The sequence below is a fragment of the Streptomyces sp. NPDC004266 genome, assembly GCF_042874095.1.
In the GTDB taxonomy this organism is placed as follows: domain Bacteria; phylum Actinomycetota; class Actinomycetes; order Streptomycetales; family Streptomycetaceae; genus Streptomyces.
Window position 1 is genome coordinate 326,215 of the sequence record NZ_JBIAMM010000008.1, and the last position, 55,791, is coordinate 382,005.

The following is a 55,791-nucleotide window of genomic DNA, read 5'->3' on the forward strand; positions in this document are numbered from 1 at the left end:
CGGCGAGGGGGCGGAGCGTGCGGGCGTCGAGGAGGAAGTGGGTGCCCTCCTCCGCCCATTGTTCCTCGGCCGCCACAACCAGGATCCGCTTGTCGTCGACGAAGCCCGGGGTGTAGCCGACGAACACCCATCCCTCGGGCAGGATGTCGCCCGCCTCCAGCAGGACGTCGTCGGTGCCGTCCTGAGTACGGGTGAGGTATCCGCCGCCGATGTCCTGGATGACCAGCGCCCCGTCCGGGCCGACTCCGACGCAGGCTTCCGTGACGGTGCCCGTCGTCCGGACGTCGAGCTCGCCGTCCTCGAAGGTGACCCAAAAGCACAGGGTGCCGTCCTGCCCCATGGAAGCGGTGAGCAGAACCTCGGGGCGCGCGTCGGGAAGCCCCTGGAACTCGTACGCTGCGGCGCGGGACGGTAGGAGGTGCTCGCTGAGCACCTCTCCGGTGGCCAGGTCCAGTGCGCGGCAGATGTCGCCCGTGGAGAGACCGTCGGCTCCCAGCGGGCCGGCCATGGTCGTCAGGAGGACACGGCCGGCCGGGTCGGGTGCGCACGCACCGGTGGCCTCGGGCGAATGCTGCCATTCCCGGTGACGGTGTTCCCAACGGACGGTCCCGTCGGGTTCGTAGACGGTGACGGCCTCCCGGCCGCTGATGGCCATGGCGCCGCCGGGCAGAGGCGAGCAGTACGTGCCGGACGCGTCGGGATTCGGGTCGGTCCACATTGCACGGTCGGAGAACACTCGGGACGGATCGACGTCCACCTTGCCGATGGTGATCGTGCCCCCGTGCCGGGTCACGAGCCAGTGTGCTCCGTCGCGCAGCAGCAAGCCGTCCAGGTTCCCGAAAGCCTCGACGACACCGGGGACTGCCTCACCGGCAAGCAGCCGTGCGGGTACGCGGGGGTAGTTCATGTGCGGGTCCTAGTTCGTGTCCGGGGTGTAGCGGCTGGGCCAGTAGAACTGCCGCCGATGGGTGGGATTGTCATCGCCGTAGGTCGGGCCCGCGAGCATGCCTTCGATACGGATGATAGGGGCGCAGAAGTCCGGGCAGACGCTGCGGTGGGCCGCGCCGTGGGTGGGCAGCCAGTCGTCCGAGCCCTTGTTGTGCAGGCGACTGAGGTAATGCAGGATGTTCTGCTCCGCATGCCCGCCCGGGACGTTCGGCGGTGTCGGCGGCAGGTACTGATCGTTCGGGAGTGGATACAGACCCATCTCCTGAGCCAGTTTCCGCTGAGCCGGTGACAGCTTGCTCTTGCTGGTCCCGGCGACGACGAGAACGTCCTTGCCGTCGTGGCGGGTGGCGATGATCGCGACAGTCTGGTGCTTCTGTCCGCGCGGGGGCAGGACCTGGGAGATCTTGTGCGCCATGTCCTCCAGCCCCTGCATGCAGGGCGCAAGCCCGAGCGGATCAGCCTCGGTGGTGGGGTTGGTGACGTAGCCGGCGGGGTTGGGGGCGGGGTCCAGGCCGAGGGGATCGGGACTTACGTAGCGGCCGGCCTCGGGGTCGTAGTGACGGAAGAAGTTGTAGTGCAGGCCGGTCTCGGGGTCGGCGTACTGGCCGGGGAAGCGCAGCGGCGTGTGCGCGGTGGCGTCCCGGTTCCAGGCGGTGGCGCCCCACTGCGTGGCGCGGCTGTGCCAGGCGGTGGCGCCCGTGTGGTCGACGAGTTCCGTGGGTGTGCCGACGAGGTCGGTGACGATCGCGAAGAAGCGGGCGTCGACGGATTCCTGGTCACCGCCGGGGTTCTGTGCCGTGCGGCGCTCGGCCTGGGCGATCGGGCGGTGGCCGTCGTACTCCCAGGTCAAGGTGGTGCCGGTGGAGGAGTCGGTCTGTTCCGCCAGCCGGCTGCCGTCCCAGCTGAAGAGGGTCTCGGAAACGACGGTGCCGTCGTCGGCGTGCCGTCGCTTGGCGATACGGCGGCCGAGAGGGTCGTAGCGGTAGGTCCACCGGGTGCCGTCGGGTGTGGTGCAGGCGGTCAGCCGGTCGGCCGCGTCCCACTCGTAGCACCAGACGTCGGGCTTGCGGGATATTCGCTTCTTGCGCCGTTCGACGATGCGGCCGGCCGCATCGTAGGTGTAGTGCAGGGCGCCGGCGGATTGCAGTCGGTTGCCGTCGTACGCACGCCGGCCGCGGGACTCGGGGTGCGGGGCCTTGTCGGGCCACTGGGAGGAGGTCTGGTTGCCCTCGCTGTCGTAGGCGTAGGTCTCGGTCCAGCCGTGGGCCTCGACGCGCAGGGGCCGTCCCGTCGGGTCGAGTTCGTAATGCCTGCGATTGCCGGTCAGCCCGTCGGTGACGGTCTCCAGTCGGTCGTCGGCGCGGTAGGCGTAGAGGCGGTGGCTGAGGGTCCGGTCCAGAGCGGTGAGGCGGTGTTCCCTGATCCGGCCCACCGCGTCGTAGGCGGTGCCGAGGACTACGGGTTGCTCGGGGCTGCCGAAAGAGCGGGTCACCTCGCGGCCGGTGGCGTCGTACGAGAAGGCGATGCCGTGGCCGTCGAGGGACATGTGGGTGCGGTTGCCCGCCTCGTCGTGCGTGAGGCGGGTGATGGATCCGCCGGGAGTGACCCGCAGGGTCCGGCGCGAGAGCCCGTCGTAGCCGTACCGGCTGGTGCGCCGGTCGATGGTCTCGGCCACGGTCCGGCCCATGGCATCCCACTCCAGCGCGAGGAAGGAATCGGCGGATCGTGCCTCGGTGAGGCGGCCGGACCGGTCGTAGGCGTAGGTGGTGACGACACCGTCGACGTCGCGGGCGATGACGCGGCCGGCGTCGTCCAGGTGGGTGGTGACGGTCTGTCCCAGCGGGTTGGTGCGGCTGTGCGCGCGGCCCGCGGGGTCGTAGGAGTAACGCAGGGTGCGGCCGTCGAAGTCGGTCTCGGAGACCAGGCGCCCCACGGCGTCGTACGCGTAACTCCAGGTCAGCCCGGCGGTGTTGCGCACCTCGGTGAGACGCAATTCGGTGTCGTAACGGAAGTCGTAGCGGGCGCCGTCGGGAGTGGTGCGGGAGGCCGGCTGGTCGAAGTGGGTGTACTCGTACCGGGTGATGCCGTCGTTGGCGTCGGTCTCGGTGAGGCAGTTGCCCTCCCCGTCGTAGGTCCACCGCTGGGTGGCGCCGTCGGGACGGGTGTGTGAGGCGAGGTGTCCTTCGACGGTCCACGTGCACGTGGTGGTGGCGCCGTCGGCGTCCGTGACCGAGACGGGCCGCCCGAACGCGTCGCGGACCAGGGTGGTCGTCCTGCCCTGGGCGTCGGTGTGGGCCAGCACCATGCCGGCCTCGTCTGAGCGGTAGGTCTGCCGCATGCCCAGCGGGTCGGTGACCGCGGCGAGGGCGCCGTTCGGGTCGTACGCGTAGAGGGTGGTGGCCCCGTCCGGCGTGGTCAGGGAGACGTTGTTGCCGTGGTCGTCGTAGGTGCGATGCCACACGCTTCCGTCGGCGGCGGTCACGACGGTGGGCAGGCCCCGATGGTCGTACTGCGTGGTGGAGAGGGAACCGTCCGGCTCGCGTACGGATGTGGGGTTGCCGTCCTCGTCCCAGGTGTAGGTGACGGTGCGGCCCTGGCTGTCGGTGCGGCTCTGGAGCCGGTCGTAGCGGTCCCAGATCTGGCTGATCGTGTTGCCCAGGGGGTCGGTCTCGGCGACGACCTGGAGGAGGTGGTTGAGGTGGAAGACGCTTGTGGCGCCAGTGGAGTCGGTGTAGCGGGTGATGCCCGCTTCGCTGTCGTAGGAGAAGGAGGAGGACAGGAAGCCGTCGGGTCCCACGGTCTGGACCACGCGGCCGGCGGTGTCGTAGACGTACAGATAGGTGGACCGGTTGCGGTCGGTCCATGAGGTGATGCGGCCACTGGGGTCGTAGGCGAAGCGCGTCGCCGTGCCGGAGGAGTTGGTGACGGCATCGAGGTTGCCGTCCGCGTCGTATCCGTACGACATGACGGTGACGGCTCCCTGCGGGGTGTGCAGACGCAGGGTGGTGATCCGCTCGTCGGCCACGTCCACCTGGACCCTGTAGCCGCCGCTGTGGGACACCATGGAAGGCGCGCCGTCCGGGCGGCGGGCGAAGGCGATGGTGTTGTCGTGGCGGTCCCTGAGCTCGGTGAGCCAGTAGGCCGGGGAGGTGCGGTAGGGACTCCCGGTGAACGAGCGGGTGACTCCTCCGGGCTCGGACAGGGTGTAGGTGGTCACGTCCTCGTACACGCCGCCGTGGGCGAGGGCGATCCGCGGTCCTTCGGTGGGCCAGACCCGGTCGTCGCCGGGCTGCGGGAGCCGGGGGTAGACGAGGCACGATCCGTCGCTGCGGGCCCAGACGACACCCGGCCCCACAGGGTCGGCTTCCAGACGCTCGTCGAACAGCGAGGACCAGCTGCGGCCGAACCAGTGGCCGTAGCGGTACGCCGACAGGTGTGTACGGTCCACGACGAGGGGGAGCACGCCGGGCAGGGAGAGGTCGACCTGCGGCAGGGTCATCTCTCCTGTCGCGATGTCGACGGGGTCGGACTTGCACGTCTTGCGGTCCAGCGGGATGGAGTGACGACGCGGGTCGTCACGGACTTCGCGCAGCCCGTTCGGCCTCGTCCGAGCGCTGTCGCCGGGCTTTTTGCGGTGCGGCGTCCGGGAGGCGCCCCCGCCGCTGTCGCTGTCGTGGTCGCCCTTGCGCTGGCGGGCGATGCGGTCACGAATCGCGTCGTCGTTGCTCTTGTGGTCCTTGGAGATCTGCTTGACGGCCTTCGGCAGGGTCTCGCCGATGTGGTCGCCCATGGTCTTGGCGGACTTCGCCAGGGCGCCCATGGCCTTCTCGATGACCGGGTCGAGGGCGTCGGCGATGTCGTCCCGACCCCTGTTGCGGCGCTGGTGCCCCTTGGCCTTGGTCAGCTTCCCGGCGGTCTTGCCGTGGATGCCGAGACTCACCCCGTTCAGTCTGGTCCCGGCCTGCTCGTGCTCGTCGTGCTCGATGTGGAAGCCCTTGCCCTTGCCACCACTGCCGCCTCCGCCTCCGGCGGAGGCGAGGTTCAGGCCCTCCTTGGCGCCCTGCACCCCCTCGTCGAAGCCGTCCTTGCCGGCCTGCTTCGTCCGGTCGAGGTCCACGCCGTTCTGGACGCCCAGCGCGTCCATGCTCACCTGGACGACCAGGTCCGCCGCCATGTTCTCCAGCGCGGCCACGACCGGCTCGGTCATCACCGAGACGACGTGACCGACCGCCTCCTCCATCGCCTGCGTGATCAACTTCAGCAACTGCTTCTTCGTGAAGGCGATCGCTCCGGCGCCGAGCAGCGCGGACAGACCGCCGGTCACCGGGATCAACGCCATGGCCAGGCCGGTCTGGCCGGCCAGCACCCCCAGCTCGACGAGTGCCTTGCCCTTCATGACCTCGATCGCGCCCGCCGCCATGTCGAGTGCGTCGGCGATCGTCCGGGCGGCGGAGACCATGTCCTTCAGGTGCTTGCCCTTGACCTTGGTCCAGTGCTCGCCCAGCGCGTCCATCGCCTCGCCGTGCCCCGACGACAGCAGACGCTCCATGTGGTTGTTGGCGAGCTGGCCGTCGTCGGCGAGATCGTCCGCGAACTCCCGCAGCGCGTCCGCCATGTCGCGGTACGCGTCCTCGTCGACGTTGGGCCAGTTCACCCCCACCAGGTCCAGCAGCGTGTCCGCCCAGTCCGGCACCGTGACAGCCACGACTCGCATCCCCCGTAGACATAGATCGAACAGCTCGAACAGTCCTATCACGCTGGTCGACTGACGGGTGATCCGCAGTCGCAAACCAGCCGGGCGGACGTAACAGCTCGTCGCCCTGCCGCGTAATCCCATCACGGCAGGCCACCACCGTCGACGCCACGTTCTCGGCCACTGCGGTGTGGAGCCGTTACATACATTGTGAATGCGATGCGACAAGTCCGTTCGCGGCATGCCGCCGCGAGAGCGTGTCCCATCCTGTCGCTCTGCCAGAACTCGACGCTCTGACCCGCCACGTCCGCTCTTTCGCCGTCATGCTCACCGAGCGCCAGGGCGAGCGTCTGCCAGAGTGGTTCGACGCCGTCCGGCAGGACGACCTGCCCAGCCTCCACGCCCTCGCCGCGGGCATCGACCGCGACCGCGGTGCCGTCGTCGCCGGCCTCCCCCTGCCGTGGAACTCCGGAGTCGTCGAAGGCCACGTCAACCGGATCAAGATGCTCAAGCACCAGATGTTCGGCCGCGCCGGCTTCGACCTTCTCCGGAAACGTGTCCTGCTGTCGTGCTGATGTCGAGACTCGCCGGTCGATCGTGAGGGCTCTTTGAGACCGCTGAGAAGATCACGGACGACGAGGACGAGCTGCTGGCGTTCTACGACTTCCCCGCCGAGCACTGGATTCATCTGCGGACCACGAATCCCATCGAGTCGACGTTCGCCACCGTGCGGCTGCGGACCAAGGTGACGAAGGGTGCCGGCAGCCGGGCCGCCGGGCTGGCCATGGTCTTCATGCTGGTCGAGTCAGCCCAGGCCCGCTGGCGGGCCGTGAACGCACCCCACCTCGTCGCTCTGGTCCGTGCCGGGGCCCGCTTCGAACGCGGCCACCTCGTCGAACGCCCCGAGACCCTCGCGGCGTGAGCAGCCTCAGCCGATCCGCAGAAGCCGGGAGGATCTCAGGCACTCGTGCGCCGTATGTGCAGGTGGCCATCGCGGGGGAAGGAGGGCGGTGCCGCGGGCAGGACGCTGTCGAAGTCGTACCGGCTCTTCTGCGCAACCCGGCACGATGCCAGGTTGTCCACCTGGTGCAGGAGTTCAAGACGCTCCAGCCCGTCACCCTTGAAGGTGTCGAAGGCCCAGCTGGTGAGCGCTTCCAGAGCGCGGGAGGCCACTCCCCGCCCGCGAGCGTGCGCCGCGGTCCAGTAGCCCACCTCGGCCGCCGGTTTGCCGGAGATGACTTCCTTGAGGACCACGTTGCCCACCAACTGTTCGCAAACTGAACCGGGTTGTGCCTCAAGGACGGCGAAGCCGAACCGGCCCCCTGATACCCAGCCCTGCTGCTGGGCCTGCACCCAGCGCGTCCCGTCGGCATCGTTGTCGACGACAGAGCTCGCCCACTGGCGCAGTGCGGGATCCCGGCTCAACTCGACCAATGCGGCAACGTCCTCCATGAGCCAGGGGCGAAGAACGAGAGCGGGAGAGACCGGCGACGCGGCCACCTGAAGTACGACCGGGGCATTCACCAACCGATCATATGCGGCGGCGTTTTCACCCGACGCCGGCCGCGTCCGGCCCATGCCGCCTTGCGACCGCCCCGTCATTGCTGTGTCCGGACGCGCAGAGCCTGTACGGACCAGTCGAACACCGGCGTCAGACTCTCCGGGGCCGGCCAGCCGTTGACCACTGCGAGCAGCTGGAGGTATCGCTCCCTGCGGGGATCGTTCACGCTCTCCAACCGAGTCGCCAGCCGGCGGCGAAGTTCGACGTCGTCGGGGCGGCCGAGGAGGTGCGCGTAGTGCGCCGTGAACTCCGCGACGATCGGATCGGCCTGGGGTGAGGCCGGGTCGATACCTGCGGTCAGGGCCGGGCCGGCCTGGTCACGGACGGCTGCGGCGATGTCGCGGCGCGGGACCGTCATGTCGCTTCGGGTCTGCTCGGCTGCCTGGTCCTCGGCCATCCGCCGCACGAATGCGCGGAAACCCGGGTCCAGGGACATTTCGGCCAACTCCACCCACGCCTGGACCTGCTCTGCCTCCGGGTTGTCAGGCAACTCGGGGGTCATCGAGCGCATGACCCCCGCGAATGCGGGGGCGGTGTCAAGACCGCCGAAGACGGCGTCGAGGAAATCGCCGATCAGCCGTCTGCGTTCGTCCTCGGAAAGCTGGGCCAGCCGGTGCATGAGTTCCGTCTCCTCAGGTGTGGACCCGCGCTCGGCCACCGCCGTCAGCACCGCGCGCCGCAGGCGCAGGACGCGGATCTGCACTGCCAGTGCTTCGGCGTGCGCCGCGGCGACCTCGCGAAGCGAGACTTCGCGGTCCACGACCTTGCGGATCGTGGGAAGGTCCAGTCCCAGCTCGCGCAGGGTCCGCACGAGGTCCAGGCGTGCGACGGCGTCGATGCTGTAGAGGCGGTAGCCGGCCGGGCTGCGGTCCGTCGGCGCCACGATTCCGCGATCGGAGTAGAACCGAATGGTCTTGACCGTGAGACCGGTCCGCCGAGCGAGCTCGCCGATCGAGTAAAGCGTGTCGCCGTCCATGCCCCCACCTTTGCGTCTCCCCCTACTGGAGACTCAAGCCCCTTATGCCTGCCAGCAGCCAACCACTCCTCATCCACAAGTCTTGACGATTCCCCGCCAACGCGGGCCGGGAGCCACTGCGTGGGGCGACCGAGTCCCTGAGCCACGAAGTGGTCCTGCAGTGGAGATCAGGTGATGCCTCCTCGCACCTCCAGCGGTCCCGGCGGCGGAACGGAACACAGCCCTGTGAAGACGCCGTGGACCGCGCCGACGCGCGGCAACACCAACGACTGCACCCGGTTCACCACCGTGAGGGAAGCGATCCGGTGGCCCGCATCGGACCCGGGCGCCCCCGCATCCGACCCGATCACGTCCTGGGCCACAAGGGCTCCGGCTCGAACGCGATCCGCGCCCGGCGCGGCAGCCGCGGAGGTCGGCCGCCGGCCTTCGACCGCGCGGTCTCCAAGCACCACAAGGTCGCGGAACGGTGCTTCAACCACCTGAAGCAGTGTCGCGGCAGCGCCACCCGATACGGCAAAGCCGCCGAACCCTACGAAGCAGCCGTCGCCCTCGCCTCACTCTTGACGGGCGTGCCATAGGACGACAGAACCTGGGTCCAGCCTGAAGCGAATCACGCGATTCCCGAACGTTTCCGAACCAGATCATCGCCGTGGAGAAGGACGTCAAGTCCCGGGGAAGGACGGGGAGGGCGAGCAGCTGCCGCCCGAGTCGACCCTGGTGCAGGTGAAGGCCGAGGACGTGCTGCGCGACACCGCGCGGGCGCTGACCCGTCTCTTCGACGTGACGGCCACCAAGGACTGGGCGAACTGCGAGGCACGTGCGGACGTCACGGTCGACGGGCGCGTGCTCGTGGGCCAGGTGCCCGTGGCGTACCTGCTGTTCCCGGAGAAGCAGCTGACGGACGTCAACACCTTCGTCCGCAAGCTTCCGGTGCTGGACGCGGCGGAGCCGTGGACGCAGGACCCGTCGACGGACGCGCGGAAGACCGAGGTCGTGCGCACGGTCCGGACGAGGAAGGTGCCGCGCAACCACGTCAAGGCGGAGGCGACGGACAAGCACCCGGCCCAGGTCGAGGTCTCCTACGAGGACGTGGCGGTCGGTTACCGGACCACGGTGAAGTTCTCGGGCGCACTGCCCGCGCGCCGGGTCAACGAACTCCTGGAGCGGGTGGAGAAGCTCCAGCAGGCGGTGAAGTTCGCCCGCGAGCAGGCGAACAGCGCCGAGGTCACCGACCAGCGGGTCGGCGACGCCGTCTTCGGCTACCTCTTCGGGTAGCGGGGACACCATGGACTCCCCGGCCGCGGAACACGGCCGGGGTGCGCGAGGAGCGCAAAGCTGAAGCTGAGCCTTGTCGTGACATCCGCGGTTCCAGTGGAGGTTCCAGTCCTCCCCCCGGCACTTCCCGCCGGGACGGCCCAACCGGGCAGACGCAGACCGCGGTCAATCTCAGACCATTGCTCCAGACTCAGCATGCGCCGCTCATCGCCGGATCGACCGGGCCCGGGCCCTGGTGCGTCGAAATGCCGGTTCGAATCTGGTCCGCCGAGCTCGATCGGCGGTGGTCCAAAGGCAGGACGCGACGCAATGACGAATGACCCTGGTCCTCAAGCGTGCCGGCGTGCGATGTGAGCGGCACCGACAGGGTCCGGGGGCAGGCTACGCCCCCGGACCCGCTCCCTCGTCTCACGGGCTGCCGCCGGGTGACGCGGTGGATGCCGCCGCCGCCCGTGCCGAGGCGGTCGATGCGGCGTCTGCACGAGTTCAGCGAAGTCCGGCCAGCTCCGCGTCGATCGCGCCTCGCAGCAGGGCGCGCGCGTGCTCGATCCGGATCCCGCCGCCGAGCCAGCGCATGCTGAGCCCTTCCAGAAGAGCGGTGAGCCGCTCTCCCGCCGAGGCGAGCGCGGCCGCGCTCGCCATGGGCTGCACCTGCCCGAGCAGGGCGGCGACCTCCTGGGTCCAGGTCAGGGTGGCCCGGGCCAGGTCCTCGCGCAGCAGCTCGTCGAAGACGGCACTGGCCCGGAGCTCGCCCCAGGCCGCGCTGTTCTCCCGCACCTCGACGGTGTCCTGGAGCTCCAGGAGGAGCGTCTCCTCCAGCTCCTCCCGGGGGCTCCGGGGCGGCGCGTCCGGATCCCGTTCCGCGGTGTAGCGCTCCGCGCGGTCGTTGATGAACTCCAGGGTGCTGCGCAGGATCCCCGCGCGGTCCTTGAAGTAGTAGTAGATGAGGGCCGTGGAGACCCCCGCCTCTCCCGCGAGCTCCTCCACGCGCAGCCCACGGATGCCGCGTCGGGCGATCACCCGCGCAGCCGCTTCCAGGATCTGATCACTGCGGGTCGCCATGCCCCGAACTCTACCCCGGGCCCTTTCGCGCGCCCGGCCCGGCGCCGGGCCGGGCGACCGGCGACACCGCGCCCGCCCGGCCTCCCCTTCCCGGGTCCGAGGTTCGCCCCGCGCGGCGGTGCGGGTGCCGGAGCGATCGTGACGGGACCACCCTCCGGGGCCGCCCCGACCAGGCGCGCGATCACGGTCTCCTTCCGGTCCGCGCTCCGCACGTGGAAGGGCCGTTCACGGGGTGGTGCGCTCCGCATCGCGCATACGACCGCACTTTCAGTCAGTGACACCGTGCCTGACACGAAGCCGTGCCGCCTGCTGCGGCTCCCCGCGTTCGCGGTGCGGAACAGGCACCCTTTCCGCAGGACGCGCGCACGCGCCCCTGCGCTCCTCCCTCTCCCGCCGCGGCCCCGCCTCCGTCCCGCCAGCCCACGATCGGAGTCCCACGTGACCTTCCTTCCTTCCCGACGCCCCGCTCCGCGTTCCTTCGCCGGGATCGGCGCGGTCGTCGTCGGCTCCGCCGCCTGCGGTCCCTCGGGCACCGGCCCGGCCGGTGCCGCGAAGGGCTCGGGCAGGACCACCGGCGGCGGAGGCATCCCCTGCTCCCCCCACGACCAGTCCGGCAAGCCCGCCGCCTGACGGCACGAGACATCGGAGTCACCGTGTCCGAGACCCGACCCCCGATCCCCCTGCGCACGAAGCTGCTCGCCCCCGGACTGGTCCTCTTCGCCGTGGTGGCGGCCGTCACCGTGGGCGGGTGGCTGCAGTTCGACGAACGTCAGACCCTGGACACGGTGCACTCGACCGGAAGTTCGGCTCCCGACCGCGTGGACGTCAGAGCCACCGTCCAGCACGTCGACGCCGCCGGCCGGGAACTCGTCCTGCGCGTGACGGTCGTCCCGCGGGGAGAGCTCGCCGAGGCCGGAGGGGTGTCCCCCCGTCAGGACCTCGTCCTGCAGACGTCGGCGTCCACCGGCGGCGACCTGGCGTTCAAGGCCCACAGCCGCATCTCCAGCCGGGACCTGCCCGTCTACCTCACCGGCGGCCTGATCACCGACTATCCGTTCGACGCCTATGCCGCGGACATCGAGTTCGGCGCCACGGCGGGAGGTGAGAGGGTGCCCGTCCGCATCGAGCTGTCCAACAACGACGCCCTCTTCTCGGCCGTGATGGACGCCTCCGGGGACGAGGACGTCGCCGCCTTCGGCGTGGACCTCTCCCGGTCCAACAGCGTCCTCGTCTTCGCCGCCTTCATGATGGTGGCCATGTGGGCGCTCGCCGTCTCCGTCCTGATCGGCGCGTGGTTCCTCCTCACGCGCCGCCACGGCATGACCTGGCCGGCCCTCGGCTGGATGGCCGCCACCCTCTTCGCCCTGGCCGCCTTCCGCAACACGGCGCCGGGAACGCCTCCGATCGGAAGCCTGCTCGACTACCTCGCGTTCTTCTGGGCCGAGACGGTCATCGTGCTCTGTCTCGTCACGGTCGTCGTCATGGCCCTCAGGGTCGAGCAGCGTGCCACGGACCCGGCCGCACCCTGATCCGGCCCGACCTGGCCGGGCGGTCGAGGGGGCGTTCCGCGATGTCCTGGCCGGCCGGGGCTGGAAGGTCGGTCACACCCGCAGGGGCGCCCCGGTGCGCTCGGCCGGCTCCGGCTGCCCGGCGTGGCTTCGTACGCCCCGGCGCTTTCTTCTGCGCCGGAGCGCGCGCCCCCCTCCTGGCGGTACCACGCCGTGCGCTCGCTGGATGAAGTGAATCCAGGTGGGTGCGTGTTGGTCTGTTTATGTCATCGGGCACCTTCCCGTCAGCGGTTCTCACCGTTGAGAGGGACACGCAATGACGAGCCACGCTACCGATGTCGAACTGGAAGACCTGCTCCGCCGGGCGCTGCACGCCACGGGTACGGGTGCGCGCTGGGCGGTCGAGGCGGACGAGATGTGGTGCCGGGTCGCGCCCGTGACCGCGACGCGGCGCGAGCAGGGATGGAAGCTGCACGTGTCGGCCACGGCCGCCTCCGCGCCCGAGGTCCTCACCAGGGCCCTGGGCGTGCTGCTGCGGGAGAAGTCGGGCTTCAAGTTCGCCCGGTCGCTGGAGCAGGTCAGCGCGTTGAACTCCAGGGCGACGCCGCGCGGCAGCTCGGGCAAGTTCATGACCGTCTATCCGCGCTCCGACGCCGAGGCGGCCGCGCTCGCCCGGGACCTGCACGCGGCGACGGCGGGGCTGGCCGGCCCCCGGATCCTGTCCGACCAGCCCTACGCCGCGCGCAGTCTGGTGCATTACCGCTACGGGGCCTTCGTCGGCCGGCGGCGGCTGTCGGACGACGGCCTGCTGGTGTGGTTCATCGAGGACCCCGACGGCAACCCCGTGGAGGACAAGCGCACCGGCCGGTACGCACCGCCGCCCTGGGCCGTCTGTCCGTTCCCCGCCTCGGTGCCGGTGGCGCCGCACGGCGGGGAGGAGGCGAGCCGTCCGGTGGTGCTCGGCGGCCGCTTCACGGTGCGGGAGGCGATCCGGCAGACGAACAAGGGCGGTGTCTACCGGGGCAGCGACGCCCGTACGGGCGCCGGCGTGGTGATCAAGGAGGCCCGGCCCCACGTGGAGGGCGACGCCTCCGGCGGCGACGTCCGGGACTGGCTGCGCGCCGAGGCGCGGACGCTGGAGAAGCTCAAGGGCACGGGGCTGGCTCCGGAAGCGGTGGCGCTGTTCGAGCACGCCGGACACCTGTTCCTGGCCCAGGAGGAGGTGCCGGGCGTGACCCTGCGCACCTGGGTGGCCGAGCACTTCCGCGACGTGGGGGGCGAGCGGTACCGCGCCGACGCGCTGGCGCAGGTCGCTCGCCTGGTGGACCTGGTGGCGGCGGCACACGCCCGCGGACTGGTCCTGCGGGACTTCACCCCGGGGAACGTCATGGTCCGCCCGGACGGCGAGCTGCGCCTCATCGACCTGGAGCTCGCGGTCCTGGAGGACGAGGCCGCCCTGCCGACCCGCGTGGGAACGCCCGGTTTCAGCGCTCCCGAGCGCCTGGCCGACGCGCCCGTCCGTCCGACGGCCGACTACTACAGTCTCGGCGCCACCGCGTGTTTCGTCCTGGCCGGGAAGGTCCCGAACCTGCTGCCCGAGGAGCCCGCCGACAGACCGGCCGAAGAGCGGTTCGCCGCATGGCTCACGGCCTGCACCCGGCCGCTGCGGCTTCCGGACGGCGTGGTGGACATGATCCTCGGGCTGATGAGGGACGATCCGGCCGAGCGGTGGGACCCGTCCAGGGCCCGGGAGTCGCTGCGGAAGGCGGACCCGGCGGCGCGGCCGGGGAGCGCGGACGGGGCCGCCGTGCGGAGGACAGGCCCTTCCGCCGTCGTCGGCCCGGTGCCCGAAACCTGGACGGCGGACGAGGTGGTGGCCGGGCTCGTGGATCACCTCGTCGACTCGATGACTCCGGCGGACGACCGGCTGTGGCCCGTGTCGACGCTGTCCGGGGAGAGCGACCCGTGCACCGTCCAGCAAGGGGCGGCCGGGGTCCTGGCCGTGCTGACGCGGTGCTTCGAGCTCACCGGCGACCCACGCCTGCCCGGGCTGCTCTCCACCGCGGGCCGCTGGATCGCGGACCGCACCGACCTCCGCTCCCCGCGCCCCGGCCTGCACTTCGGCGGCCGTGGCACCGCGTGGGCGCTGTACGACGCCGGCCGCGCCGTCGACGACCGACGGCTCGTCGAGCACGCGCTGGACCTGGCGCTGGCACCCCCGCAGGCGACGCCGCATCACGACGTCACCCACGGCACGGCGGGCAGCGGACTCGCCGCCCTCCACCTGTGGCGCCACACCGGGGACGCGCGCTTCGCCGACCTGGCGGTCGAGGCGGCCGACCGGCTGACCGCCGCCGCCCGGCGCGAGCCGTCCGGGGTGGGCTGGGCGGTCCCCGCGGAAGCCGATTCCCCCGAGGGCGGCAAACGCTATCTGGGCTTCGCCCACGGGGCGGCCGGCATCGGCTGCTTCCTCCTCGCCGCCGCGGACCTCTCCCGGCAGCCCGACCACAGGGCGACGGCCCTGGAGGTCGGGGAGGGCCTCGTGGCCGACGCCGTGCGCATCGGCGAAGCGGCGCAGTGGCCCGCCCAGTCCGGTGACGTGCCCACGGCCCCCTACTGGTGCCACGGCGCGGGAGGCATCGGCACCTTCCTCGTCCGGCTGTGGCAGGCCACCGGGGACGACAGGTTCGGCGACCTCGCCCGCGGCAGCGCCCACGCCGTCGCGGAACGTGCCTCCCGTGCCCCGCTCGCCCAGTGCCACGGCCTGGCGGGCAACGGCGACTTCCTCCTCGACCTGGCCGACGCCACGGGAGACCCCGCCCACCGGGACATGGCCGAGGAACTGGCGGGCCTCCTCCTGGCCGAGAGCACCCGGCGCCAGGGACACGTGGTCTTCCCGAACGAGTACGGGGAGGTCTCCTCCAGCTGGAGCGACGGCTCCTCCGGAATCCTCGCCTTCCTCCTGAGGGCCCGTCACGGCGGCCCTCGGCACTGGATGGTCGACCGGCGGGACTGAGCGGCAGGGACGGGAGCCCGACGCAGCGGTCCCGCCCCTCCCCCGCGAACCACGAGCCGTCCCGCGAACGGGATCGACGCGTCCGCCGTCGTCCCGGCCCTTCCCCTGCGGACATTCCCCACAGACTCCCGGCGCCGGACGATCCGGATGCCGGGTCGAGCGGCAGAGAAGTGCTGCCGCCACCTCAGAGAAGGAGAAAACCATGGAGAACCAGGACCTCGAACTGCTGGCCCGCCTCCACGCCCTTCCGGAGACCGAGCCCGTCGGCGTCGACGGACTGCCGTACGCCGAGACGTGTGAGTGCGTCGGTCTGCTGACCCTCCTCAACACCGTCTGCATCGGCATCAGCTGCGCCTAGGACAGACACCCCATCCGGCCGGCGGCTGTCCCGGGCAGCCGCCGGCCGGAATCACGACCGGAACAGCAGCATGCCCCCGAAGCGTGGCCGGTCACGCCGGGGGCCGCCGACCCGGCGAACCCCCAGACGAGGACCAGACCCATGCAGCGACACGCCGGCGACGACGAGCTCGCCCCCGCGGCCCTCAGGACGGCCGCCCCGGCGAGCCCGCCCGCCCCAGAAGACCTTCCCGAGTCCGCGTACGCCATCAGCACGCGTGGTCTGGTCAAGAGCTACCCCGGACCGGAGGGCACGACCACCCATGCCGTGAGCGGCCTGGACCTGGACGTGGAGCGAGGCGAGACCTTCGCGTTCCTCGGCCCCAACGGGGCGGGCAAGTCCACCACCATCGCCATGCTGTGCGCGCTGGCCCGCCCCACGGCCGGTCGTGCCACGGTGGCCGGCGTCGACGTCCTCGCCCAGCCCCACGCGGTACGACGAAGGGTCGGGATGCTCTTCCAGCACAGCGCCGTGGACCCGGACCTGACGGCCGAACAGAACCTCCACATCCACGCACGCCTCTACGGCCTGTCCCGCCGCGACGCCCGTCGGCGCACCGCCGAGGTCCTCGAGACGGCCGACCTGACCGACCGGCGCCGCTCCCCCGTGCGCACCCTGTCCGGCGGCATGCGGCGGCGCCTGGAGATCGCCCGCCAGCTGCTGCACGCCCCCAGCGTGCTGTTCCTCGACGAGCCGACCACCGGGCTCGACCCCCATGCCCGCGCCCAGGTCTGGGAGCACCTGCGCACGCTGCGCGAGCGGCACGGCAGCACCCTCTTCGTCACCACGCACTACCTGGAGGAGGCGGAGAACTGCGACCGCCTCGCCATCATCGACCACGGCCGGCTGGTGGCGCAGGGCGCGCCCGACGCGCTCAAGGCCGCGATCGGGGACGACCTGGTCGTGCTCCGCACCGGCGACGACGCGGGGGCGCGACAGGTCGTACGCCACCTGCTGCCGCCCGGCCGGGCCGTCACCGTCGACGCGGGCGGCGTCTCCCTGCGGGTGCCGGGCGGCAGCGCCTGGATCCCCCGTCTGTGCGCGGCGCTGGAGGCGCGCGGCATCGCGGTGAACGCCGCCTCCGCGACCCCGCCGACGCTCGACGACGTCTTCTTCCACCACACCGGCCGCAGCCTCGACGCCCCGCAGCCCGGCCGGGCAGCCGCCCGGCCCGCCCCCCGCGCCACCACGGCCGCGGCGAAGTCGGGCGGTGACCGATGAGCGCCCTCACCTGGGAGTCCTCGGAGGCGGCCGGCGGCGAGCGGACCACCCGGCTGCGGCGCGAACTGCGGGCCGTCCACGCCCTGGTCCACCGCGATCTGCTGCGCCTCGCCGGCCAGCGCACCCACACGGCGCTGATGCTGCTGCACCCCGCGCTCTACCTCCTCATCCTCGGAGGCGGGCTGGCCGCCCTCATCCCCCAGTCCTCCCTGGGCGTCGGCTACCAGGCCTACCTCTTCCCCGGCATGCTGATGATGACGGTGCAGACGCCGGCCATCATGGTCGGCATCCGTCTGATCACCGACCGGGAGAGCGGCTATCTGCGAGAGCTCCTGATGGCCCCGGTCCGCCGCTCCACCCTGCTCCTGGGAAGCTGCGCCGGCGGCACCCTGACCGCCGCCGTTCAGGGCGCCGTCCTGCTGAGCCTGGCCGGTGTGGCGGGCCTGCCCTACGACCCGGTCCTCCTGGTGCTGCTGCTCGGCGGGATGGTCCTGGCCTCCTTCACCGTCACCGCCCTGGCCCTGGCCCTGGCCGTGAGCCTGCGGAGGGCCGAGACGTTCCACACCCTGCTGGGCCTGGTGATGATGCCGCTGCTGTTCCTCTCCGGCGGCTTCTTCCCCCTCACCGCGCTGCCCGCCTGGGCCCGGGCGCTGTCCGACGTCAATCCCCTGGCGTACGCGGTGGACCTCCTCCGCCGCGTCATCGCCCTGCGGGTCCCGGACCAGGCGGCCGTCGCGGGGATCGAGTGGGCCGGCCGGCAGCCGCCCCTGCCCCTCGAAGCCGCCCTGCTCCTGGCCGGCGGCGTCCTCGCCCTGCTGTGGGCGACGCATCGCTTCAACCGTCCCGAGTGACCGGAAGGATGGGCTCCGCGCCCCGCTCGGGAGCCGGGACCGATTGTCAGTGGTGGGTGAGACGGTAGGAGCATCCAGTCGGAAAGAGGGGGAAGCTGTCTTGTCCGGAACCCAGAACTACATCAATCACGTCGCCCTTGTGCTGGACGCCAGTTCGTCGATGTCGCACCTGAGCGGCAAGGTCGTGGAGGTGGCGGACCAGCAGATCGCCTACCTCGCCCGCCGGTCGAGGGAGCTGGACCAGGAGACCCGCGTCACGGTGTACGTCTTCGCCGACAAGGTGGAGTGCGTCATCTACGACAAGGACGTGCTGCGGATGCCCTCGCTGAAGCAGCTGTACCGGGCCGGCGGCATGACCGCGCTGCTGGCCGCCGCGCTGAAGTCGCAGCGGGAGCTGGCGCAGACCGCCCAGCTGTACGGCGACCACAGCTTCCTGACGTTCGTCCTGACGGACGGCCAGGAGAACGCCAGCCACCGCTGCCCCGACGCCCCGGCCGGCACCGCGCGCGAACTGGTCGACGCCATGGCGGAGATGATCGCGGGCCAGGAGGACAACTGGACCCTCGCCGTCCTCGTGCCGGACCAGATGGGCAAGCGGGAGGCCATGAACTGTGGCTTCCCCAAGGAGAACATCGCCATCTGGGACGCCACCAGCACCCAGGGCCTGGAGGAGGCCGGGCAGGTCATCCGCGAGGCCACCGAGAAGTTCATGGTGGGGCGCACCAAGGGCATCCGCGGTTCGCGGGCGGTGTTCTCCACGGGCGCGGAGGCGGTCAACAAGGAGACCATCGAGGCGGCCGGCCTCACGCCGGTGAACCCGTCGGAGTACCGGCTGATTCCGGTGGCCCGTGACGCGGGGATCCGGGAGTGGGTCGTCGAGTCCGGGCACACGTACCGCACGGGCTGCGCGTTCTACCAGCTGAGCAAGACGGAGAAGATCCAGGCGCGGAAGCAGATCGCGGTGCTGGAGAAGAAGACGGACCGGGTGTACACGGGGCCGCAGGCCCGGGCCCTGCTCGGTCTGCCGGACGTGGAGACGCGGGTCAAGCCCGACCACAACGACGACTTCACCATCTTCGTGCAGAGCACCAGCGTCAACCGGAAGCTCGTCTCCCGCACGCGGCTCCTGCTCATGAACTGACGGGTCGCGGCCCGGCCGGTCCGGGGGACCGGCCGGGCGCCGACGCCGTCATCCGAGCGGAGCGCCTCCTCCGGCGAGGGAGCCGGCGTCGAGGTGGGCGGCGATGCGGGTGACGGTCCGGGCGTTGTTCTCGAACAGGTGTGCCCGCATGCCGACCGCCCGGGCCGCCTCGACGTTGACCGCGACGTCGTCGATGAACAGGCAGTCCTCCGGGCGCGCCTCCAAGGCGGCGCGGGCGGCCTCGAAGGCGCGCGGGTCGGGCTTCTCGATGCCGATCTCGTGCGAGTAGACGATCCGATCCACCAGTTCGTCGAAGTGGTAGAGCTCCGTCTCCCGCTCACGGGCACCGACGAAGCTGTTGCTCAGGATGCCCAGCCGGCACTTCCCGCGCAGTCCTCGCACATGCTCGATGAGCTCGTCGTTCGGGGTCCCCAGGTACTCCGTCCAGAGATCGGCCATGAAAGCCTCGACGCGCGGACCGTCGAGGCCCAGGCGTGCCGCCACCTCCCGGCGCACGTCCCGCTCGGAGACGGCCCCGACACCGCCGGCCAGCCACACGTCCCGCATCCGCTCGCCCACACCGCCGGGCGGCAGTCCCAGCCGCTCTTCCCACCGTCGCACCCATCCCGTCTCCGGCGTGATCTCCAGCACGCCCCCGATGTCGAGAATCACGCAGCGCACGGACACGCGCACTCCCCCTCTTCGTCACAGACAGAAGGAGACACTGTCGTCTCGCGCTCCGGGTCACGGTCAAGCGGTCTCCGGGGCCTGTGACACCCCTGTCGCAATCCGCGGCCGGGCGGTGGGAGCGCGGATCAGGGGGTCGTTTCGTACCCTGGCGGCATGCGCATGCGTCCCACTCTGAGCTGGACCCCCGACGAGGACCTGCCGCCGGGTACGACGGACCTGGGGCCGGTCGTCGACGCGCTGGACACCGGCGGGGTGCTCGTGCTCAGCGGCGCGGGGATCTCCACCGAGTCCGGCATCCCCGACTACCGGGGGCAGGGCGGAAGCCTCAGTCGGCACACCCCGATGACCTACCAGGACTTCACCGGCAGCGCCCAGGCCCGGCGCCGGTACTGGGCGCGCAGCCATCTCGGCTGGCGCACCTTCGGCCGCGCGCTGCCCAACGCCGGGCACCGGGCCGTCGCCGCCTTCGCACGCCACGGTCTGCTGTCGGGTGTGATCACCCAGAACGTCGACGGTCTGCACCAGGCCGCCGGCAGCGGAGGGGTCGTGGAGCTCCACGGCAGTCTGGCCCGGGTCGTCTGCCTCTCCTGCGGGACGTACAGCCCGCGCCGCGAGCTCGCGCGGCGGCTGGAGGAGGCCAATGCCGGGTTCCGGCCGGTGGCCGCCGGGATCAATCCGGACGGCGACGCCGATCTGACCGACGAGCAGGTCGGCGACTTCCAGGTGGTGCCCTGCGCGCACTGCGGCGGCGTCCTCAAGCCCGACGTGGTGTTCTTCGGGGAGTCCGTCCCGCCCCGGCGGGTCGAGCACTGCCGCGGGCTGGTCGACGAGGCGGCCTCGCTGCTGGTGCTCGGCTCCTCGCTCACGGTGATGTCGGGCCTCCGGTTCGTCCGCCAGGCGGCCCAGGCGGGGAAGCCCGTGCTGATCATCAACCGGGACCCGACCCGCGGCGACCGTCACGCCCTCTCCCGTGTGGCCCTCCCCCTCGGGACGGCCCTCACCGGCCTCGCCGAACGGCTCGGCATCCCCACCGGCGATCCGGCGGAGCTCGGCTGAGACGGCGGAGCCCCGTCGGCCGGTGGAGAGGGACCGCGCGGAGGCCCCCGGCCGCATGGCCGGGGGCCTCCGCGCGGCCGACAGGGGGCTCAGCCGGACGCCGCGATCCAGGCGTCGAGCTGTTCCTGCGTCGTGGCCGGGTCGGCCACCAGCTCGGCCAGGGTGTCGTCGACGCGGTGGCGGGTCGCGACCGCGGGGCACCGCAGGCACGCGGCGACGCCGGTCTGGGTCCACCACTGGCACCGGGGCCGCAGGTGACACCGCGGGACGGAGCCGTCCTCACGCGCGACCGGCCGCGCCATGACGCGCTCGACCAGCGTGCAGTCGGCACCCCGGCGGTTCACGCAGTCGCTCACGCAGTGCGAGGCGAAGCGCAGGATGCGGCGCGGGTCGATGTCCGCGGGGACATCGCCGAGCACCTCGGACGCCGGCACCGGATCGGCCAGATAGACCACGCTCCCGTCCCGCCCGGACCGTACGCCCAGGACGACGGACTCCGGGGTGTGCGCCTCGCCGCTGGGGCACCATGTCTGCGCCGGCTCGTTTCCGCCCACGGTGGTCACCTCTCCGGCTCAGCAGGCGGTGCGGGAGGTGAGCGTCGCCTGACCGCCGGTGTTGCCGCCGATCTCGGCGGCCCCGTCCCGCCGGTCCAGTTCGGCGGCGACCCCGATGCTCTCCTTGAGCTGGGCCACCGTAGTGATCCGGTCGGACCGGGCCGGCGCCGGCTCGTTCTCCGCGCCGACCACGGCCACCAGGCCCGCGGCCAGCAACGCGGCGGCACCGGCCGCGGCCGCCCTGCGCGTCGGACTCTCCATGACGTACTCCTGTCTCACGGTGGTTGGGAGTCAGGAGCGTAGGTACGCCGGACACGCGGGGGCGGCAATCGGCAGCGGCAATCGTGCGGCAGTCGCGCCCGCCGGGGGCCCGTCCCCGTCTCCGCGGGCGTCGCGGGCGCTTGCTGTAACGGCAACTCCGTTTGCCGCCAAGGATGTTGTGGGCGCAGGCTGTGGCTCCACCGACGGTCATCGGGAACCCGGAGGAGCACACGATGACGACCCAGGGAGACACCCCGCCGAACAACCGCGTCCACCACGTCCGTTCCGGCCGGCTCGACGGCCACGCCGCCCTCAGCGGCGGCACGGTCGGTTCGAGGAGGCTCTGGATGGGGCTGGTGGAGAACCCTCCGCTCAGCTCGACGGACAACCACCACCACGGCGATTCGGAGGCGGGGATCTACGTGGTCAGCGGCCATCCCGTCTTCGTCTTCCACGACGGCACGGGCGAGGTCCGCCTCTCCGGCGCACCCGGCGACTTCTTCCTCGTTCCCCCCTTCGTCCCCCACCGCGAGGAGAACCCGGACCCGCACGAGCCCGCGGTCGTCGTGATCGCCCGCACCACCCAGGAACCGATCAAGGTCCCGGTGGCCGAGCTCCACCACCTCACGGAGCCCACCGGGCACACCCCCTAACGTGGGTCCATGCTCACGACGACGCCACGGGTCGAACTACGCCCGCTCACCCGATCCGACCAGGACGAGTTCTGCACGCTCGTGCGGGCCAGCTCCGCGCTGCACCAGCCGTGGATGCAACTGCCCGCGACGGCCGAGGCGTTCCAGGACTGGATGCGCCGCTTCGACGACGGCACCAACCAGGGGTTCCTGGTCCGTGTCCGGGAGACCGGCGAAGCCGCGGGCACGGTCAACATCAACTCGATCATCCGGGGCCGCTACCAGGGGGCCTCCCTCGGCTACGCGGCCTTCGCCCCGTCCGCGGGGTCCGGGTACATGACCGAGGGGGTCGCCCTCACCCTTCGGTACGCCTTCACCGAACTGCGGCTCCACCGGCTGGAGGCCTGCATCCAGCCGGCGAACGAGGCGTCCCTGGCCCTGGTGCGGCGGCTGGGCTTCCACTACGAAGGGGTGTCACCCGCCTATCTCTACATCGACGGCGACTGGCGGGACCACGAGCGCTGGGCCGTCACCGCACCCCGGCCGTGGACGCCCGACCCCTCCCTTCCCGAGGTCTGAGCCGGCGCCGTCGCGGCGTCACCCGCCGTCGGCCCGGGGGGCGAGGAACTCCCGGGCCCCCCGCAGGCGCGTGACCAGTCGGCGCCGGCTCGCGCGACCGTCGAGGACGATGCGGAGGCCGCCGGGCAGGTCGGTGTCGGCGCGGCGGCCGGTCGCCAGCCGGGACGCGTCGAGGCCGTCCCGCCGCGCGATGAGCGTGCCGAGTTCGTGGCGGGTGACGGCCTGCGGGCCGGCGAGGTGGAAGACACCGGTCGCCTCGGACCGGGTGAGTTCCCAGAGCGCGGCGGCCAGGTCGCGCACATGGACGGGACAGCGGACGTCGTCGGTGAACAGGACCCCGCGGCGCGTGCCCGCCACCAGCCGGTGCACCAGGCGTTCGTGCTCGGACCGGCCGTCGCCGACGATCAGCGAGGTCCGCGCGACGACCGCGTCCGCGCACAGCAGCCGTACGGCGGTCTCGGCCGTCGCCTTCGCCGCGCCGTACGGGGTGACCGGTTCCGGCACGCACGTCTCGTCGTACGGATCGGGGCGGCCCGGGAACACGGCGTCGGTGGAGACGTGCACCAGCCGGATGCCCCGTCGCGCCGCGGTCCGGGCCAGGAGCACGCCGCCCTCGGCGGTGACCGCCCAGTCGGCCCCGCCGCTGCTCGCGTTGATCACCACACGGGGATCCACCGCGTCCAGCACCTCCCGCAGGCGGGCGGGATCGCGCAGATCCAGTTGGTGCCACGCCACCCCCGGTGCCCCGCCCGGGCGCGAGTGGAAGGTGGCGGCCGTGCCCCGGCCCTCCGCGCTCCCCTGGCGGGCGAGTTCAGCGCCGAGGTACCCGCTGCCGCCGACAATCAGTACCGTCATGCCGCCCCACGGTACGTCGGCGGCCGGCACCCGGGAACGGATCCGTCCCGTTCTCCCGGCGCCGGCACCGCCGTTCCGTACGCCGTCACCCCTCCGGGGCTTCCCCGGGCGTTCGCCGGACCCCCAGCCGGCCGGCGGTCTGGCGTACGGACTTGTCGGCCGCCCGACCGCGGCCGCACGAGGAGGAGCCCGTGCCGTCGTCCTGCGACCCCCAGTACGCCCCCGCCGGTGACGTGAGCGCGGCGATGCTGCTGATCGACTCGCGGCTCAGGGCCGTCTACGACGGCAGGACCGAGGTCGATCCCGAACGGCGGATGCTGGACGTGGTCGAGTACGTCGTGCCCACCCTCGTGACCGCGATGCTCCGGATGTCCGGAAGCATCAGGCCCGAGGCCGTCCCCACCATGGCCGGCCTGGCCGTCGCGGCGGGCACCGGCCTCGGTCCGAGCCTGTGGCGCGGGCAGTACGGGGAGTGGACCCGGGAGGAGACGAACGCCCTGGAGGCCACCGCCTTCCTCCTGGCGGAGGTCGTCAACCGGATCACCGACGACCGCGACTTCGCCACCCGGCCGATCACCGACGCCCTGTCCGGCGCGGACCGTTACCGCCCTCCGGGCCTCACGCCCGGTCGGCCATGAAGTCCGTCAGGTCGCGGAGCACGCGCTCCGGGTCCTCCCAGTACGGGACGTGACCCACGCCCTCGTAGACGAGGAGCCGGGAGTCGGGGATCGTGTCGAGGATCGTCTGCTGGTCCTCGCGGGTCAGGATCGGGTCCTGGTCGCCCCAGACGACCAGGGTGGGGACGAGGATGCCCGCGAGGGTGGCCCGGAGGTCGGTCTCGAGCAGGCCGCGCAGGGTCTCGCGCCAGACGTGGGCCGGGGCCTTGAGGCACTCGTCGGCGACGGTCTGCAGAAAGCCGCGCCCCATGGGGGTCGCCGTCAGGCCGTCGGCCATGGCCGCCGCGAGCGCCGGATCCACGGGATCCTTCAACTCCCTGACCACTTCCCAGAATTCCGCGGCCTTCGGCTTGTCCACGAGGGTGGCCGGGACGCCCAGCAGGACGAGTCCCGCCACCCGGTCCGGCCGGCGGCCCGCCACGATGCGGGCCTGCACGCCGCCGCTCGACCCGCCGACCAGTACCGCCCGCTCGATGCCCACGCCGTCCATGAACGCGACCAGGTCCTCGGCGAGGTCCTCCGGCAGGTAGCCGTCGGGCGGCTTGTCGGCGTCGCCGTGGCCGCGCTGGGTCGGGGCGTACGCGTGCAGGCGCGGAGGCAGGCGGCGCAGCATCGGCTCGAACGTCCACCAGGAGTCCAGGTAGCCGTGCACCAGGACGAGCGGTGTGCCCCCCGGCCGGCCGGCTTCCGCGTACGGAAGCGTGGGGCGCCCCTCCCCCAGGGCGGCGCTGTGCACGGCGACGGCGGCCATCGCGGCCCTCCTCACCTCTCCTTCCCCCAGCATAGGAAGGAGAGGGGTGGAGGGACAGCCGGGCGCTCGTCCGGGAACGGACGAGAACGGACGGGAACAGAGGGAACGGACTCGACGGCTCAGCGGCTCAACGGCTCAGGGCGGTCTCCCCGTCCAGGTACGAGAGCTTCTCGGGGTTGCGCACGGCGTAGAGCCCGGTGACGAGGCCGTCGTCGACGCGCATCGCGAGGACGGTGTCGACCTCCCCGTCCAGGTGGACGATCAGTGCCGGATCGCCGTTGATCCCGGCCGGCCGGAGCACCGCCGCGGCGCCGATCCCGCCGAGGACCCGTGCCACCTCGTCGGCCCCCACGACGGGCGCCGGGGCGGCCCGTACGACTCCGCCGCCGTCGGTCAGCAGGACGACGTCGGGCGCGAGGACGTCGAGCAGGCGCTGCAGGTCACCCGTCTCGACCGCCCGGCGGAACGCCTCGACGGTGCGGCGGGCCTCCCCGGCGGAGGCGGTTCCGCGCGGTCGGCGCGCGGCGACGTGGGCGCGCGCCCGGTGGGCGATCTGGCGGACGGCGGCCGGTGTCCTCGGCGACGTCGGGCGCGGTCAGCAGCGGCTCGGGCAGCCAGGGGCCGGGGGAGGACTCCTTGCGGCGGCCGAGCGCGCGCCGATGGGTCGGTGCCTGACGGGTGGTGATCCGGGCCAGGTACGCGCGCGGATCCCGTACGGTGCCGGGCTCGACTCCCACCCAGGAGTCGACGCTGCCCAAGTCCCTGCGGGAGCTGGTGCAGCTTCGGGTGGGCCAGCTCAACGGCTGCGGATTCTGCGTGGACGCGCACGCCGAGGAGGCCGCGGCCGCCGGTGAGCCCGCGGTCCGGCTCGCCCTGGTCGCCGCCTGGCGGCACAGCACCGTGTTCACCGAGGCCGAGCGGGCCGCGCTGGCGCACGCCGAGGAGGGCACCCGGCTCGGCGACCACGGCGTGTCCGACGAGACCTGGGCCGAGGTGCGCAGGCACTACGACGACGACCAGGTCGGCGCACTGGTCTGTGCGGTCGCCCTGATCAACGCGGCCACCCGGATGAGCGTGATCGTGCGGCAGCCGGGCGGCTCGTACGAGCCCGGCCTGTTCGCCCGTACGGCCGGCTGACCGGCGGAAGGGGCGCGCGCCCGTCCCGGGGTTCCCCCGTCCGGGGACGGGCCGGTCGCGTGCGTCCGGATCAGCCGCCGTGCCCCCGCTCCGGCGGCTCTCCGCTGCGGGCGGCCGCCCCGTCCCGGACGTGGCGGCGCAGGCCGTCGAGGGACACGTCCTCCAGGCTGGCCGCGAAGATCCGGCCGGGACCCGGTGGCACCGACAGGAGGGAGGGGACGACCAGGACCGTGCAGCCGGCGGCGTCGGCCGAGGCCGCTCCGTCCGGCGAGTCCTCCACGGCCACGCACGCCGTCACCGGGACGCCGAGCCGCTGGGCCGCCGCCCGGTACGGGTCGGGGTGCGGCTTGGTCCGTACGGTGTCGTCGGCGGAGAGCGTGAGGGCGAAGGGGACGTGCGCGAGGGCGCCGCCGACGACCGAGTCGACCACCGATCGGGGTGAGGCGCTCACGAGCGCGAACGGCAGCTCCGCCCGCTCCAGTTCGGCCAGGAGGCGGTCCGCTCCCGGGCGCATCGGCGCGCCCTCGTCGACGCGCCGCTGGAAGGCGGTGGTCAGCGCCGTCACGACGCCGTCCGGGTCGTGCGCGCCGGTGGTGCGTACGAGGTGGGCGGCGGTGTCCTCGACGGCGCGTCCGACGACCTCGGGCGCGTCGGCCCGCGTGAGCCGGTGTCCGAGCCGGGCGGCGACCTCCTCCGTGGCCTCCCACCACAGGACCTCGGTGTCGACGAGGGTGCCGTCCATGTCGAAGAGGACGGCGGCGAGTGCGGTCACCGCTCCGCCTTCGGGACGACGAGCGCGGGGTGTGGGGCGAGGCCGACGGTGGCGCGGGTCCCCGGAGCCAGTTCGCCCGCGTCGCGTGACGGGAGGTCGGCCTTGACCGTCGTACCCCGGTGGTCGAGGTGGACGCGGGTGACGGAGCCGAAGAAGGAGGTGGAGACGACCACGGCCTCTCCGTCGGGGTCGGCGGTCACGGTGACGTTCTCGGGGCGGACGAGCACCTCGACGTCGCGGGTGCCGGGGACGTCGCCGTCGACGGGGAGCCGGCTGCCCGCCGCCTCCACGAGTCCGGAGTCGGTGAGGCGGCCCGGCAGGCGGTTCATGGTGCCGACGAACTCGGCGACGAAGGCGGTCGCCGGCCGGCGGTACAGCTCGGCCGGGGCGGCGCACTGCTCCAGCTTCCCGGCGTTGAGGACGGCGACGCGGTCCGCCGTGGACAGCGCCTCCTCCTGGTCGTGGGTGACGAACACGGTGGTGATGCCGAGGGAGAGCTGGAGCCGCCGGATCTCCTCGCGCAGGCTGAGCCGGACCTTGGCGTCGAGCGCGGAGAGGGGTTCGTCCAGGAGCAGGACGCGGGGGCGCAGGGCGAGTGCCCGTGCCAGGGCGACGCGCTGCTGCTGGCCGCCGGACATCTGGTGCGGGTAGCGGTCGCCGTGCTCGGGCAGGCCGACCAGGTCGAGGAGTTCGGCGGCGCGGGCGTGGCGCTCGGCCGCCTTGGCCTTGCGGACGCGGAGGCCGAAGGCGACGTTGTCGCGGGCGGTGAGGTTGGGGAAGAGGCTGTACGACTGGAAGACCATGCCGGCGTCGCGGCGGTTGGCCGGCACGTGGGTGATGTCCGTCCCGTCCACGAGGACCTCGCCGGAGTCGGGGCGTTCGAAGCCGGCGAGGACCCGCAGCGCGGTCGTCTTGCCGCAGCCCGAGGGGCCGAGGAGCGCGAGGAGTTCGCCCGGCTCGACGGTCAGGTCGAGGCCGTCGAGTGCGACGGTGGTGCCGAACGCGCGGCGCAGGCCGCGGAATTCGACGCGGGCGCCGGTGGCGGTGGTGGACTCCGTCCGTTCCGCTGTGGCAGAGGTCATGGGTCAGGACTCCTTGCGGGAGGGGCGGGGGGCGCCGGGCGCGCCGGTCGGGGCCGTTCCGGCCCGGGACAGGACGAGGAGCAGCAGCCAGGTGACGAGGAGGCTCAGGAGCGAGACCGCCACCGACACGCGGGCCTGGGCGCCGGAGATGGAGACGATCCACACGGCGAACGGCCGGAAGCCGAGGACGGAGGCGGTGGTGAACTCACCGAGGACGAGAGCCAGGGTGAGGAACGCGGCGCCGGCGAGCGAGGAGCGCAGGTTGGGCAGGACCACCCGCAGCATGACGTACGGCCAGGAGGCTCCGCAGTTGCGGGCCGCCTCGACGAGCGTGGGGACGTCGACGGCGCGCAGTCCCGCGTCGAGGGAGCGGTACACGAACGGCAGGGCCATGACGGTGTACGCGAGGACCAGGACGAGGGGGAAGTCCTCGTCCTGGACCGCGAGGAACGTCTGGTAGAGCGGGGTCCGCGACAGGTGGTCGGGGCCCCAGCGCAGTACGGTGCTGATCCCGGTGACGAGCGCGATCGGCGGCACCACGAGCGGCAGCGTGCACATCACCTCGACGACCGGGCGCAGGCGCGGTGCGCCGAGCCGGGCGGCCACCAGGGCGGGCACCGCGAGCAGCAGGGCGAGCGCGATGGTGGCGGCGGCGAGGCCGAGGGACAGCAGCAGGCTCTCGGTGAACCCGTCGGCGGAGAGCAGCGCGGTGTACGCCTCGAAGGAGACGCCCTGGCCGGGGGTGTGCACGGTGAACACGAACGAGGCGACGAGCGGGACCAGGAAGTAGGCGCCGCCGAGGCCGAGGACGAGGCCGCGCCACGGGCGGGGGCGGCGTCGGATCCGTACGGGAGCGGTGGTCCGGTCCGCTGTGCGCGCCCCGGGCTCCGGGGTGACGTCCGGGGCGGTGGGGGTCATCGCAGCCATCGGGCGCTCCTGCGCTGGAGGGGGAGGTGGACCGCCATGACCAGGCCGGCGATCAGGATCATGTCGAGGCCGAGGGCGAGCGCCACGTTCTCCTGGCCGACCAGGACGTTGCCGGAGAGGGCGTCCGCGATCTTGAGGGTGACGAGGGGTACGGAGCCGCCGACGAGGGCCGCGGCGGTGGCGTGGGCGGCGAAGGCGCTGCCGAAGAGCAGCACGAACCCGCCGAGCAGCGAGGGCGCGAGGACCGGGATGCCGACGTGGCGCCAGTACTGCCACGCGCCGGCGCCCGCGTTCTGCGCGGCCTCGCGCCACTGGGGGCGCAGGCCGTCGAGGGCGGGCAGGATCACCAGGACCATGAGGGGGACGAGGAAGTACAGGTAGACGACGGCGAGGCCGCCGAAGGAGTACAGGTTCCAGCCGAGGCTGGTGAGGTCGGCGAGCCGGGTGACGACTCCGGAGATGCCGACGGTCGCGATGAACGCGAACGCGAGGGGGACGCCGCCGAAGTTGGCGAGGACGCCGGAGGCGGTGAGGACGGCGCCGCGCAGGGCCCGGGAGCGGGAGGTGACGACGGCCTGGGCGATGAGGACGCCGAGGACCGAGCCGATCAGGGCGGTGAGCGCGGAGAGTTGGAGGCTGCCGAGGAGGGAGCCCAGGTAGGGGCCCTGGAGGGAGCGGCTCAGGTGCTCGCCGGTGAGGGCGGTGGCGCCGGTGGCGGGATCGGTGCGGGTGACGGCGCCGTGCAGGAGGGCGCCGAGGGGCAGTCCGAAGGCGAGGGCCGTGAAGGCGATCAGGGGGAGGGCGGCGAGCCAGGTGCGCGGGCCGCGCCGCCGGCGGCCGGAGCCGCCGGCGGTTCCCGTGGTGGGGGTGGCTGAGGACATCAGGAGAGGGCCTTGTCCCACTTCTCGGCGAGGGTGGCCTTGGCCTTGTCGAGCTCGGCGGCGGCCGGGAAGGCGGGGGTGCCGGTGACCTCGGGCAGCTTGGCCGTGAGCGTCCTGTCGGCGCTGCCGTCGGCGGTCATGGCCGGGAGCAGGACGGGCCGGGCGTATCCCTTGAGCCAGAGGTTCTGGCCCTCGGTGCTGTAGAGGAACTCCATCCAGAGGCGGGCGGCGGCGGGGTGCGGGGCGTCCTTGCTGACGGCCTGGGAGTAGAACTGCGCGTACACGCCGTCGGCCGGGACGGTGACCTTCCAGTCGACGCCCTTGCCCTTGAACTGGTCGGCGTAGCCGGCGTTGAGGTAGTCCCAGTCGATGCTGATGGGCGTCTCGCCCTTCTCGACCGTGGCCGGGGTGGACTCGACGGGGATGAAGTTGCCGCTCTTCTTCAGGGCGCCGAAGAAGTCGATGCCGGGCTGGATGTCGGCGAAGGAGCCCTTGTTGGCGAGGGCGGCCGCGTACACGCCGCCGAAGGCGGAACCGGACTTGGCCGGGTTGCCGTTGAGGGCGACCTTGCCCTTGTACTCGGGCTTGAGGAGGTCGGCGAAGGTCTTCGGGCAGTTCGGGATCCGCTCGGCGTCGCAGCCGATGGAGACGTAGCCGCCGTAGTCGTTGTACCAGCGGCCGTCGGCGTCCTTCTGGGCCGCGGGGATCTTGTCCCAGGCCTCGACCTCGTACGGGGCGAACAGCCCTTCCTCGGCGCCGCTGCGGGCGAACGCGATGCCGAGGTCGAGGACGTCGGGGGCGCGCTTCTGGCCCTTGCGGGACTTGACGGCGGCGATCTCGTCGGCGCTGGAGGCGTCCGGGTTCTCGCTCTCGACCTTGATCCCGTACTTCGTCTCGAACGTCTTGATCAGCTCGCCGTAGTTGGCCCAGTCCGGCGGCAGGGCGATGACGTGCAGCGCGCCCTCCCGCTTCGCCGCCTCGACGAGGGCGTCCATGCCTCCGAAGTCCTCGACCGACTTCGCGGTGGCCGACTTCGTGCCCTCGGCGCCGGCCGCGCCCTCGGGAGCGGCACCACAGGCGGTGACGGTGGTCAGGACGGCGGCGCCGAGCAGGAATGCGGCGCCGCGGACGGGGGTTCTGCGCACGGGTTCTCCCGGAAGCGAGTGGAGCGACTGAAGAGGGGGAAGGAACTTGTCTGAACAAGCCGCCCCCAGTTCGCCCGCGCCTCCTGTCCGGAAAGTGAACGGAGCATGGCGAAATCCAGACGCCTCCCGGAAGAGCCGGTTGTGATGAACCACGTCTGAACCGCGTGGACTTGAGGTGAGCCGACAAAACCGTCCCGTGCCCGCTCGCCGGGTTAGGGTGGCCGTCGGGACACCACGCCCCGTGACCGGGTGCGCACGGTCAAGGACGAGAGGGAGGCATCGTGACGGCGCTGTACGTGGAGATCGCGGAGGAACTCCGTCGCTCGATCCTCGACGGCGAGTACGCCGTCGGCGCCCGCCTGCCGTCCGAGAGCGACCTCGCCGACCGCTGGTCCGCGTCGCGCGGCACGGTGCGCCAGGCCGTCGCCCTGCTCACCTCCGAGGGGATCATCGGCTCGCGCCAGGGCGCCCGCCGCATCGTGCTCCGCAGGGAGCGCCGGCACAGCTTCGCCGAGCTCCACAGCTTCGCCCAGTGGGCGCGGACGATGGGCTACCGCTCGGCGAGCCGCTTCCTCCACCGCGAGCGGCGCCGGGCCACCCCGGAGGAGGCGCGCCGGCTGGCCCTCCCGGAGGGGGCCGGGGTCCTCGACGTCCTGCGCCTGCGCTGCCTGGACGACGAACCGGTGATGCTGGAACGCACGGCGTACGCGGAGTGGGTCGCGCCCACCGTCGAGTCGCTGCCCGCCGACTGCGCCTCGATCATGGACAGCATGGCCGAGGAGGCGGGGATCGTCGCGCACTACGGCGAGCACCTCATCGACGCGGTTCCCGCCGGGAGCGACGACGCGCGTCTGCTCCGGGTCCGCCGGGGCAGCCCGCTGCTGCGCCAGCGCCACCTGACGAGCAACCAGGACGGCCGCCCCATCGAGTGGACGGAGGACCGCTACCGCGCGGGGAGCGTCACCTTCAACGTGAGCAACTCGGTGGGCACGGCGCCGCTGATGCGGGACCCCGGCTCGCTGTTGACGTGACGGACTGCGCGCCGGGGCCGAGCGGCCCCGTCGTTCCTCGGGCCGGTCGAAGTGACGCCCTCGCGGGCCCCCGAGAAGAGGTCGAAGGCGTTCGGCGGGCCCGGTCCGAGCAGCCGCCCCCGGGGGGGCGCAACGGCTCGCCGTCGGGGCCGTCGAGGTGGACAGGTGTGCCGTGAAGGACTTTCCCGGCAGTCAACCACCAGTTCGACGAGTCCATATGACGGTGCGTCACGGGAGGACGGCACGTAGACTCGCCGGCATGGCATCCCGCATCAGCGAGCTGGTCCTCGACTGCGCCGACCCCGAGCGGCTCGCCACGTTCTGGAGCGAGGTCCTCGGCTACGTCGAGATCGGCCGCGAGGACGACGGAAGCATCGAGATCGGACCGGCCGGCACCGGATTCGGCGGCCCGCAGCCCACGCTCGTCCTCAGCCCCAGCAGTGAGCCGCGGACCGGGAAGCTCCGTCTGCACATCGACGTCAACGCCACCGACCGCGACCAGGACGCCGAGCTGGAGCGGCTGCTCGCGCTCGGCGCCGAGCCCGTCGACGTCGGCCAGAGCGGCACCGAGAACTGGCACGTCCTGGCCGATCCCGAAGGCAACGAGTTCTGCCTCCTGCACCAGCGGCTCAAGCCCCTCTGACGGCCCCACGGCAGCGACCGGCCGCATCCGCCCGGACTCCCACCCGGCCGGCGGACACGCGGCCTGGGCCGAAGCCCCGCCCGGAAAGTATGATCAAGCGATGTCCGACATGACTGAGACCACGCCCGGCTGGCTGACCACGGACGAACTGGACACGGCCAGGTCCCGGATGCCGATCCTGTACGTCGAGGCCGTCCCCGTGCGCGTGGACGACAGCGGCGAAGTCACCAGCATCGGGCTGCTCCTGCGGATCGGCGCCGAGGGAACGATCAGCCGCACCCTGGTGTCCGGCCGCGTCATGCACCACGAGCGGGTCCGTGACGCGCTGCTGCGCCACCTGGAGAAGGACCTCGGACCCGTGGCCCTCCCCCGCGTCCCCGCCTCCCTGCAGCCCTTCACCGTCGCCGAGTACTTCCCGACCGCCGGCATCACGCCCTTCCACGACCCGCGCCAGCACGCCGTGTCCCTCGCGTACATCGTCCCGGTCACGGGTGACTGCCGCCCTCGGCAGGACGCCCTCGACCTGGTGTGGTTCAGCCCGCAGGAAGCCGCCTCCCCGGCCGTGCAGAACGAGATGCCCGGCGGCCAGGGACACCTCCTCAAGCAGGCCCTCGCCCACGTCGGACACACCTACTGAACCCCGCTCCCCCGCAGGGCCGCGCGGCACCGTTTGACCTTGACACGGTGACAAGGTCTTCACTGTGGCCGAGGAGGTGGTCCCATGACCATGGCCAACGAGGCCACGAACGTGATGCGGGCTCTGCGGGGGCTCGGGAGCGACAACGCGTCGGTGCGGCTGCGGGCCGCGCTCGCGGTGGGCACCGCACCGGATCCGCGGTGCGTCGACGAGCTCGTGGGACGCTGCGCGATCGAGCCCGATTTCCAGGTACGCGAAATGCTCACGTGGGCGCTCACCCGCCACTCTCCGGCGCTGACGCTCCCCCGGCTCCTGGACGAACTCCGCGCGGAGCCGGCCCAGGCCCGCAGCCAGGCCCTGCACACCCTGTCCAAGATCGGGGACCCCCGGGCCTGGCCGGCGATCACCCGGGAGCTCATGACCGACCCGGACGACGAGGTGGCACGGAGCGCCTGGCGGGCGGCGGTCGTGCTCGTGCCGGAGGGCTCGGAGTCCGAGCCGGCCGGAGTGCTCGCGACCCAGCTCGGGCGGGGCGGGCGGGAGACGCAGCTGAGCCTCAGCCGGGCACTGATCGCGCTCGGCGAGGCGATGACGCCGGTCCTGCGCGCCGCGAAGTCGGATCCCCGCCCCCCTGTGCGTCGGCACGCGATCGCCACGGAGAAGCTGGCGCGCGACCCGGAAGCCGGGTTCGACCTCGCGGTCGAAGAGGCGAAGCGGATCGTGGTGCTCGGCCCGGCCGGCCAGGAGGAGTGACCGTCGGTGTTGATCGGTGACGTGGCGAAGCACTCCGGGGTCAGCGCCCGCATGCTCCGGCACTACGAGGCGCTCGGCCTGGTGCGGCCGACGGGCCGGACGGGCGGCGGCTACCGGGAGTACGCGGAGGCGGACATCCGGCGCGTCTTCCACATCGAGAGCCTGCGGTCCCTGGGGCTTTCGCTGCGCGAGGTCGGGCGCGCGCTCGACGATCCCGGGTTCGCGCCCTCGGAGCTCGTGGACGACCTGATCCGCCAGACGCGCGAGCGCATCGCGGCCGAGACGGAGCTGCTCACACGGCTGCGCCGGATCGGTTCCGCGGAGCCCTCCGGCTGGCAGGACGTCCTCCAGGTCGTCGCCCTCCTCCAGGCGCTGGGCTCGAAGAGCCCGGAGAGGCGGCAGCGCGCCGCCCTGTCCTCGGCGGAGGAGGCGCCGGTGCCGGTGGAGGCGCTGGTCGAGGCGGTGCTGAGCGAGACGGACCCGAGCGTGGCCGGAGCCCTCCACTGGGCGCTTGCGCGCTCGGGCGAGGACGGGCTGCCGCTGCTCGCACGCGGCCTCGGGTCGCCGCTGGCCGAGGTCCGCGACCGTGCCGTCCGGGCCGTCGCGGAGATCCCGGGCGACAGGGCGACCGGGCTGCTGCGGGAGGCCCTCGGGGACGCCGACATCGCGGTCCGCAGGCACGCGGCCCTGGAGCTGGGGGTACGGGGCGCGCCCGAGGCGGTCCCGACGCTCATCGACATGGTCGTCGAGGAGGCCAACGACGTCGACGCGGCCGACGCGCTGAGCGCACTGGCGGGCCGTCCCGCGCTCGCGGACCGCATCACCGGCCTGCTCGTCGACCGCCTCGCCCACGACACCACGGGGCCGTCGGCGCGTCGACGGCTGACGCAGGCCCTCGCGGACATCCCGGGACACAGCGCGTCACGCGCCCTCACGGAGCTGTCCCACGACGGGGACCGCGCCGTCGCGCTGACCGCCTCGTACATCCTCGGGATGCGCGGGGCGCGCTGACGGACACGGCCGGGCTGGCCCCGGCCGGGCGGTTACGGGCGGTCGTACCGGCGGATGCGGTAGCGCAGGCCGGTCGTGGAGTCCCGCCAGCCGGTGTCCTCCGAGAGCTGCCAGTCGGGGTCGAGGGACGGGGCGTAGGTGTCGCCGGCGACAGCGGTGTCGACCTCCGTCACCGAGAGCGTCCTGGCGTGGGGCAGGGTGGCACGGTAGATCTCGCCACCGCCCATCACCCAGGCGAGAGCCCCGTCGGACGGATCCGGCGACCCGGCCGCCAGCTCCAGCGCCGCGTCGACGGAGCCGGCGCGCTCCGCGCCCTCCGCCGTCCACCGCTCGTCGCGGGTCACCACGATGTTGCGGCGGCCCACCAGGGGGCGGAAGCGTGCGGGCAGCGAGTCCCAGGTCTTCCGGCCCATGATCACGGGGCGGCCGAGGGTGGTCGCCTTGAAGTGCGCCATGTCCTCGGGCAGGCGCCACGGGATCGCGTTGTCCGCGCCGATCACGCCGTCGGTGGTCTGCGCCCAGATGAGCCCGATGTTCACACCCGTGCTCATACGGCGACCGGGGCCTTGATCGCCGGGTGGTGCCGGTAGCCCACGACCTCGACGTCGGAGTACGCGTAGTCGAACAGCGAGTCGGCCTTGTGCAGCTTCAGCTCGGGGAAGTCGTACGGGGTGCGGCTGAGCTGCTCGGTCACCTGCTCGACGTGGTTGTCGTAGATGTGGCAGTCGCCGCCGGTCCAGATGAAGTCGCCCGGCTCGAGGCCGGTCTGCTGCGCCACCATGTGGGTGAGCAGGGCGTAGCTGGCGATGTTGAACGGGACGCCGAGGAACAGGTCCGCGCTGCGCTGGTACAGCTGGCAGGAGAGCCTGCCGTCGGCGACGTAGAACTGGAAGAAGGCGTGGCAGGGGGCCAGCGCCATCCGGTCGAGCTCGGCGACGTTCCAGGCGGACACGATCATGCGGCGGGAGTCCGGGTCGTGGCGCAGGGTGTCGAGGATCTGGCTGATCTGGTCGACGTGCCGGCCGTCGGGCGTGGGCCAGGAGCGCCACTGGACGCCGTAGACGGGCCCGAGCTCGCCCTTGTCGTCGGCCCATTCGTCCCAGATGGAGACGCCGTTCTCCTGGAGCCAGCCGACGTTCGAGTCGCCGCGGAGGAACCACAGCAGCTCGTACACGATCGACTTGAGGTGCACCTTCTTGGTGGTGACCAGCGGGAATCCCTGCGAGAGGTCGTAGCGGAGCTGGTGTCCGAAGACGCTCCGGGTGCCTGTGCCCGTCCGGTCGGCCTTGGCCGTTCCCGAGGTGAGCACCATCTTCAACAAGTCTTCGTACTGGGTATCCGCCACGGTCGCCGAGTCTACCGCCGGGCACGGCGCGACCTCGACGGTGGTCGGCCGTGCCGCGCCTTCAGCCGCTGGTCACCGTGGTGCGGGCGGTCTCGTCGACGTGGAGGGCGAAGACGCCGGGGCCCGGCGGAGACGCCGGCGGAGACGTGGGTCATGCTCCGACGCCAGGAACGGCACCGCTGGTCCGGCAAGCCGTTCCCCGGGGATCCACCGACGTCGACGGCGCGCGGCGGGGGCCGTGGTGAGGGGGTGGTGACGGCAGCGCGCGACAGGCATCGGCACAGGCCTTTCAATGGAGGGGTGAGCACCGTTCGATGGCTTGCCGCGGCAGGACTGGCGGCTCTTGTCGGCGCCGCGGCGCCCGGCCCCTCGCCGTCCCCGTCGCCGCCTCCCTCGCCGCCTCCCGCCCAGCCCCCGGCCCAGCTCGACGACGCGGACGTGAAGCGCGCCGTCGACCGGCTCGACGGAGTCGTCAGGGACGCCATGAAACGCACCGGGGCGCCGGGCGTGGCCGTCGCCGTGGTCCACGACGGCAAGGTGGTCCATCTGAAGGGGTACGGGGTGCGGAAGGCCGGCGAGAGCGCCGCCGTCGACGCCGACACCGTCTTCCAGCTCGCCTCCGTCTCGAAGCCGATCGCCTCGACCGTCGTCTCCGGGGCCGTGGGCACCGACGGCTGGACCCAGCCGGTCGCCCCGCACGTGCCGGGCTTCGCCCTCAAGGACCCGTGGGTCACCTCCCACGTGACGGTCGCCGACCTCTTCTCGCACCGCAGCGGCCTCCCCGACCACGCCGGTGACCTGCTCGAGGACCTCGGTTACGACCGCGCGTACATCCTGTCCCACCTGCGCCACGAGCCCCTCACCCCCTTCCGTGCCAGCTACGCCTACACGAACTTCGGGCTCACGGCCGCCGCCCAGGCGGTCGCCGACGAGAAGGGCGTGCCCTGGGAGAAGCTCGCCGCCGACACGCTCTACAAGCCGGCCGGCATGAACTCCACGAGCTCGCGCTTCGAGGACTTCGTGAAGGCGTCCGACCGGGCCTGGGGCCACGTCAAGGTCGACGGCGTCTGGAAGGCGGCGTTCGTACGGGACCCGGACGCCCAGTCCCCCGCCGGCGGCGTCAGCTCCAGCGCCCGTGACATGGCCACGTGGCTCAGGCTTCAGCTCGCGAACGGCAAGCTCGGCGGCAAGCAGATCGTCGACGCCGAGGCCCTGGAGCGCACCCACTGGCCCGAGTCGGTGTCGAACCCGCCGCACGCCCCGGCCGGCCGGGCCGGCTTCTACGGCCTGGGCTGGAACGTGAGTTACGACGACGAGGGCCGGCTCAGGCTCTCGCACACGGGAGCGTTCGCCCAGGGCGCGCACACCAACGTGACGATGCTGCCCGGTGAGCAGCTCGGCATCGTCGTCCTGACCAACACCTCGCCGGTCGGCGTCGCCGACGCCGTCGCCCTGGACTTCTTCGACATCGCGCAGACCGGAAAGATCAGCCGCGACTGGATCCCGCTCGTGGACGCGCTGTACCAGCAGGAGGCGGACGCGGGCCGGTCGAAGACCGACTACGCCCACCCGCCGTCCGGCGCGGCGCCCGCGAAGGCCGCCGACGCGTACGCGGGCACGTACGAGAACTCGTACTACGGGCGCGCCGAGGTCGTGGCCGGCACGGACGGCGTCCTGACGCTCCGTCTGGGCCCGAAGCCCCAGACGTACCGGCTCACGCACTACGACGGCGACACGTTCAGCTTCCCGACGGCCGGCGAGAACGCGGTGGGCCTCACCGGGGTCACCTTCACCCCGGACGGGAAGTCCTTCACCGTCGAGTACCTGAACACGGAGGGCCTCGGCACGTTCACCCGTGTCGAAGGCAGGTGAGGGCGACTCCCGGGCGGCGTGGAATGCACGGGCACGCGGGTGAGTTGATCACGTCATGACTCAAGGTCCCGCACCCCGGCCCCTGTCCGACGACGCCCTCTCCGCACTGCTGAGCGCGCAGCGGTTCGGCACCCTCGCCACCAACAAGAGCAGTGGTCATCCTCATCTGACCACCATGCTCTACAGCTGGGACGCGGAGGCGCGCGTCGTGCGGTTCTCCACCACCGCCGACCGCGTCAAGGTGAAGCAGCTCCGGCGTGACCCGCGCGCGGCCGTCCACGTGCCGGGCGGCGACGTGTGGTCGTTCGCCGTGGCGGAGGGCGAGGCCGAGGTCTCCGAGATCACGACGACGCCCGGGGACGCGACCGGGCGGGAGCTGCTCGCGATGATTCCGGAGGCCGCGAGGCCCGAGGACGAGAGCGCGTTCCTGGAGCAGCAGGTCGCCGAGCGGCGCGTGGTCGTCCGGCTGAAGGTCTCGCGTCTGTACGGGACGGTGCTCGACATCAACGGCTGACGCGAGCGGACCGGGTCCGGTCCGTCGCCCCCGACGCCCACGGCCAGACGGCCTCCCGGCCCGCCTCGACGAGCCCGACCACGCGGAACGCCGCGTCCGTGAGGCCACCGAAGGTGTGCCGGTGGCGGCCCGTGGAACCGTGGGCGGGCTCGTATCCCGCCAGGTTCCAGGTGTAGACCGGAATGCGGGCCGGGACCGTGTCGGCCGGCACGGCGGGCTCGTACGGGGCGGTCTGCTCGTCGGTGACGATCAGGATCCGGTCGTGGGCCCGGTAGTGCTTCCGTACGGCCTTCGCGGTGTAGGTGCCTCCCATGTCGCGGAAGCGTTTCAGCACTTCGAGGACCGGCTCGCCCTTCGCGTACGGCACCGCTGCGCTGCCCCAGCCGAACTCCACCAGGTCGGCCTGCTCCGCGCGCATGGCCAGCGCCGTGCCGAACACGGCGGCCGCGTCGGCGCGGGTCAGCTCGGACCGCTCGGAGACGGTGTCCCAGAACATGGAGTCGGACCGGTCCACCAGGATCAGGGTCCGGCCGGGCAGGGCGGGCACGTTGGCCAGGGAGTGGCCGAGGGCCCGTTCCAGCGGGGCCGCCCAGCGCGACGACGGCGCCTTGCGGTGGGCGGCCAGGTAGCGGAAGGGGAACTGCCTCGACCGGGCGACCTCGGAGGCGTCCGAGAGCCGTTCGGCGACCCCGGCGGCGACCTCGTCCGAGACTCCCGCCTCGTCGAAGTTCCGGAGGTTCCGCAGGAGGGCCATCGGGCCCATGGCGGGGATCACGGCCTCCCAGACGGCGGCGTCCATCGGACCGTGGAGCCAGCCCGCCAGGGCCTCCCACGTCATGCCGGCCGCGGCCAGCCGCGCGGGGCCGTCCGGCCCGGTCACCACGGCCCGCCGCTCGTCCGCCGCCGTCTCCGTCAGCGCCCGACGCGCCGTCAGCAGGGGGTCGGAGACCGGCGGAACCGCACGCTCCGGGTGGTGGCGGCGGTCCAGGGCGTAGCGGAACAGCGCGCCCTGCCACGGCTTGGCCGGATCCGGGGAGGCGTGCACCAGGTTGAGCACGTCGCCGAAGCGGAAGTCCTGGGAGGCGGTGTCGTACTTGAGCAGGGACCGGGAGGTGTAGAGGCGGCGCACGCCGTCGGCGACGCCGCGTCTCACGGGCTGCGGCACGTTCCGCCCGTACGTCGAGATCCAGTGGGCGAGCAGCTCGCCGGGCTCGTCGGCGCGCTGGAGCACCGAGTCGATCACGGACCGGTTGGAGGGGCCTCCGGACACCCCGGCGTCGAGCCGGGCCCTCACGTACGCGGCGGCGCCCACCAGGGACGCCGTGCGCATGTTGCCCTCGCCGCGCAGCCAGCGCAGCAGGCCGGCCGTCCACTCGGGGTCCTCGACGGCGAGCCGGCGGACGAGACGGGTGTACCGGTCGTCCCGCTCGGCTCCGGTCTCGTAGAAGGTCGGGCGGGAGACGAAGTCGCCGACCGCGAGGAGGAAGAGCTCGTCGCGGGGCTCCCGGACGAAGGCCGGACCGCCCGCGTGGGTCCGGAACCCGGGCCCGGTGGGCGCGCGGTGGAGCCGTGGCGGTGACGGGGGCATGGCGCGGGCGGCCGCGGAGACGTGCGGGGCCACGAGCATCTCGGACCAGACCTTGGAGACGCGCGGGGTGTGACGGGGCAGTGAATCCTCCCGGATTCAAAGGATCGGACGGCCCCGGCCACGACGTCCGGCGGGGCGAAGGCGCCCGCGCCCACCGAGATCCAGAAAGGCGGCGGCATCACTTGGATTCGAAGGAAGTAGCCGCAGCCGAGCGCATCGGAGGCGCGGTCGCGGGGCCAACGTACAACGCACGCCGGCCCGCGCACCAGCGGTTTAGAGCGGGGCCGGGCTCCGCGCGCCGCTCTCCGGCAGCCGGCGCAGGGCGAGGCCCAGCAGAACCACCACGTACACGACCAGCACGCCGGCTCCGGCCCACCAGGGAAGGGGGAAGTAGCCGGTGGAGGGCGCGTAGTGGGCCGTCACCTGCGGATGGGCGACGAGGGACTGCTGGGTGGTGAAGCCCGCGGCCGGGGTGACGCGCAGCAGCCACTGTGACAGGCCGTCGGCGAGCAGCGGGAAGGAGGTCGCCACGTACGGGACCACGATCGTCAGGACGGCGACGGGGATCGCCGCCCGGGCGCGGCGCAGCAGGGAGCCGACCGCCAGGCCGAGCACGGCGGCGAGGGCCAGGGCGGCGGCCGTGCCGACGACGACCCGCGCTCCGGTGAGCGCGGACACGCCGAGGACGGGGACGCCGTTGCCCTTCAGGACCGTCACGCCGACGGGCATCACGATGCCGAGGGCGAGGAGACCGGTCACGAAGGTGACGCCGGCGACGACGATCGCCTTCGCCCCGAGTTCCGCGCGGGTGACCGGCGCGCCGCCCGTGGCTTCGCGGCGGTGAGCGGACGTGGCGAGCCGCACCGCGACCACGAGCACGACGAGCAGGGCGAGGGCCAGGCCGCCGAGGGTGCGCTCGACCGGCCGTGCGCCGTCCTCGGCACCCGCCGGACCGATGTCGCCGGATCCGGTGACGGTGATCGTCCCGTTCCTCTCCACCGCGCCGGACGCCTGGAAGTACTTCTCCCAGTCGGTGCGGTTCGCCTCCCCGACGGTGTCGCTCCGCCAGCCGGCGGTCTTGGCCGTGCCCTTGAGGCCGACGTGGTCGAAGACGCCGCCCGCCTGGGTCCAGCGCACCTGTTCCGTGGCGGCGCCGAGGCCGGCGCGCCGAAGGGTCAGGTCGCCGGGAGAGGTCGCGAACAGGCCGACCTGAACGGTCACGGGGAGCCCCGGCAGCCGTGCCGTGCCGACCTTCGTCCAGCGCTTGCCGTCGGCGGACTCGTGGCCGGTGACGGTGTCGCCCGACCGGGTGAGCCGCAGCCAGCGCGGTGCCCGGTCGGAGACCCCGCCGCCGTCGCCGGCACTGCCCGCGATGTCGTGAAGGTAGTCGTACTGCATGCGCACGCCGTGGCCGCCGGTGACCATCAGCGCCGCGTACGAGGATCCCTGTCGGGTCCCGTCCTTGATGAGGATCCCGGCCTTCGCCCAGGGCACGAGGCCGGGGACGAGCTGGTCGTGGTGCGGCGGCGGGTAGGTGATCGTGCCTTTCATGGACGTCATCCGGACGGTGATGCCGCCGTTCTCGCCGAGGTCCTGGTGCATGAACGAGAACTGGTCGTTGACGAGGGAGCCGTCCGGCCCGGTCGGGTCGACCGGGCACGGGCCGTCGCAGGACGCGTGGTTGCCGAAGGCGTAGAGCAGGCCGAGGACGACGACGGCCAGCGCGGCGGTCGCCATGGCGACCAGCCGGCCCGGACGCCGGAAGCCGGTCCACTCGCGGTGGACCGCGTGGAGTGTCGTGTGGGTCGAAGACATGACGACGGTTGTACGGAGGTCGCCGTGACGTGGTCCGAACCCCGTCTGTCACCTCGCTGTTAGGCGGGGCGGGGCATGCTGGGACGCGACCGGGCACACGCGGGAAGGGGATCATGGGCATGCTGCGGGACGGGACCGTCGGACGACGCTTCACGATCATGTACGCGGCGGGGTTCCTCGGCTCCGGGCTCGTGCTGCTCGTCCTGACCTACGTCATGTCCGGTGTCCGGGTGTCCGCACCCGCGTCGGCGAACGCCCCCGCGCCCTCTTCGAGCGGGTCTTCCGACCTCGCCGCCGCCCACCAGCAGGTCAGGGTCCTGCAGGGGCAGCTCGCGGAGGTGCACGCCCGGCAGGAACACCGGCTGGTCGTCGCCTCGCTCCTCGCGCTGGTGGTGACGGCGGGCCTCTCCCTCCTCCTCGGCCGCCTCCTGGCCGGCCGGGTCCTGCGTCCGCTGCGGCTGATCACGGCGGCGACGCGGCGGATCACCGCGGAGAACCTGCACGAGCGGCTCGCCGTGACGGGCCCCGCCGACGAGGTCAAGGAGCTCGCCGACACCGTCGACGGTCTCCTCGAACGCCTTGAGGCCTCGTTCGCCGCGCAGCGCCGCTTCGTCGGCAACGCCTCGCACGAACTGCGTACCCCGCTGGCGACGATCCGGGCGTCGCTGGACGTGGCCGTCGCCAAACCGGAGCCCGCGGCCCAGACGCTCGCGCTCGCCGGACGGGTACGGACCGAGCTGGACCGGGTGGACCGTCTGCTCGACGGCTTCCTCCTCCTCGCCCGCGCGCAGCACGGCGCCTTCGCCGACCGGACCCTCGTGTCGCTGGGCGGGCTGGCGCGGGCAGCGCTGGGCGACCGGGCGGCCGGCATCGCCTCGAAGGGCCTGGCCGTGGACACCGAGGTGCGGCCGGCGGCGTGGACGCGGGGCAGCGCGGTGCTGCTGTCCCGGATGGTGCAGAACGTCGTCGACAACGCGATCGCGCACAACGAGGAGAGGGGTTGGATCCGGGTCGCCACGGACAGCGACGGCTCCGGCGCGCGCCTGGTCGTCGAGACCGGCGGACAGGTCCTGGACCAGAGCCGGGTGGACCGGCTGGGGCAGCCGTTCGAGCGGCTCGGCGTCGCCCGCACGGGCTCGGAGGGGAGTTCGGGCCTGGGCCTGTCGATCGTGGCGGCGATCGTCTCCGCGCACGGCGGCAGCCTCGTCCTCCTGGCCCGTCCGGAGGGTGGTCTGCGCGTCGCGGTGACGCTGCCGTCGGCCGCCCCGGAGAACGAGGCGGTACGGACGGGGGTGCGGGCGTGAGGGTTCTGGTCGTGGAGGACGCCCGGTCGCTGGCCGAGGTCGTCGCCGAGGGGCTGCGGGACCAGGGGATGGCCGTCGACCTCGCGCACGACGGACTGGAGGCCGCCGCGAAGCTCGATGTGAACACGTACGAGGTGGTGGTCCTCGACCGGGACCTGCCCGGCATCCACGGTGATGCGCTCTGTCAGATGATCACCGGGCGGGACGACCGTCCGACGGTCCTGATGCTGACCGCGGCCGGGGCGCCCGGCGACCGGGTCAGCGGGCTCACCCTCGGTGCGGACGACTACCTCGCCAAGCCGTTCCACTTCCCCGAACTCGTCCTGCGCATCCGGGCCCTGGCCCGCCGCAGGCCGACCGTCCGCGCCCGTACGCTGCGCGCCGCCGGGCTCGAACTCGACCCGGTGCGCCGCACCGCCGTCCGGGACGGCCGTCCCCTCGCCCTCTCGGTCAAGGAGTTCGCCGTCCTGGAGGCGCTCCTGCGCGCCAGTCCGGGGTTCCTCAGCGCGGAGGACCTCCTGGAGCAGGTGTGGGACGAGAACGCCGATCCGTTCACCAACACCGTGACGGTCACCGTCGGCCGCCTGCGCCGGAAGCTGGGCGGCCCGCCGGTCATCACGACGACGACCGGGGTGGGTTACCGCATCGCCGACGAGGCTCCGACCGGCTGAGCTCAGTCCTCGCTCGTCGAGAGCGTGACGGCGAGTCGTTCCAACAGGCCCGCGAGGTGGGCCCGTTCGTCCTCGCCGAGGCCGGCGAGGAGGCGGCGCTGGTTGTCCAGGTGGACGGCGATGAGCTCGTCGGTCAGGGCGACGCCTTCGGCGGTGAGGGTGACGAGCCGTCCGCGCGAGTCGGCCTCGTCCACGGTCCTGGCGACCAGGCCGCGGGCTTCGAGGCGGTCGACGCGCTTGGTGATGGCGCCGGTGGTGACGAGGACGGTGCGGCTGAGTTCGCCCGCGGACAGGGTGTGGGGCTCACCGGCCCGGCGGAGCGCGGCGAGCAGGTCGAAGTCCCCGCTTCCCAGGCCCGCTTCGGCGAAGGGCGGGCGCAGCCGCTGGTCGAGCGTCTGGGCGAGCCGGAAGAGGCGGCCGATGACGAGCATCGGCGTCGCGTCCAGGTCGGGGCGCTCCCGTCTCCACTGATCGACGATGGCCGCGATGGCATCGGTCTCCATCCCTTCAGCATATCTTCCACGGATGATAAATTATCTTCCGTGGAAGATACCCGTGTGCCCGAAGCCGCCCCGCGAACGGTCCACCCCGCCGCGGGCGGCGCGCCCGCCCGCCGCCGCCTCATCGCCTCGAGCCTGGCCACGTCGATCGGCGACGGCATCTACGTGCCGCTGACCATGCTGTTCGTCCATGGCCTCACCGGTCTGTCGCTCACCTCGATCGGCACGGGACTCACGGTCGCCGGGCTCAGCGCCCTGGCGTTCATGCCCGCCGCCGGCATCCTCATCGACCGCTTCGGCGGCCGCCGCGTGCTCATCGGCGTGCTCGCGCTGCGCGCGATCGGCTTCGCCGCCTACCCGTTCGCCGACTCCTACCCCGCCTTCCTGACGATCGCCCTGGTGGTCGCGGTGGGGATGTGGGCGTCGTCACCGAGCCAGCAGTCGCTCATCGGCGACCTGGCCCGAGGCGCCGAGCGGGACCGGCTCCTGGCGTGGGACCGCAGCCTGCGCAACGCCGGCATGGGCTGCGGCAGCCTGGCCGCGGCCGGCATGCTCGCGTGGAACGGCACCACCGGCTTCGTCGTCGCCGCCGAGACCCTGGCCGCGGTCTTCGCCGTCGCCGCCGTCCTGGTCGCCCGGATCCCCCGGGTCCGCGGCCTCGCCAGGCGGCCGGACGCCCGCGGCGGATACCGCCAGGTGCTCGGCGACCGCCCCTACCTGCTCCTCACGACGGCCAACTTCCTCATCGCCTTCGGCTACACCACCCAGGCCATGGCCCTGCCGGTCTTCCTCACCCGCGACGTCGCCCTGCCCGACGCCCTGGCCGGCGTGGTCTTCGCGGTCAACACCGTGCTGGTCGCCGTCCTCGGCGTCCCCGCCGCCCGCCTGGCCTCACGCGGCAGACGCACCCGCACGGCCGCACTGGGCGCGACCGTCTTCGCGCTCTCGTTCGCCGCCTTCGCCGTCCTCCCCCGGCTGGTCCACGGCGCGGACGCCCTCGTCGCCGTGCTGGCGGTCGCCGCGCTCTACACCGGCGGCGAACTCGTCCACTCCGCCCCCGCGCAGAGCCTCTCCGTCCAGGCCGCCCCCGACCACCTGCGGGGCCGCTACCTGTCGGTCCACCAACTGTCCTGGTCGGTCTGCCGCACCATCGCCCCCGTGCTCCTGGGCTTCCTGCTCGACACGGGCCCCTGGCACCTGTGGACGGTGCTCGCCCTCCTGGTCCTGACGGGCGCGGCGATCCTCCTGTACGCGGAACGCTCGCTCCCGCCGCACACGAACCTCCCCCACGCCCGCGCATCGGCGATATGAGGTGGACCCACCGGCCGCCCGTGCTGTTGCATCGGTCACCGGGGACGCCGAACCGCCGAGGAGGAACGGGTGCGGGGCGCACTGCTGGGGTTGGCCGGGAATCCGGCGCTGACCGCCGAGCCGTTCGCCCTGCTCGTGGCGGGCGGCGACGAGGACGTCCTGCACACCCTGGCCGGGCGTGAGCGTCCGACCACCGACCAGGTCAGGGCCCTGCTCGACGTCGGCGACCCGGCGCTCACCGGCTGCCTGGTGCGGCGCGGCCTGGTCCCGTGGTCCGACGTCCCCGAAGGCCACCCCGGGCGGGCGCTGGACGCGGTACTCGGCGGGGTGGCTCCGCTCGCCGTCTGGTGGGAAGCCGCCACCGACCCCGACGCCGAGGTGCGGCAGGAGGTCGCCTACGAGTTCGAGGCGCCCGCCGAAGTGCTCGCCGCCGACCCGGACCCGGGGGTGGCCCGGCGGATCGCGGGCCGCCCGGAAACGGCTCCCGGGAAGCTCGCCGAACTGGTGGAGCGTCACGGGCCCGCGGTCTTCGGCCCCGTCGCCCGCCACCCCGCCTGCCCCGCCGCCCTGTTGCGCCGCATGGCGGCACACCCGGCCGTCGGCCGCCGCTTCCTTCGGGACATCGCCCGTCACCCGGCCGCGCCCGTGGAGACGCTGCTGCTCTGCCTGACGGCCGCGGCCCCGGACGTACGGCAGTACGCGGCCGCCCATCCGGCCCTCCCGGTACCGGTCCTGGAGTCCCTGCTCGGCGGTCCCGACGGGGCGCTCGCAGGCGCCGCCGCGGAGAATCCGGCACTGCCGGTGACGCTGATGGAAAGGATCGCCGCCGAATGAACCGGAACTCCGGGCACGGTCCACGCCTCGCTCTGCTCGGCGGTGGTTTCTCCACCGACGACGACGGCCTGCCGAGGGAAAGCGCCCTGTCCTGTCGCCCCCTGCCTTCCTCCTCCGGGCTCACCCGCAGCGGTACGTGAAGGTGCCCTCCGCCGTGTGGGTGGACGGGGACGTGACCACCAGGCGGGCCACGGCGTGGTGGGTGCCCCGGCCCTGGAAGGTCCACAGGAGGTGGAGACGGGCCTCCTTCCGGCCCCGGGGCAGGGTCTCGCGCAGGGGGGCCGAGCGGGTGCCGTCGCTGCGTTCCCAGTGGTACGTGAGGGTGCCCGGGCGGCCGTCGGTGCGTACGACGCCCAGCACGTTCGCCGTGCCGTCACAGCCGAGCCGCCCTTCGGGGGCGGTCACCGCGACGGATCGGACCGCCACCCGGGGGCCGTACTCGCGCCAGGCCAGGAAAGCCAGGACGAGGAGCAGGATCACGGCCGCGGGCGCGTACCGGAGGGGCCGGCGCGTGCGGGGCCGGCGGGGCGGCGGGGCGCCGGGCAGGGTGCCGTGCCAGATCTGGGCCGCCGTCGGGGTGTTCTCGGCGCGGCGGGCGGCGGCCGCGGTCACCCCCGGGCCGAAGCGCAGCACTTCGCCCTCGACGCGGTCGGGCACCGGGGGCGGTGTCGGGCCCTGGAACCAGTGGCTGCCCAGTTCGGTGGCGCTGTAGTCGTCGTCGTTCATGTGATCACACACCGTCGGATGAAGATCTGCTGCAGGGAGCCGCCGTTCGCGGCGGCGGGGTCCGTGGTAGCGCGCACTCCCCAGTAGCAGCCGGTGCCCCGGACCGTGTGCGGGAGGGTGAGGGTGTACCGGTCGGCCCCTTCGCGACGGACGGTCTCCGAGCCGTCCGGCGTGCCGGGCGCGCCCTTCTCGTCGCCGGTGAACCACTCGACGAGGAGCGTCACCGGTCCGGTTCCGTCCGTCGTGATCTCGACGGTGGCTTCCGCGTCCGTCGGCCCGACCTGGCGCAGGCTCGTGACCGAGACGGCCGTGACGGAGACCGGAGGCGTCGTCGGCGGGGTGGTCGGCGGGGTGGTGGGCGGTGTCGTGGGTGGCGTGGTGGTCGGGGGCGCCGGCTCCGTCGTGGTGGGCGGGGGCGGGGGCGGCGTGGTCGGCTCGGTCGTCGTGCCGGTGGGCGAGGGGGGTTCGGGTGTTTCCGAGGACGGGGAGGGTTCCCGGGTCGTCGGAGTCGGAGTCGGAGTCGAAGTCGGTGTCGTGCCCGGGGCCGGTGTCGTGCCCGGGGCCGGTGGGCGGGCGCTCGGTGACGTGTTCGTCGTCGCGACGGCCTGGACGGCCTCGTCCCCGGCCGCCCGCTCCTCCCCGGCCCGTGCGGCGAGGGCGAGGAGCAACGCCAGGACGAGGGCCGCCGCGGCCGCGGGCAGCCCGTGGGGGAGGCGCCTCCAGAGGCGCGGCGGCGGTCCGGGCAGGGTCGTCGTGGCGAGCGCCGTCGTGCCCTGGGCCGTACTGCCCGAGGAGGGGAAGAGCAGCGGCAGGAGCGCGGCGAGCGCCGCGAGCCGGCCCCGTCCTCGTTCCTCCCAGTCCGGGCCGTACGCGGCGGTGGCGACCGACTCCAGTTCGCTGACGAACGCGTCCGCGTTCTCCGGCCGTTCGTGCGGGGCCTTGGCGAGGCCGCGGCGGATGAGCGGGCGCAGCGGTTCCGGTGCCTGTCCGTCGGGCACGGGCGCCTCCAGGTGCTGGAGGGCGAGTTCGGCGAAGTTGTCCCCCGCGAAGGGCTTGCGTCCGGTCAGGCACTCGAAGAAGGTCGCGGTCGCGGCGTAGACGTCGGCCGCGGGCGAGGCGGGGGCGCCGTTCCACTGCTCGGGTGCCATGTAGGCGGGCGTCCCGGCGATGCCCGGGCGGCTGTCCTGTCCGGCCGCGATCCCGAAGTCGACCAGTTTGGAGGACCCGTCGGCGGCGACGAGGACGTTCTCGGGCTTGTAGTCGCGGTGGACGACGCCCGCCCGGTGCGCGGCGGCGAGTCCGAGGAGCGAGCCCTTGAGGACCGCGAGGGCGGCCTCGGGTCCGGTGGAGCCTTCCCGGGCGAGGAGGGCGCGCAGCGCGACGCCGTCCACCAGCTCCATGACGATGGCCGCTCCCCCGGGCGCCTCGACGTACTCGTAGAACCCGACGACGTGCGGGGTGTCGAGGGCGCCGAGGAGCCGGGCCTCGGAGCGGAAGCCGTGGACGAACGCCCCGTCCGCGCGGAGCCGCTCACCGAGGTACTTGACGGCCACCGGTACGCCGGTCGCGTCGTGGGTGGCCAGCACCACGCGCCCGCTGCCACCCGCGCCCAGCTCCCGGGACTCCGTGTATCCCGGGACCACCCATGCGCTCATCCCCGTCCCCCTCCGGCGCCGCGGCCGCCTTCCTCCACAGGGACAGATTCTGGCCACGGCCGGTTCCCGGTGAAAGGGGTGCGGGGAAAAGGGGATGGCCCCCACGCCGTGGGGGCCATCCCTGGGGGTTCTCACCGCACGGTCACGGCGTGACCTTCAGCAGCTTGTTCGCCGTCCCGGAGGAGGCGTTCTTGATGGCGTCCGGCGTGGCGGCCCCGGTCAGCGCGGCGGCCGTGTCGGCGGGCGTCGCCGTCGGGTGGGCCGCCAGGTAGAGCGCCGCGGCGCCCGTCACGTGGGGCGTGGCCATGGACGTTCCGGAGATGGTCTTGACTCCGGTGTCGCTGTCGTTCCAGTCCGACGTGATGTCCGATCCGGGGGCGTACAGGTCCACCACCGCACCGAAGTTGGAGAAGTCCGACTGCTCGTCGTCCTTGGTGCTGGACGCCACGGTGAGCGCCTCGGGCACCCGGGACGGCGAGCCCTGGCCGGCGTCGGAGGACTCGTTTCCGGCCGCGACGGCGAAGGTCACGCCGGAGGCGATGGCGCGCTGGACCGCCGCGTCGAGCGCCTCGTCGGCGCCGCCGCCGAGGCTCATGTTGGCGACGGAGGGCCCGGAGTGGTTCTTCGTCACCCAGTCGATGCCGGCGACGACCTGCTCGGTGGTGCCGGAGCCGTTGTCGTCGAGCACCCGTACGGCGACGATCCTGGCCTTCTTGGCGACGCCGTGGGCGGTGCCGGCGATGGTGCCCGCGACGTGGGTGCCGTGGCCGTTGCCGTCGTCGGCCGAGTCGTCGTTGTCGACGGCGTCGAAGCCGTGCGCGGCGCGGCCGCCGAAGTCCTTGTGGGTGATCCGGACGCCGGTGTCGATGACGTACGCGGTGACGCCCTCCCCTCCGCCGTCGGGGTAGGTGTACTTCTCGTCGCCGGCGGTCTCGGCCTGGTCGATCCGGTCCAGGCCCCAGGACGGGGGCTTCTCCTGCGTCTCGTCGATGGTGAAGCGCTTGTTCTGCACGACGGTCCCGACCGCGGGGTCGGCGGCGAGCCGCTTGGCCTCCTGGACGGTCAGTCCCGAGACCGAGAAGCCGTTGACCTTCGAGCCGTAGGAGCGCTGGAGGGTGCCGCCGTACTTCTTCGCGAGCTCCGGCTTGTTCGCGGAAGCGTCGAGGATGACGACGAAGCTGCCGGCGACGGCGCCGGGTGCGCCGAGTCCGTGCACGGTCCCCTCCGCCGGGGCGGCCGCCCCGGCGAGGTTGCCGGCGAGCAGCGCCGTGACGGCGGCGGCTGCCACACCTGTGGCTATGGCCGCGTGGCGAAGGCCCTTGGATCGCTTGTGAGTTGCCATGGAAGGGGTTCTCTCCTCGTGTTGACGTGTGGGGCGTCAAACGTTCGAGAGAACCCTGTGCGGATTGGCAGGAGCAAATCAAGTGCGAACCGGGGGTACGGGGTTATTCAACAAGGTTTCTGAATAGGCTCTCCGCATCACCTCCACGTCGTACACGTCGTGCCGCGAACTCCTCCGTGGAACGGGCACGTTCACCGGAGAACCGGGCGGAACGGGGCCGGGAGGGGGGAAGGCGTCCCGTCAGCGAGGCCGGTCCGCGTCGAGGCGGGTGTTGAGGCGCGCGGCCCGACGGGTCAGGTGGTCGCGCTCCAGCACGTCGGTCGCCTTCCTCGCCGCCTCGGCGTACAGCCGCGCCGCCGTGGTGAGGTCACCGGCGCGTTCGTGGAGGTACGCCGCCACCGCCGCGTACCGGGGCAGGGAGTCGTCCAGCTCCGCGAGGGCCGCCAGGCCGGCGCGCGGTCCGTCGGCCTCGCCGACGGCGACCGCCCGGTTGAGCCGGACGACCGGACTGTCGGTGAGGCCCGTGAGCTCGTCGTACCACTCGACGATCTGCACCCAGTCGGTCTCCTCGGCCGTGGGGGCGTCGGCGTGGAGCGCCGCGATGGCGGCCTGCGCCTGGAACTCGCCGAGGCGGTCGCGCGCGAGGGCCGCCTGCAGGATCTCGACGCCCTCGGCGATCGCGCCGGTGTCCCACCGACCGCGGTCCTGCTCGGCGAGCGGCACCAGACTGCCGTCGGGCGCGGTCCGGGCGGCGCGCCGGGCGTGGTGGAGCAGCATGAGGGCGAGGAGCCCCGCCACCTCCGGGTGGTCGATCGCGGCCGCGAGCTGCCGGGTGAGCCGGATGGCCTCGGCGGCGAGGTCGAGGTCTCCGGAGTAGCCCTCGTTGAAGACCAGGTAGAGGACGCGGAGCACGGTGGAGACGTCTCCGGGCCGGTCGAACCTTCCCCCGGCTCCCGGCCCCGTGCGCGCGGGAGGGGGCCCGAGGCCCGAGACCGTGCGCTTGGCCCGGCTGATGCGCTGCGCCATGGTCGCCTCGGGCACCAGGTAGGCCTCGGCGATCTGGCGGGTGGTCAGCCCGCCCACGGCGCGCAGGGTGAGCGCGACCGCGGACGACGGCGTCAGGGAGGGATGGGCGCAGAGGAAGTAGAGCTGGAGCGTGTCGTCCACCCCGGGCACGGGTCCGGGCGCCGGCTCCTCGTCGACGAGGTCCTCGCGCCGTCGCCGGGCGGTGTCGGCCCGGGTGGCGTCCAGGAACTTGCGCCAGGCCACGGTGACCAGCCAGCCCTTGGCGTCACGCGGAGGACCGGCCGGCCAGACGCGGACCGCCTCGACCAGCGCGTCCTGGACGGCGTCCTCGGCCGCCGCGAAGTCGGCTCCGCGGCGGACGAGGACGGCGAGGACGCTCGGGATGAGGCTGCGGAGCAGGGCCTCGTCCATGGTGGCGGTCACTCCGTGATGGTGGGCGGCGCCGCCATGAACGGGCGCAGTTCGAGCCACTCGTGAATCGGCTTTCCCCCGGCCCCGGGGGCGGCCGAGAGCTCCCCGGCGAGCTCCAGGGCACGCTCGTAGCTGTCGACGTCGATGACCATCCAGCCGGCGATGAGGTCCTTCGTCTCGGCGAAGGGGCCGTCGGTGACGGGCGGGCGCCCCTCCCCGTCGTAGCGGACCCACGTTCCCTCGGGGGCGAGGCCCTGGGCGTCGACGAACTCGCCGGTCTTCTCCAGACGGGCCGCGAAGTCGTGCATGAACCGCACGTGGTCCGAGATCTCCTCCGGCGTCCACTTCTCCATGGGGACGTTGTTGGCCGGAGCCGGGGCGCCCCGGTAGTGCTTCAGCAGCAGGTACTTGGCCATGGTGTTCTCCTCGGTCCTCGTGCGGCCCATTCTGGCCGCTCTCACCTCAGGGACGGAGCGGGGCACGGGTTCTCGACATCGCCGCCGAATTATTTTTCCGGGGTGCGGGAACGGCTCGTCGGAGCGTGGTCGTGGGCCTGCCCAGGTACCGGGGCGAAGTCGGGTTCCAGCTCGACGTACGGGGAGGCGAAGATCGTCGGCATCAGCTCCGGATCGGGTGGAGGTGCGACGCGTCCCCGCCCCCGTGCGCCGTCCTGACGCAGATGTCGCCGAGGACGGTACGGTCCGAGGGCCGGTGGGGGCGGATGAGCGGGTCGGTCGTCACCCGGTGCACCCTGCCACTTTGGGAGCGCTCCCGCATGGCTTTCCGGCGGTCGGCAGCTCACGGCGCCGGCGCAGCGGGGAGAAGAGCACCGGCAGGAAGCTCAGACAGAGGAGGGCTCCACCGCACCAGAGGACCGTGCGCGGCGAGGAGTGCGCGCCGACGGCACCGGCGAGCGCGGCTCCGACGGCCATCGAGCCGGTGAGAAGGAACCGGAAGGTGGCGTTCATACGGCCGAGCAGATCGTCCCGGGTCAGCCGCTGACGGAGGCTCACGCCCAGGACGTTGGCCGCCCCCGTCCTCACGGCGAACGCCACCCATCCGGCGCCCGCCGCCCAGAGCCAGGCGCCCCGGTCCATCAGGGGCACCAGGAGGCCCGCCGGGGCCAGGCACAGGTCGGCCACGACCAGTCCCCGGCCGTGGCCGAACCGGTCCGCGAGGGGGCGGGCGCAGCGGGCCCCGAGGAAGAGCCCGAGGCCACCGGCCGCCCAGAAGAGGCCGAGCGCGCCCGCCGACAGACCGAGTTCACGGGTGAACACCACGGGGAGCATCGTGTTCACCATGACCGTTCCGAGGTTCCCGACCGCGCCGGTGAGCGCGAGGGCACGCAGCTCCGCGTGGCCCAGGACATGACGCAGCCCCTCGGCGATCTGCGCGCGCAGCCCCGGCGCGCGACCGGCAGCGGTCCCGGCGGGAGCCGCGGAGGCCACGAGGCCGGTGCCAAGGGGAGCCGCCGGAGTCGCGGGGGCCACGAGGCCGGTCCCGGCGGGAGCCGTCGGAGCAGCGGGGGCGGTCGGTTCGGGATCCGGGACGGCCCTGTGCGCGTCGTCGCGTGCCATCCTCAGCAGGCGGAGCCCCGATCCGAGGTGGCCGGCCGCGGCGCAGACCACCGCGAGCGGTGCCCCCAGGAGCTGCACCAGCGCGCCGCCCGCGCCCCGGCCCGCCACGTTGCCCGCGGCCGTCAGGCTCACCAGGGCCGAGTTCGCCGGGATCAGGACGGCGGGCTCGACGAGCCGGGGCAGGGCGCTCTGCGAGGCCACGTCGAAGAGGACCGTGGCGACCCCGCTCAGGAGGACCACCGCGCACAGGCCGCCGAAGGTCAGGACGTCGAACCACCAGGCCACCGGGATCCAGGCGAGCAGCGCCGCGCGCAGCAGGTCCGCCAGGATCAGGACGGTGCGGTGGCGCATCCGGTCGACCCACGCGCCCGCGGGGAGGCCGATGAGCAGGAACGCCGCCGTGCTCAGGGAGGCGAGCAGGCCGACCCGGCCGGGACCGGCGTCCAGGGCGAGGACGGCGACCATCGGGACGGCGAGGTAGGAGACGTTCGTCCCGAGCGTGCTCAGGACGGACGCGGAGAACAGGACGCGGAAGTCCTTGGCGCGCCAGGGGGACGGGGTGTCGTGGGGAGGCCGTGCGCGCCGGGAGGCGGGGAGGAAGGTGGGCATGGCCGGTACGGTGACCGGTCCTCACAGACCGGAGCCAATGTTTTAGCCTCACGTGAATCCGGGGAACGCCGGCAGGGCGGGAAGGGGAGGGGAGGGGTACCGGTGCTGGAGATCGAGTTCTCCGCCGAGGACGTCGCGCGCACCCGCTTCGCCATCTCCCCGCTCTGGGAGGCCGTGGCCGGGGCCCGGGTGCTGGCCGGGGCCGACGAGCAGGCGCTGCACCGGCGGTGGGCCGCGCAGGTCCGCGCCCGGATCGCGGCCGCGCGGCTCGATCTGACGCCGCTGACCTCGCTGGTGCCGGTGCCCGCGCCGTCCGTCCCCGGCTTCCTCTGTCCGCCGCCCAGCACGTCCGGGCCGTCGCTCGCCGTGGAGCTGGCGGCGCTGCGCGCCACCCCGCACGAACGGCTCCGGGCCTCCGCGCGCGAGGCGCAGCCCGGCGTCGAGGCCCTGCGGGCCGATCCGGAGCGCGGTCTCGGGCGGCTCGCGGACGTCATCGCGGCCTTCTGGGAGCTCGCGATGGCCCCGTACTGGCCTCGTGTCCAGACGCATCTGGAGGCCGACATCCAGTACCGGGCCCGTCGCTTCGCGGAGGGCGGGACGCGGAGCCTCTTCGAGGACCTCGAACCCCGACTCGCCTGGAAGTGGGGCACCTTGAGCGTCGAGCACCGTTTCGTGCACGGCGTGCGCAGACTGGACGGGCGCGGACTGCTGCTCGTGCCCTCGGCGTTCGTGTGGCCCCGCGTGTTCTCGACGACGGACCCCGTCTACCAGCCGGCCCTGCGTTATCCCCCGCGCGGCATCGGCACCCTGTGGGAGGCCCCGCCGGAGTCCGCCTCCCGGGCGCTGTCCGGGGTCCTCGGCCGGTCGCGCGCGCAGCTGCTCGCGGAGCTCACCGCACCGGCCTCGACGACCGACCTGGCCGGGCGCACGGGCCTGACCCCCGGCGGGGTGTCGCAGCACCTCGGCGCCCTGCGCGCGGCCGGCCTCGTCTCGGCCCACCGGGCGGGCCGGTCCGTGCTGTACGCCCGCACGCGCGTGGCGGAGGAGCTCGTCGCGGGAGCCGGCCGGTGACGGTCCGGGACGCGGGCCCGCGGCTGCCGTCGCGGCGGCTTCCACCGTCCTGACCCGGGCCGGGCGGAGCGGGCCGGGAGGCACTCGTGCGGGGGGCGGCGGAGGGGGCCGGCCGATCGCGAGATCGCCCGGCTGCCGGGCGTGGCCGCCGGCGCGACGCCGTCGAGTCGTACGCCGGGCCGGGCCGGACGGGGCGGGGCGGGCCGAGAGGGAGCGGGCCGAGACGGGGGGGGACCGCCGCCGGAGGAGGAGGACCATCGACAGCCCCTGCCTCCGCGACAGCCCTGCCTTCCCGGCGGCGCCTGCCTGCGCGGCGCCCGGGACCGACGGCGGGAGGTCACCGCTGGGCCAGGCTCGCCGTCGGCGACGGGGTCGGGGCCCCGTCGCGCGGTACGGGGACGTGGGGCCGAGGACCCGGCCTCGGCGCGCCGGCCGTCGTCGCGGCGAGGTCGAGGGTGGCGAGGAGGAGGCGCAGGGCACGGCGGACCTGCGGGGCGTCGAGCCGGGCTTCGAGGTCCGCCAGGGCGCGGCCGGCCCGGTGCCGGGCGCGGCCGGTGTGCCCGGAGCGGTGGTCGGCGAAGGCACGGGCGTAGTGGGCCAGCGCCGTGGCCCAGGCGTCGTCGGCGCAGCCGGGCTGCGCGAGCGCCCGGCGGGCGGTGCGGGCCGCCGCCGCGGGGGCGCGGTGGGCCTGGACCACGGCCAGGGCGGCGAGGCTCACGGCGGGGGAAGGGCCCCAGGGAGCGCCCCCGGGCGTGATGTCCGCCGCCTGCCGGTAGTACTGGGCGGCCGTTTCGGGGTCCTGTCGCTGCCACGCCAGGGTCCCGTGCACATGGGCGATGCGGCCGATGAGGGCGTCGTCGCCGGCGAGCACGGCCGCGGGCCAGGCGAGGGAGAGCA

Annotated in this window: 52 protein-coding genes and 4 pseudogenes (2 of these 56 cut by a window edge); 27 read left to right on the forward strand and 29 right to left on the reverse strand. The window is 73.0% G+C overall.

The genetic code is table 11. The features are described from left to right. Positions 1-907, reverse strand: the 5' portion of a protein-coding gene (locus ACFYUZ_RS21450; protein WP_389311512.1) for a hypothetical protein. Its footprint begins 104 nt before the window's first position; the window shows 907 of its 1,011 coding nt (coding positions 1-907); its start codon is at positions 905-907; its stop codon lies off the left edge, out of view. 9 nt (positions 908-916) lie between these two features. Further along, the gene (locus ACFYUZ_RS21455; protein WP_389311514.1) at positions 917-5,653 is read right to left on the reverse strand and encodes a DUF6531 domain-containing protein; all 4,737 of its coding nucleotides are present in this window, start codon (positions 5,651-5,653) and stop codon (positions 917-919) included. A 266-nt stretch (positions 5,654-5,919) separates the two neighbouring features. Here ACFYUZ_RS21455 and ACFYUZ_RS21460 point away from each other — a divergent pair. Beyond that, a pseudogene (locus ACFYUZ_RS21460) lies at positions 5,920-6,216 on the forward strand (transposase); the annotation flags it as partial. A 47-nt stretch (positions 6,217-6,263) separates the two neighbouring features. After that, a pseudogene (locus ACFYUZ_RS21465) lies at positions 6,264-6,563 on the forward strand (transposase); the annotation flags it as partial. Positions 6,564-6,598: 35 nt separating this feature from the next. Here ACFYUZ_RS21465 and ACFYUZ_RS21470 read toward each other — a convergent pair. The 3 genes from ACFYUZ_RS21470 to ACFYUZ_RS21480 all read right to left on the reverse strand — a co-directional run bounded on the left by ACFYUZ_RS21470 (position 6,599) and on the right by ACFYUZ_RS21480 (position 8,657). Then, positions 6,599-7,165 carry a GNAT family N-acetyltransferase gene (locus ACFYUZ_RS21470; protein ID WP_389311516.1) on the reverse strand — a complete coding sequence of 189 codons (567 nt, stop codon included), beginning with the start codon at positions 7,163-7,165 and terminating at the stop codon, positions 6,599-6,601. Positions 7,166-7,239: 74 nt separating this feature from the next. Next, positions 7,240-8,178, reverse strand: coding sequence for a MerR family transcriptional regulator (locus tag ACFYUZ_RS21475; protein WP_389311518.1), 939 nt, complete (start codon positions 8,176-8,178; stop codon positions 7,240-7,242). A 167-nt stretch (positions 8,179-8,345) separates the two neighbouring features. Beyond that, positions 8,346-8,657, reverse strand: a complete 312-nt coding sequence (locus ACFYUZ_RS21480; RefSeq protein ID WP_389311520.1) for a hypothetical protein — start codon at positions 8,655-8,657, stop codon at positions 8,346-8,348. A gap of 196 nt (positions 8,658-8,853) precedes the next feature. Between ACFYUZ_RS21480 and ACFYUZ_RS21485 the strand changes: the two are divergent. Further along, positions 8,854-9,453: pseudogene (locus ACFYUZ_RS21485) on the forward strand (hypothetical protein); the annotation flags it as partial. A gap of 486 nt (positions 9,454-9,939) precedes the next feature. On the opposite strand, the gene ACFYUZ_RS21490 reads toward ACFYUZ_RS21485, so the two are convergent. Beyond that, positions 9,940-10,515, reverse strand: coding sequence for a TetR/AcrR family transcriptional regulator (locus ACFYUZ_RS21490; protein ID WP_389311521.1), 576 nt, complete (start codon positions 10,513-10,515; stop codon positions 9,940-9,942). A 438-nt stretch (positions 10,516-10,953) separates the two neighbouring features. On the opposite strand from ACFYUZ_RS21490, the gene ACFYUZ_RS21495 reads away from it, so the two are divergent. The 7 genes from ACFYUZ_RS21495 (at position 10,954) to ACFYUZ_RS21525 (ending at position 18,649) form a co-directional block, all read left to right on the forward strand. Continuing rightward, positions 10,954-11,145 carry a hypothetical protein gene (locus ACFYUZ_RS21495; RefSeq protein WP_389311523.1) on the forward strand — a complete coding sequence of 64 codons (192 nt, stop codon included), beginning with the start codon at positions 10,954-10,956 and terminating at the stop codon, positions 11,143-11,145. 23 nt (positions 11,146-11,168) lie between these two features. Next, positions 11,169-12,044 (forward strand): DUF4436 family protein, encoded by an 876-nt coding sequence (locus ACFYUZ_RS21500; RefSeq protein WP_389311524.1) that lies wholly within the window; start codon positions 11,169-11,171, stop codon positions 12,042-12,044. Between the two features lie 295 nt (positions 12,045-12,339). Then, positions 12,340-15,039 carry a class IV lanthionine synthetase LanL gene (gene lanL, locus ACFYUZ_RS21505; RefSeq protein WP_389311526.1) on the forward strand — a complete coding sequence of 900 codons (2,700 nt, stop codon included), beginning with the start codon at positions 12,340-12,342 and terminating at the stop codon, positions 15,037-15,039. 202 nt (positions 15,040-15,241) lie between these two features. After that, positions 15,242-15,397 carry a VenA family class IV lanthipeptide gene (locus ACFYUZ_RS21510; RefSeq protein WP_389311528.1) on the forward strand — a complete coding sequence of 52 codons (156 nt, stop codon included), beginning with the start codon at positions 15,242-15,244 and terminating at the stop codon, positions 15,395-15,397. 141 nt (positions 15,398-15,538) lie between these two features. After that, positions 15,539-16,657 carry an ATP-binding cassette domain-containing protein gene (locus tag ACFYUZ_RS21515; RefSeq protein ID WP_389311530.1) on the forward strand — a complete coding sequence of 373 codons (1,119 nt, stop codon included), beginning with the start codon at positions 15,539-15,541 and terminating at the stop codon, positions 16,655-16,657. Beyond that, entirely contained in the window at positions 16,654-17,508 is an 855-nt protein-coding gene (locus ACFYUZ_RS21520) for an ABC transporter permease (protein ID WP_389311532.1), read from the forward strand. Before ACFYUZ_RS21515 ends, ACFYUZ_RS21520 begins: the two co-directional genes overlap by 4 nt. Before the next feature lie 100 nt (positions 17,509-17,608). Further along, complete coding sequence (locus ACFYUZ_RS21525) at positions 17,609-18,649, forward strand: vWA domain-containing protein (protein WP_389311534.1); 1,041 nt, start codon at positions 17,609-17,611, stop codon at positions 18,647-18,649. A gap of 48 nt (positions 18,650-18,697) precedes the next feature. Here the strand turns inward: ACFYUZ_RS21525 and ACFYUZ_RS21530 are convergent, their stop codons facing one another. Then, a complete protein-coding gene (locus tag ACFYUZ_RS21530) occupies positions 18,698-19,336 on the reverse strand; it encodes an HAD-IA family hydrolase (RefSeq protein WP_389311535.1) in 639 nt (212 codons plus the stop codon). 156 nt (positions 19,337-19,492) lie between these two features. Between ACFYUZ_RS21530 and ACFYUZ_RS21535 the strand changes: the two genes are divergently transcribed. Continuing rightward, a complete protein-coding gene (locus ACFYUZ_RS21535; protein ID WP_389311537.1) occupies positions 19,493-20,395 on the forward strand; it encodes an NAD-dependent protein deacetylase in 903 nt (300 codons plus the stop codon). Between the two features lie 89 nt (positions 20,396-20,484). On the opposite strand, the gene ACFYUZ_RS21540 is transcribed toward ACFYUZ_RS21535, so the two are convergent. Continuing rightward, positions 20,485-20,949, reverse strand: a complete 465-nt coding sequence (locus ACFYUZ_RS21540; protein ID WP_389311539.1) for a hypothetical protein — start codon at positions 20,947-20,949, stop codon at positions 20,485-20,487. Positions 20,950-20,967: 18 nt separating this feature from the next. After that, on the reverse strand, positions 20,968-21,210 hold the full coding sequence (locus ACFYUZ_RS21545) for a hypothetical protein (RefSeq protein ID WP_389311541.1): 243 nt from the start codon (positions 21,208-21,210) through the stop codon (positions 20,968-20,970). A gap of 233 nt (positions 21,211-21,443) precedes the next feature. Here ACFYUZ_RS21545 and ACFYUZ_RS21550 point away from each other — a divergent pair, with 233 nt between their 5' ends. Then, entirely contained in the window at positions 21,444-21,863 is a 420-nt protein-coding gene (locus ACFYUZ_RS21550) for a cupin domain-containing protein (protein WP_389311543.1), read from the forward strand. Between the two features lie 9 nt (positions 21,864-21,872). Continuing rightward, positions 21,873-22,421: a GNAT family N-acetyltransferase gene (locus tag ACFYUZ_RS21555; protein WP_389311545.1), complete on the forward strand. Its 549-nt coding sequence runs from the start codon at positions 21,873-21,875 to the stop codon at positions 22,419-22,421. Between the two features lie 18 nt (positions 22,422-22,439). On the opposite strand, the gene ACFYUZ_RS21560 is transcribed toward ACFYUZ_RS21555, so the two are convergent. Further along, complete coding sequence (locus tag ACFYUZ_RS21560) at positions 22,440-23,276, reverse strand: SDR family oxidoreductase (RefSeq protein ID WP_389311547.1); 837 nt, start codon at positions 23,274-23,276, stop codon at positions 22,440-22,442. Between the two features lie 191 nt (positions 23,277-23,467). Between ACFYUZ_RS21560 and ACFYUZ_RS21565 the strand changes: the two genes are divergently transcribed. After that, on the forward strand, positions 23,468-23,914 hold the full coding sequence (locus ACFYUZ_RS21565; protein WP_389311549.1) for a hypothetical protein: 447 nt from the start codon (positions 23,468-23,470) through the stop codon (positions 23,912-23,914). On the opposite strand, the gene ACFYUZ_RS21570 is transcribed toward ACFYUZ_RS21565, so the two are convergent. Beyond that, entirely contained in the window at positions 23,895-24,704 is an 810-nt protein-coding gene (locus tag ACFYUZ_RS21570; protein ID WP_389311551.1) for an alpha/beta fold hydrolase, read from the reverse strand. The two genes, ACFYUZ_RS21565 and ACFYUZ_RS21570, sit on opposite strands and share 20 nt — an antisense overlap. A gap of 127 nt (positions 24,705-24,831) precedes the next feature. Further along, positions 24,832-25,444: pseudogene (locus tag ACFYUZ_RS21575) on the reverse strand (RNA polymerase subunit sigma-24); the annotation flags it as partial. Here ACFYUZ_RS21575 and ACFYUZ_RS21580 point away from each other — a divergent pair. Next, positions 25,422-25,841: a carboxymuconolactone decarboxylase family protein gene (locus ACFYUZ_RS21580; RefSeq protein WP_389311553.1), complete on the forward strand. Its 420-nt coding sequence runs from the start codon at positions 25,422-25,424 to the stop codon at positions 25,839-25,841. The pseudogene ACFYUZ_RS21575 and the gene ACFYUZ_RS21580 sit on opposite strands and share 23 nt — an antisense overlap. Before the next feature lie 70 nt (positions 25,842-25,911). Here ACFYUZ_RS21580 and ACFYUZ_RS21585 read toward each other — a convergent pair whose 3' ends face one another. From ACFYUZ_RS21585 to ACFYUZ_RS21605, 5 genes are read right to left on the reverse strand one after another with little or no spacing between them, the layout of a single operon-like run. Further along, complete coding sequence (locus tag ACFYUZ_RS21585; protein WP_389311555.1) at positions 25,912-26,613, reverse strand: HAD family hydrolase; 702 nt, start codon at positions 26,611-26,613, stop codon at positions 25,912-25,914. Further along, positions 26,610-27,695, reverse strand: a complete 1,086-nt coding sequence (locus ACFYUZ_RS21590; RefSeq protein ID WP_389311557.1) for an ABC transporter ATP-binding protein — start codon at positions 27,693-27,695, stop codon at positions 26,610-26,612. The genes ACFYUZ_RS21585 and ACFYUZ_RS21590 overlap by 4 nt, the downstream gene beginning before the upstream one ends. A gap of 3 nt (positions 27,696-27,698) precedes the next feature. Beyond that, positions 27,699-28,622: an ABC transporter permease gene (locus ACFYUZ_RS21595; RefSeq protein WP_389311559.1), complete on the reverse strand. Its 924-nt coding sequence runs from the start codon at positions 28,620-28,622 to the stop codon at positions 27,699-27,701. Next, positions 28,610-29,503 carry an ABC transporter permease gene (locus ACFYUZ_RS21600; RefSeq protein ID WP_389311561.1) on the reverse strand — a complete coding sequence of 298 codons (894 nt, stop codon included), beginning with the start codon at positions 29,501-29,503 and terminating at the stop codon, positions 28,610-28,612. The genes ACFYUZ_RS21595 and ACFYUZ_RS21600 overlap by 13 nt, the downstream gene beginning before the upstream one ends. Next, a complete protein-coding gene (locus ACFYUZ_RS21605; protein ID WP_389311671.1) occupies positions 29,503-30,615 on the reverse strand; it encodes an ABC transporter substrate-binding protein in 1,113 nt (370 codons plus the stop codon). Before ACFYUZ_RS21605 ends, ACFYUZ_RS21600 begins: the two co-directional genes overlap by 1 nt. A 314-nt stretch (positions 30,616-30,929) precedes the next feature. On the opposite strand from ACFYUZ_RS21605, the gene ACFYUZ_RS21610 reads away from it, so the two are divergent. The 5 genes from ACFYUZ_RS21610 to ACFYUZ_RS21630 all read left to right on the forward strand — a co-directional run bounded on the left by ACFYUZ_RS21610 (position 30,930) and on the right by ACFYUZ_RS21630 (position 34,723). Beyond that, positions 30,930-31,679, forward strand: a complete 750-nt coding sequence (locus tag ACFYUZ_RS21610) for a GntR family transcriptional regulator (RefSeq protein WP_389311563.1) — start codon at positions 30,930-30,932, stop codon at positions 31,677-31,679. Between the two features lie 259 nt (positions 31,680-31,938). After that, positions 31,939-32,322, forward strand: a complete 384-nt coding sequence (locus ACFYUZ_RS21615) for a VOC family protein (RefSeq protein ID WP_389311565.1) — start codon at positions 31,939-31,941, stop codon at positions 32,320-32,322. 109 nt (positions 32,323-32,431) lie between these two features. Next, entirely contained in the window at positions 32,432-32,959 is a 528-nt protein-coding gene (locus ACFYUZ_RS21620) for an NUDIX hydrolase family protein (RefSeq protein ID WP_389311673.1), read from the forward strand. 84 nt (positions 32,960-33,043) lie between these two features. Beyond that, positions 33,044-33,712 (forward strand): HEAT repeat domain-containing protein, encoded by a 669-nt coding sequence (locus ACFYUZ_RS21625; protein WP_389311567.1) that lies wholly within the window; start codon positions 33,044-33,046, stop codon positions 33,710-33,712. A 6-nt stretch (positions 33,713-33,718) separates the two neighbouring features. Continuing rightward, complete coding sequence (locus ACFYUZ_RS21630) at positions 33,719-34,723, forward strand: HEAT repeat domain-containing protein (protein ID WP_389311568.1); 1,005 nt, start codon at positions 33,719-33,721, stop codon at positions 34,721-34,723. A 32-nt stretch (positions 34,724-34,755) separates the two neighbouring features. Here ACFYUZ_RS21630 and ACFYUZ_RS21635 read toward each other — a convergent pair whose 3' ends face one another. Then, positions 34,756-35,262, reverse strand: coding sequence for a dihydrofolate reductase (locus ACFYUZ_RS21635; protein ID WP_389311675.1), 507 nt, complete (start codon positions 35,260-35,262; stop codon positions 34,756-34,758). Between the two features lie 8 nt (positions 35,263-35,270). Next, a complete protein-coding gene (locus ACFYUZ_RS21640; RefSeq protein ID WP_389311570.1) occupies positions 35,271-36,068 on the reverse strand; it encodes a thymidylate synthase in 798 nt (265 codons plus the stop codon). Positions 36,069-36,368: 300 nt separating this feature from the next. On the opposite strand from ACFYUZ_RS21640, the gene ACFYUZ_RS21645 reads away from it, so the two are divergent. Continuing rightward, on the forward strand, positions 36,369-37,940 hold the full coding sequence (locus ACFYUZ_RS21645; protein ID WP_389311572.1) for a serine hydrolase: 1,572 nt from the start codon (positions 36,369-36,371) through the stop codon (positions 37,938-37,940). A gap of 55 nt (positions 37,941-37,995) precedes the next feature. Then, complete coding sequence (locus ACFYUZ_RS21650) at positions 37,996-38,454, forward strand: TIGR03618 family F420-dependent PPOX class oxidoreductase (protein ID WP_389311573.1); 459 nt, start codon at positions 37,996-37,998, stop codon at positions 38,452-38,454. On the opposite strand, the gene ACFYUZ_RS21655 is transcribed toward ACFYUZ_RS21650, so the two are convergent. Further along, positions 38,444-40,081: a TROVE domain-containing protein gene (locus tag ACFYUZ_RS21655; RefSeq protein ID WP_389311575.1), complete on the reverse strand. Its 1,638-nt coding sequence runs from the start codon at positions 40,079-40,081 to the stop codon at positions 38,444-38,446. The two genes, ACFYUZ_RS21650 and ACFYUZ_RS21655, sit on opposite strands and share 11 nt — an antisense overlap. Before the next feature lie 234 nt (positions 40,082-40,315). Beyond that, positions 40,316-41,857, reverse strand: coding sequence for a hypothetical protein (locus ACFYUZ_RS21660; protein ID WP_389311577.1), 1,542 nt, complete (start codon positions 41,855-41,857; stop codon positions 40,316-40,318). A gap of 113 nt (positions 41,858-41,970) precedes the next feature. On the opposite strand from ACFYUZ_RS21660, the gene ACFYUZ_RS21665 reads away from it, so the two are divergent. Both ACFYUZ_RS21665 and ACFYUZ_RS21670 read left to right on the forward strand, forming a co-directional pair. Beyond that, a complete protein-coding gene (locus ACFYUZ_RS21665; RefSeq protein WP_389311579.1) occupies positions 41,971-43,161 on the forward strand; it encodes a sensor histidine kinase in 1,191 nt (396 codons plus the stop codon). Continuing rightward, positions 43,158-43,832, forward strand: a complete 675-nt coding sequence (locus ACFYUZ_RS21670) for a response regulator transcription factor (RefSeq protein ID WP_389311581.1) — start codon at positions 43,158-43,160, stop codon at positions 43,830-43,832. Before ACFYUZ_RS21665 ends, ACFYUZ_RS21670 begins: the two co-directional genes overlap by 4 nt. Before the next feature lie 2 nt (positions 43,833-43,834). Here the strand turns inward: ACFYUZ_RS21670 and ACFYUZ_RS21675 are convergent, their stop codons facing one another. Beyond that, the gene (locus ACFYUZ_RS21675; RefSeq protein WP_389311583.1) at positions 43,835-44,335 is read right to left on the reverse strand and encodes a MarR family winged helix-turn-helix transcriptional regulator; all 501 of its coding nucleotides are present in this window, start codon (positions 44,333-44,335) and stop codon (positions 43,835-43,837) included. A 39-nt stretch (positions 44,336-44,374) separates the two neighbouring features. Here ACFYUZ_RS21675 and ACFYUZ_RS21680 point away from each other — a divergent pair, with 39 nt between their 5' ends. Together ACFYUZ_RS21680 and ACFYUZ_RS21685 are read left to right on the forward strand one after the other, a co-directional pair. Next, on the forward strand, positions 44,375-45,643 hold the full coding sequence (locus ACFYUZ_RS21680; protein WP_389311585.1) for an MFS transporter: 1,269 nt from the start codon (positions 44,375-44,377) through the stop codon (positions 45,641-45,643). Between the two features lie 69 nt (positions 45,644-45,712). Continuing rightward, positions 45,713-46,477, forward strand: a complete 765-nt coding sequence (locus tag ACFYUZ_RS21685) for a hypothetical protein (protein ID WP_389311586.1) — start codon at positions 45,713-45,715, stop codon at positions 46,475-46,477. A 120-nt stretch (positions 46,478-46,597) separates the two neighbouring features. Here the strand turns inward: ACFYUZ_RS21685 and ACFYUZ_RS21690 are convergent, their stop codons facing one another. The 6 genes from ACFYUZ_RS21690 to ACFYUZ_RS21715 all read right to left on the reverse strand — a co-directional run bounded on the left by ACFYUZ_RS21690 (position 46,598) and on the right by ACFYUZ_RS21715 (position 53,823). Further along, positions 46,598-47,203 carry a hypothetical protein gene (locus tag ACFYUZ_RS21690; RefSeq protein ID WP_389311588.1) on the reverse strand — a complete coding sequence of 202 codons (606 nt, stop codon included), beginning with the start codon at positions 47,201-47,203 and terminating at the stop codon, positions 46,598-46,600. Then, positions 47,200-48,858 carry a serine/threonine-protein kinase gene (locus ACFYUZ_RS21695; protein WP_389311589.1) on the reverse strand — a complete coding sequence of 553 codons (1,659 nt, stop codon included), beginning with the start codon at positions 48,856-48,858 and terminating at the stop codon, positions 47,200-47,202. The genes ACFYUZ_RS21690 and ACFYUZ_RS21695 overlap by 4 nt, the downstream gene beginning before the upstream one ends. 142 nt (positions 48,859-49,000) lie before the next feature. Beyond that, positions 49,001-50,200: a S8 family peptidase gene (locus tag ACFYUZ_RS21700; RefSeq protein ID WP_389311591.1), complete on the reverse strand. Its 1,200-nt coding sequence runs from the start codon at positions 50,198-50,200 to the stop codon at positions 49,001-49,003. 240 nt (positions 50,201-50,440) lie between these two features. Beyond that, a complete protein-coding gene (locus tag ACFYUZ_RS21705) occupies positions 50,441-51,637 on the reverse strand; it encodes an RNA polymerase sigma factor (RefSeq protein ID WP_389311677.1) in 1,197 nt (398 codons plus the stop codon). 8 nt (positions 51,638-51,645) lie between these two features. Further along, complete coding sequence (locus ACFYUZ_RS21710) at positions 51,646-52,053, reverse strand: YciI family protein (protein WP_389311592.1); 408 nt, start codon at positions 52,051-52,053, stop codon at positions 51,646-51,648. 321 nt (positions 52,054-52,374) lie between these two features. Further along, positions 52,375-53,823 carry an MFS transporter gene (locus tag ACFYUZ_RS21715; RefSeq protein ID WP_389311593.1) on the reverse strand — a complete coding sequence of 483 codons (1,449 nt, stop codon included), beginning with the start codon at positions 53,821-53,823 and terminating at the stop codon, positions 52,375-52,377. 102 nt (positions 53,824-53,925) lie between these two features. Between ACFYUZ_RS21715 and ACFYUZ_RS21720 the strand changes: the two genes are divergently transcribed. Further along, on the forward strand, positions 53,926-54,894 hold the full coding sequence (locus ACFYUZ_RS21720; RefSeq protein WP_389311594.1) for a DUF5937 family protein: 969 nt from the start codon (positions 53,926-53,928) through the stop codon (positions 54,892-54,894). Positions 54,895-55,231: 337 nt separating this feature from the next. Here the strand turns inward: ACFYUZ_RS21720 and ACFYUZ_RS21725 are convergent, their stop codons facing one another. Further along, a protein-coding gene (locus tag ACFYUZ_RS21725) for an ATP-binding protein (protein ID WP_389311596.1) crosses the window boundary here: on the reverse strand, positions 55,232-55,791 show its end. 1,498 nt of this gene lie beyond the right edge of the window; 560 of the gene's 2,058 nt are visible here — the last part of the coding sequence; its start codon lies off the right edge, out of view — the gene reads right to left on this strand; its stop codon occupies positions 55,232-55,234.

Bases quoted from the DNA above. Each gene is read 5' to 3' on its own strand.
- ACFYUZ_RS21515 (WP_389311530.1), top strand. From the start codon at position 15,539: ATGCAGCGACACGCCGGCGACGACGAGCTCGCCCCCGCGGCCCTCAGG.
- ACFYUZ_RS21710 (WP_389311592.1), bottom strand. From the start codon at position 52,053: ATGGCCAAGTACCTGCTGCTGAAGCACTACCGGGGCGCCCCGGCTCCG.
- ACFYUZ_RS21520 (WP_389311532.1), top strand. From the start codon at position 16,654: ATGAGCGCCCTCACCTGGGAGTCCTCGGAGGCGGCCGGCGGCGAGCGG.
- ACFYUZ_RS21490 (WP_389311521.1), bottom strand. From the start codon at position 10,515: ATGGCGACCCGCAGTGATCAGATCCTGGAAGCGGCTGCGCGGGTGATC.
- ACFYUZ_RS21595 (WP_389311559.1), bottom strand. From the start codon at position 28,622: ATGGCTGCGATGACCCCCACCGCCCCGGACGTCACCCCGGAGCCCGGG.
- ACFYUZ_RS21625 (WP_389311567.1), top strand. From the start codon at position 33,044: ATGACCATGGCCAACGAGGCCACGAACGTGATGCGGGCTCTGCGGGGG.
- lanL (WP_389311526.1), top strand. From the start codon at position 12,340: ATGACGAGCCACGCTACCGATGTCGAACTGGAAGACCTGCTCCGCCGG.
- ACFYUZ_RS21535 (WP_389311537.1), top strand. From the start codon at position 19,493: ATGCGCATGCGTCCCACTCTGAGCTGGACCCCCGACGAGGACCTGCCG.
- ACFYUZ_RS21510 (WP_389311528.1), top strand. From the start codon at position 15,242: ATGGAGAACCAGGACCTCGAACTGCTGGCCCGCCTCCACGCCCTTCCG.
- ACFYUZ_RS21705 (WP_389311677.1), bottom strand. From the start codon at position 51,637: ATGGACGAGGCCCTGCTCCGCAGCCTCATCCCGAGCGTCCTCGCCGTC.
- ACFYUZ_RS21550 (WP_389311543.1), top strand. From the start codon at position 21,444: ATGACGACCCAGGGAGACACCCCGCCGAACAACCGCGTCCACCACGTC.
- ACFYUZ_RS21700 (WP_389311591.1), bottom strand. From the start codon at position 50,200: ATGGCAACTCACAAGCGATCCAAGGGCCTTCGCCACGCGGCCATAGCC.
- ACFYUZ_RS21620 (WP_389311673.1), top strand. From the start codon at position 32,432: ATGACTGAGACCACGCCCGGCTGGCTGACCACGGACGAACTGGACACG.
- ACFYUZ_RS21650 (WP_389311573.1), top strand. From the start codon at position 37,996: ATGACTCAAGGTCCCGCACCCCGGCCCCTGTCCGACGACGCCCTCTCC.
- ACFYUZ_RS21615 (WP_389311565.1), top strand. From the start codon at position 31,939: ATGGCATCCCGCATCAGCGAGCTGGTCCTCGACTGCGCCGACCCCGAG.
- ACFYUZ_RS21600 (WP_389311561.1), bottom strand. From the start codon at position 29,503: ATGTCCTCAGCCACCCCCACCACGGGAACCGCCGGCGGCTCCGGCCGC.
- ACFYUZ_RS21690 (WP_389311588.1), bottom strand. From the start codon at position 47,203: ATGAACGACGACGACTACAGCGCCACCGAACTGGGCAGCCACTGGTTC.
- ACFYUZ_RS21675 (WP_389311583.1), bottom strand. From the start codon at position 44,335: ATGGAGACCGATGCCATCGCGGCCATCGTCGATCAGTGGAGACGGGAG.
- ACFYUZ_RS21695 (WP_389311589.1), bottom strand. From the start codon at position 48,858: ATGAGCGCATGGGTGGTCCCGGGATACACGGAGTCCCGGGAGCTGGGC.
- ACFYUZ_RS21655 (WP_389311575.1), bottom strand. From the start codon at position 40,081: ATGCTCGTGGCCCCGCACGTCTCCGCGGCCGCCCGCGCCATGCCCCCG.
- ACFYUZ_RS21570 (WP_389311551.1), bottom strand. From the start codon at position 24,704: ATGGCCGCCGTCGCCGTGCACAGCGCCGCCCTGGGGGAGGGGCGCCCC.
- ACFYUZ_RS21665 (WP_389311579.1), top strand. From the start codon at position 41,971: ATGGGCATGCTGCGGGACGGGACCGTCGGACGACGCTTCACGATCATG.
- ACFYUZ_RS21555 (WP_389311545.1), top strand. From the start codon at position 21,873: ATGCTCACGACGACGCCACGGGTCGAACTACGCCCGCTCACCCGATCC.
- ACFYUZ_RS21590 (WP_389311557.1), bottom strand. From the start codon at position 27,695: ATGACCTCTGCCACAGCGGAACGGACGGAGTCCACCACCGCCACCGGC.
- ACFYUZ_RS21545 (WP_389311541.1), bottom strand. From the start codon at position 21,210: ATGGAGAGTCCGACGCGCAGGGCGGCCGCGGCCGGTGCCGCCGCGTTG.
- ACFYUZ_RS21560 (WP_389311547.1), bottom strand. From the start codon at position 23,276: ATGACGGTACTGATTGTCGGCGGCAGCGGGTACCTCGGCGCTGAACTC.
- ACFYUZ_RS21715 (WP_389311593.1), bottom strand. From the start codon at position 53,823: ATGCCCACCTTCCTCCCCGCCTCCCGGCGCGCACGGCCTCCCCACGAC.
- ACFYUZ_RS21475 (WP_389311518.1), bottom strand. From the start codon at position 8,178: ATGGACGGCGACACGCTTTACTCGATCGGCGAGCTCGCTCGGCGGACC.
- ACFYUZ_RS21660 (WP_389311577.1), bottom strand. From the start codon at position 41,857: ATGTCTTCGACCCACACGACACTCCACGCGGTCCACCGCGAGTGGACC.